Raw genomic sequence first — 56,735 nt, forward strand, 5'->3', positions numbered from 1 at the left:
TTGAACGCCTCGTCGTACTTCGTCATGAAAAACACCCCAAAGATTGGATCAACGTCCAACTTTTGGGGTGCAGTTCAAGGCGGGCCATTTTCAGCTACGGCAGGATCAGATCAGGACTTGCGCGGCACGCCGCCCAGCAGGGCAGCCACCGGCCGCTTGGGCGCCTGGCGGCCGCGGCTCAGCGCGGCAGCCACTTCATCGGCCGCCTTGGCCTGGGCGACGCTGGCGGCGCTGGGCTCGTACGGGCGCGAGAAGAACGGATCATCCGAGGCACGGAACACCTGGCGGTTGGCGCTGTGCTCGTGGCGGCGCGGACGCTCTTCGCCCTCGCCGTTGCCGCGCGCGCGACGCACGTCGCTACGCTCGCGGCGGCGCTCGGTATCGCCCTGGCGGGCGCGCTCGCCGGTCGGGTCGAAGCCTTCCAGCTTGCCGCGCGGGATGCTGCGCTTGATCAGCTTCTCGATATCGGACAGCAGGCGCTCGTCATTGCCCGGCACGTAGATCGACAGCGCATCGCCACTGGCGCCGGCCCGGCCGGTACGGCCGATGCGGTGCACATAGTCTTCGGCGCTGTACGGCACGTCGAAGTTGACCACGCACGGCATGTCGGGAATATCCAGCCCGCGCGCGGCCACGTCGGTGGCGACCAGCGCGTCGATGGTGCCGCTCTTGAACCCTTCCAGCGTCTGCATGCGCTCGGTCTGGGTCTTGTCGCCGTGGATGGCGGCGGCGTTGATGCCCTCGCGCTCCAAATGGCGCGCCAGGCGCGAGCAGCCGATCTTGCTGTTGACGAAGACGATGCACTGGCGCGACAGCCCCTGCTCGGCGCGCTGCTTGAGCAGGTGCACAACCGCCGCCTGCTTGTGGCCGTCTTCGACCAGGTACACCATCTGGCGCACGTTCTCGTTGGTCGAGTTGCTGCGTGCCACTTCGATCGTGACCGGGTGCTTCAGGTAGCTGGAGGCAAGCCGCTTGATTTCCGGCGAGAACGTAGCCGAGAACAGCAGCGTCTGGCGATGCGCCGGCAGCAGGTTGATGATGCGCTGCAGGTCCGGCAGGAAGCCCATGTCGAGCATGCGGTCGGCTTCGTCCAGCACCAGCATCTGCACCTGCGACAGGTTGACCGACTTCTGCTGCACGTGGTCCAGCAGGCGGCCGGGCGTTGCCACCAGGATCTCCACGCCGCGGCGCAGGGCGTCGGTCTGCGGGTTCATGTCGACGCCGCCGAACACCACGGTGCTGCGCAGGTCGGTGTGCTTGGCGTAGCGCGCGACGTTGTCATAGACCTGGTCGGCCAGTTCGCGCGTGGGGGTCAGCATCAGCGCGCGCACCGGGTGGCGCGCCGGCGAGGCGCTGGCATTGGCCAGCGGCAGCAGGCGCTGGATGATCGGCAGCGCGAAGCCCGCGGTCTTGCCGGTGCCGGTCTGCGCGGCGCCCATCATGTCCTTGCCTATCAGCACGACCGGGATGGCCTGTGCCTGGATCGGGGTGGGCGTGGTGTAGCCCTGCTCGGACAAGGCGCGCAGGATGCGCGCGTCCAGGCCAAAGCTGTCGAATGTCTGCACGGCGGTCTGCCCCGCGGTAGTGGCTTCTGGTGCGTTCGTAGTGGTCATGGGTATCGGTGTCTGGCGGGAGGCGAACCCGGCACAAACGGATACGCGTCTGGAACTCATCTCGCCCTGACTCTCGCCTGGCGCCGGGAGGGTTCCGGCACGGCCATGCTGGCTGCAGCATTTGGCCAAGAGAATCAAAGACTTAGATTTTAGCACCTCTGCCAGCACAGTGGGCATTCTGGCAGCGCCGTGCGACTGGCGCGACAGATGGCGGCACAGGCTGGCGGGATTTCAAGAAACTGTCATATCCACCACGCAAGATGCCGGCGGCGCGGCGGCCACGGCCGGACCGCGCCACCCCAACTCACCGAGACCTACATGGACTTCGAGCTTTTCCGCCAGACCTGCCAGCAGTTCCTGCGCACCTCCAGCCAGTTCCTTGGCCTGGCCGCGGCCGCCTGCCAGCCGGCGCTGCCCTTGCCGGCGCTGCCGGCCAGCCAGGCGCAAGGGCAGCAGCCCGCCTGAGCTTCAGACGGGCCACCTGAGCGGCATCCGAATCACTCAGTCGCCACGGATGCCGTTGTCCTGGATCACCTTGCCCCACTTGCTGTAGTCGGCCTTCATGCGCGCGGCCAGCTGCTCGGGCGGCATATAGGCGGCCACCGTGCCGGCGCCCAGCATCTTCTGCTGCACGCCCGGATCGGCCAGCGCCTTCTTCAGCTCGGCCGACAGCGTGGCCACCACCTCCGTGGGTGTGCCGGCCGGCGCCAGCAGGCCGCCCCAGGCAGTGGCGTCGAAGCCCGGGAAGCCCTGCTCGGCCACCGTCTTGACGTCGGGCGTGAAACTCACGCGCTTGGCCGAGCCCACCGCGATCGGGCGCAGCTTGCCGGCCTTGATGTGCGGCAGCGCGGCGATCATGTCCGAGAACATCATCGGCACCTGGCCGGCCAGCAGGTCGGAGATGGCGGGCGCGCTGCCCTTGTACGGCACGTGCTGCACGTCGAAGTGGCCCAGGTTCTTCAGCAGCTCGGTCGACAGGTGGCCGAAGCTGCCATTGCCGGCGCTGGTGTAGTTCAGCGCGCCGGGCTTGGCCTTGGCCTTGGCGATGTACTGCTGCAGGCTGGTCACGTCCGGCATCGCCTGCGGGTTGACCACCATCACGATGGGCAGGTCATAGGCCGCGCCGATTGGCGTGAAGTCCTTGAAGATGTCGTGGGATGAAGCGACAGCGGTTCAGTAATGTCATGACAGATCGTGGCGAGCCTCCTCGCGAACCGGTCATGGCCGGCCCGTCTGACTGATGCATATGGCGGCGGTGCTTGCCCGGCCGGCCGCGAATGACAGGATTACAGGTGCAGGGGCCCGGCCTGGAACAGCCGCGCATCCATTTCGCGCAGGTCCTGCGCAACGGCGATGGGCGTCGAGCACTGGTCGAGCACGTCGCGCTGCAGGTCCACGCCGGGGGCGATCTCGACCAGCGTGAGGCGGGCTTCGCCGTCTGCGCCAGCGCGCATCTCGAACACCGCGCGCTCGGTGATGTACAGCACCGGGATGCCGAGCGACGCCACATAGGGCCCGTTGAAGCTCAGGTGCGACACCTCAGGCACGATCTTCTTCACGCGGCCTTCGCGCACGATCTGCAGGCCGCCGTCGCCGGCGCGGACTTCCAGCCCGCCCGCCGTCAGCGTGCCCATGAACACCACCGCGCGCGCGCTCTGCGTGATGTTGATAAAGCCGCCGACGCCGGCAATCGATGCGCCCTCGCCTTCGCCGAACTTGCTGACATTGACGTTGCCGTGGCCATCCAGCTCGGCCAGGCCGAGGATGGCCAGGTCGATGCCGCCGCCCTCGTAGAAATCGAACTGCGCGGGCTGATCCACCACCGCCTCCGGGTAGGCCGAGGCACCGAAGCTGAGGCCATCCGCGGGCGTGCCGCCGATGGGGCCGGCCTCGACGGTCAGCGTGAAGCCGTCCAGCCCGGCCTGGTGCGCCAGCATGCCGACCGCTGCCGGCATGCCCACGCCCAGGTTGACCACGCGCGGCGCACGGCGCGCCAGTTCCATCACCGCACGGCGCTGCACGATGGTGCGCGCGTCGAGCGGGCCGGCAGCCACCGGCGCCGCTTCCGCTTCGGCCACTGCTGCCTCGCCCTGCCATGGCGTCACGTAGGCCGGGTTGTAGGATTCGGCAAACGTCATCTGGTGGTTGGCGGGGTTGTCGCAGACCACCACGTAGTCGACCAGGATGCCGGGCACGTGGATGGCCTGCAGGATCTCGTGGTGGTCGACCAGGCTTTCCACCTGCGCGATCACGATGCCGCCCGAGTTGTGGGCCGCCTGCGCCATCGCCAGCAGCTCATGGTGGAAGGCTTCGCGATGGGTGCTGAGGTTGCCGCGGGCGTCGGCCGCGGTGCAGCGGATCAGCGCGCAGTGGATCGGGAAGCTCGGGTAGAACAGGTATTCGTCGCCGCGGAAGTCGACCGCATCGACCCAGCATGCCTTGCCCTCGGCAATGGCCTGGCGCGCGCGCTCGTTGACGGCGCCGCCGTGGTAGCGCGCATCCTGCGCGGTGCGCGGGTCGACGAAGGTGTGCAGGCCGATCTTGGTCATCACGCCGGGCTTGCCGCCGGCGATGGCGCGGTATAGGTGCGTCAGCACGCCCTGCGGCAGGTTGTAGCCCTCGCACTGCTCGGCCATGGCCAGCGTGGCCAGCCGCGTGGCCGAGCGCCAGTGGCCGCCGACGATGCTGGCGGTCATGCCGGCATTGCCGAAGTGGTTCACGCCGCGCGCGCCGCGGTCGCCCTGCCCGGCCGAGTACACCAGCGTCAGGTCGCGCGGCAGCCCGCTCTGCAGGAAGCGCTGCTCCAGCGCCTCGGTCACGGCCTCGGCATGGCCGGCGCCGACAAAGCCCGCGCTGGCCACGGTCCAGCCGTCCTGCACCAGTGCCGCCGCTTCGCGTGCGGTGATCACCTTCATTGCTGTCTCCGGTTTCGTTGTGCCGTCCCGCATCGGTGGCGGCACGTTTTTCCGTGAATTTTGTTTTGCGAACATTTGTTCGGAAAACGCTATCATACGGACATGCCGGCCGCTGGCGCAAGTCCGGCGCGGCATGGAGAACCATATGATCTCCCCTCCATTTCCCCGTATTAAGCCGAAATGCCGCAAGCCGAAGCCGCCAAGAAAGACGAACTGCTGGAATCGCTGAGCAAGGGCCTGGCGCTGCTGCGCCTGTTCGCCGGCGGCGCGGAACGCCTGACCATGCAGGACGTCGCCGAGCAGCTCGACGTGACCCGCGCCGCCGCGCGCCGGCTGCTGCTGACCCTGGAGCACAACGGCTACGTGGCGCAGGACGGCCGCCACTTTGCGCTGACGCCGCGGGTGATGGAGCTCGGCTATGCCTACTTTGCCTCGATGAGCCTGCCGCAGGTGGCGCGGCCCTACCTGCAGGGGCTGTGCGAGTCCCTGGGCGAAAGCTGCTCGGTGGGCGTGCTCGATGCGGAATCCGTGGTGCTGGTGGCGCGCGAGGAGCCGCGCCAGCTGCTGCGCGTGGACATGGCGCTGGGACGGCGCATGCCGGCCTATGCGCATTCGCTTGGCCGCGTGCTGCTGGCCGGCCTCGACGATGACGCGCTCGAGGCCTACCTGGCAGGCGCCACGCTGCGCAAGCTGACGCCGTTCACGGTCAGCTCGCGCACGGCGCTGGCGCGCACGCTGCGGCAGGTGCGCACCGACGGCTACTGTGTGCTGGTGAGCGAGCTGGTGGACGGCTACGCCGGGATCTCGGTGCCGTTGCGCGACCAGGCCGGCAAGGCGGTGGCCGGGCTGGGCTTCAGCATGGTGCTGGGCAGCCGCGACCAGGCCCAGCTGGAGACGCGCTTCCTGGGGCCGCTGCGCGAGGCCGCCGCCCGCATCGAAACCATCCTGCAGGCGCGCTGAGGCGCCCGCGGCCCATGTAGAAAAGCCCCGCATGCCAGGGAGGCAGCGGGGCTCAAATGGTAGCGGGGCAATCTGCTCGACCACCCACGCCTTGATCCTGGCGCATCGCGCCACGGCGGACATCCCCCAAATGTGGGCCATTGCCATGCCGCGTTGCCGGCAGGCCGCAAACGCGCCCTGCGAAGCCTGTCAATCATGGCCCTGTCACATTCCTGAAGGAATCCGGGTTTTCGCCGAGCGGGTTTTCGCCAGCTTCCGGCCAACGTCCGGATGCGGTCTACTGGACTCACATCGACGGCCTGGCACCGCAAACGCCGGATCGCCGCAGCCGATGGTGCCTCAGAACAAGTCCAATGACCGGGAGACAGACCATGGTGACGAAGAAAGAAGACGCTTTCGTACTGAAGAACCTTCTCGCCCTCGCAGCAGTGGAAACCCTGGGTGGCGCGATTGCCCTGGGCATGGTCTTCCACCTGATCTGAACTCGCTTGCTGCGCGCCGGCGCTGCCACGCCGGCGCCCGGCGCGCTTACTCGTCGACAATCACCTCGAAGCCGCCAAAGATCATCCGCTGGCCGTCGAACGGCATCGGATCCATGCCTTCCTTCAGGCGCGGGTCGGCCATCGCCGCCTTCATGCCAGTGTCGCGCTTCTCGCGTGACGGCCACAGGATCCACGAGAACACCACCGCCTCATCCTCCTTGCGCTGCACCGCCATCGTAAAGGACGTGACCTTGCCTTCCGGCACATCGTCACCCCAGCATTCCACCACCTTCAGCGCGCCGTGCTCCTTGAACACCGCGGCTGCCTTCTGCGCCACCTGGCGATAGGTCTCGCGAGTGGCCTGGGGAACGGCCAGTACAAATCCGTCGATATAGGACATGGGCTTCACTCCTGGTCAGATTGAATCGTGCGAATCGGATCAAACGCGCGATGACTACCATAGTCCATCGCCGCGCCCTCAGCGGGTGGTCCGCTGCCCGCGCCGGTCGACCTCGAACACCATGTTTTCCCGGAAGCGCTGCCGTAGCCACTGCTCGGCCCGGCCCTGCGGCCGGCCCGACTTCGCCCAGATCAGGTCGACGCTGACCAGCCAGTCCGTGTACGGATAGGCCGCCAGGTCCAGTTCCACCAGTTCGCCGCGCTCCAGCGCCGCGCGCACCAGTTGCCGCGGCAGTGTGGCCCAGCCCAGCCCGCTTTTCACCATTTCGACCAGCGCCAGGTAGCTTTCGGCGCGCCACACCCGCGCCGCGCGCAGGTATTCGCTGGTGGGCAGCTTGTCGGCATGCGCGCTGAAGGCCAGGCGCCGATAGGCGTGCAGGTCGGCAAACGAGACCTGTTCGCGCCCGGCCAGCGGGTGTCCCGGGTGCACCACATGCACCATTATCAGCTTGCCCAACTGCACGAAGGCCAGTTCCGGCGCGTAGTGCGGCTGCGCGAAGGCGATGCCGAGCTCGGCCTCGCCCTGCAGCACCAGTTCGCTGACATCGCCGTAGACCGGATTGCGAATGGTCAGGTCGACATACGGAAACTCCCGCTCGAATTCGGCCAGCACCGGCATCACCGCGTGGTACGGGATTTCGATCGCCAGCGTCAGCCCGGGCGGGTTGGCATCGGCCAGGCTGGCGGCATGGGCCTGCAGCGACAGGCAACGCTCCAGCACGGCTTCGGCCTCGGTCAGCAGCTTGCGGCCGGCCCCGGTCAGCGCCGGATTGCGGCTGCTGCGGTCGAACAGCGGCACGCCGAGGTCGATCTCCAGGTTGGCCACCGCCGCACTGACCGTGGACTGGGTCTTGCCCAGGCGCCGCGCGGCAGCGGAAAAGGAGCCTGTCTCAACCACCAGTGCGAATACCTGCAACTGGTCCAGCGAAAAACGCATGGCCACCCTCCCGCGACCCATCGACTGGATCGATAGGTATTGATTTGTTGTACCGATGAAGTTGCGGAGATGATGCCGCAACGGCCGAGGGATCACAAATCCCGGCAATCCCGGCCGGCGCTGCCCAATCCGCCCTGCCAGAGGCGGAAGCGGCTTCCATCGAAAAAGGAGACAAGCCCATGAAGACCCCGACACCGGTACACCCGGTCGATGAAATCCTGCCGCTGCGCCAGCTGGCGAGCTTCGGCCTGCAGCACGCCCTGATCCCTTTCCCCAACCGGAGACCCCAAGCATGACCCGAATCACAGACCCGTACGGCGCTGAACTGTCGCCGCTCGACCTGGAACTGCTGCGCCAGTCGATCGCGCTGTCCGATGCATCCAGGGCTCGCGGCCGCCATCCGTTCGCCGCGCTGGTGGCCGACCAGGCCGGCAACATCATCGCCAGCGCCGGCAACAACTCGATGCCGCCGGAGGGCGACCCGACCCAGCACGCCGAACTGGTCGCCGCCGCGCAGGCCGCGCGTGCGCTGCCGCCGGAGCAACTGGCCGACTGCACCCTCTACACCAGCGCGGAGCCATGCTGCATGTGCGCCGGCGCGATCTACTGGACCGGCATCGGGCGCGTGGTCTATGCGCTGTCAGAACACAAGCTGCTGGGCCTGACCGGCGACCACCCGGAGAACCCCACCCTCTCGCTGCCTTGCCGCGAAGTGTTCGCGCGCGGGCAGCGCCAGGTGGATGTGGTCGGGCCGGTGCTCGAGGACGAAGCCGCGGCACCGCACGCGGGCTTCTGGAAGTAGCCATCCTGCCTGCCGTCCGCCCGACGGTCGGCACCGATAGGCGTTGGACATTCTGTCATCGACACGTCACCCCGCCTTCCTACACTCGCCTGGCTCCGGCTCCCAGCAGCCGCCACACCCACCCAGCCAGGCGAACCCGATGCTCCCCTGCAAACTTCCAAGAACCCTGGCCACGACCCTGATCGCGGCGGCATTGCTCACCGCATGCGGTGGCGATGACGGCGGCGGCAACCTGTCGCCGAGTGCGACTGTCACGCCGAACGCACAACCGGAACAGCCCGGCAAGAAGCCGGACCAGCGGCCCGACCCCGTGATTCGCTGCGCCCCCTGACAACGCAAGTCCCGACGCCATCCGACAAGACCATGGTCTCTCGCCGCAACTTCCTGCAAGCCGCAGCCGGCACCGGCTTCGCCGCCGCCGCACTGGCCGCGTTCCCGCCCAGCATCCGCAAGGCCCTGGCCATCCCGGCCAACAATGCCACCGGCACCATCAAGGATGTCGAGCATGTGGTGATCCTGATGCAGGAGAACCGTTCCTTCGACCACTACTTCGGCACGCTCAAGGGTGTGCGCGGGTTCGGCGACCGCTTCACCATCCCGCTGCCCAATGCGCGCAAGGTATGGCAGCAACAGCGCTCCAACGGCGCCGTGCTGACCCCGTATCACCTGGATGGCACCAACAACAACGCGCAGCGCGCGGCCGGCACGCCGCATGCGTGGGTGGACAGCCAGCAGGCCTGGGACCACGGCCGCATGGCCAGTTGGCCGACGTACAAGACCAATACCTCGATGGGCTACTTCAAGGAGAAGGAGATCCCGTTCCAGTTCGCACTGGCCAATGCGTTTACGCTGTGCGACGCGTACCACTGCTCGATGCATACGGGCACTGACGCGAACCGTTCATTCCACCTGACCGGCACCAACGGCCCGACCGCAGCCAACGTCGCCTTCGTCAACAATGAGTGGGACGCGATCGACGGCCTGCCCGCCTCGGCCAACACCGGCTACACCTGGAAGACCTATGCCGAGCGGCTGGAAGCAGCCGGCATCAGCTGGATCTGCTACCAGAACATGCCGGACGAATGGGGCGACAACATGCTGGGCGCGTTCCAGCAGTTCCGCAAGGCCAACCTGGCCTCGGGCTTTCCGGTATCCAGCGGCGGCGCGCCGGGCGCGCCCTATGCCAACACCGGCCAGCCACTGCCGTACCACGCCTACGATGCGGCCACCGACAATGCCGCCAATCCGCTGTACAAGGGCGTGGCCAACACCCTGCCCGGCACCAGACCCGAGGAATACCTCGACGCCTTCCGCCGCGACATCAAGGAAGGCAGGCTGCCGCAGGTATCGTGGATCAATGCGCCGTCGATCTACTGCGAGCATCCCGGCCCGTCCAGCCCGGTTCAGGGCGCGTGGTTCCTGCAGGAAGTGCTGGACGCGCTGACCGCCGTGCCCGAGGTCTGGAGCAAGACCGTGCTGCTGGTCAACTTCGACGAGAACGACGGCTACTTCGACCACGTCCCCTCCCCCTCGGCGCCGTCGGTGAACCCCGACAAGACGCTGGCCGGCAAGGCGACGCTGAGCGATGCCGAGATGCAGGCCGAATACTTCAACCATCCGCCGCCACCGGGCAGCCGGACCCAGCCCGCTGCTGACGGCCGCGTCTACGGTCCCGGGCCGCGCGTGCCGCTTTACGCGATCTCGCCGTGGAGCCGCGGCGGCTGGATCAATTCCCAGGTGTTCGACCATACCTCCGTGCTGCGCTTCCTGGAAGCGCGGTTCGGCGTGGCCGAACCCAACATCAGCCCGTTCCGCCGTGCCGTCTGCGGCGACCTGACCAGCGCGTTCAACTTCAAGACGCCCAACTCGGAAGCCCTGCCCACGCTGAGTGGCCGCACCACGCGCAGCGGCGCCGACCAGCTGCGCCAGGCCCAGCAGGCACTGCCCGCGGTGCCGCTGCCGGTCGACATGCAATTGCCGCTGCAAGCCACCGGCACCCGCCCGTCACGCGCGCTGCCGTACGAGCTGCACACCAGCGCGCGCTGCAGCGCCGTGGGGCAGGTCGAACTGGTATTCGCCAACACCGGCACGCAAGCCGCGGTGTTCCACGTCTACGACCGCTACCAGCTGGGCCGCATTCCGCGCCGCTATGTCGTGGAAGCCCGCAAGTCCCTGAGCGACACCTGGAACGTGTTCCAGGACAACGCCGGGCAATACGACCTGTGGGTACTGGGCCCCAACGGCTTCCACCGCCATTTCCGCGGCGATACCAACCGCATCGGCGACACCGGCATCGCACCGGAGATCCGCGTCTGCTACGACATTGCCAATGGCGACGTCTATGTCGACCTGATCAACGCCGGCCGCAAGGCCTGCCACTTCAGCATCCAGGCGCTCGCGTACCGAACCGATGGCCCGTGGCCGGTCACTGTCGGCGCCAATGACAGCAAGTCCGTGCATTGGTCGCTGGAGGAAAGCGGGCAGTGGTATGACTTCGCGGTGACGTGCGACAGCGACCCGGCGTTCTATCGCCGCTTTGCGGGGCGGGTGGAGAACGGCAGGCATACGGTTAGCGATCCGGCGATGGGGATGGTGACGGCGCAGGATTGAGCGGTAGTTCGAGGCAAAAAAAAGGACTGCAGGTATCAACCTGCAGTCCTTTTTCACATTGGTGGGCCTCCCGTGAGTCGAACACGGCACCAACGGATTATGAGTCCGCTGCTCTAACCAGGCATGAGCTAGAGGCCCTTGGAAGCGTTTAGTTGCCTTCCAGGAAGCTCTTCAGCTTGTCCGAGCGGCTCGGGTGGCGCAGCTTGCGCAGTGCCTTGGCCTCGATCTGGCGGATCCGTTCACGCGTGACGTCGAACTGCTTGCCGACCTCTTCCAGCGTGTGGTCGGTGCTCATTTCGATGCCGAAGCGCATGCGCAGCACCTTGGCTTCGCGCGGCGTGAGCGAGTCCAGCACGTCCTTGACGACGTCGCGCATGGAGCCGTGCAGCGCGGCTTCGGCCGGGGCCAGCGTGTTGGTGTCCTCGATGAAGTCGCCCAGATGGGAGTCGTCGTCGTCACCGATCGGCGTTTCCATGGAGATCGGCTCTTTGGCGATCTTCATGATCTTGCGGATCTTGTCTTCCGGCATCTCCATCTTCTCGGCCAGCGTTGCCGGATCCGGCTCGTTGCCGGTTTCCTGCAGGATCTGGCGCGAGATGCGGTTCATCTTGTTGATGGTCTCGATCATGTGCACCGGGATACGGATGGTGCGCGCCTGGTCGGCGATCGAGCGCGTGATGGCCTGGCGGATCCACCACGTGGCGTAGGTCGAGAACTTGTAGCCGCGGCGGTATTCGAACTTGTCCACCGCCTTCATCAGGCCGATGTTGCCTTCCTGGATCAGGTCGAGGAACTGCAGGCCGCGATTCGTGTACTTCTTGGCGATCGAAATCACCAGACGCAGGTTGGCCTCGGTCATCTCGCGCTTGGCTTCGCGGGCACGACGCTCGCCCTCGGCCATCTTGCGGTTGACGCCCTTCAGTTCCTTCAGCGGCAGCACCACGCGCGACTGCAGGTCGATCAGCTTCTGCTGCAGCTCATGCACGGCCGGCACGTTGCGCTCGACGATGGTGCTGTAGCCCTTGCCGTCGGCGACGATGGTGTGGACCCACTCGAGGTTGGTCTCGTTGCCCGGGAAGCGGGCGACGAATTCCGAGCGCGGCATGCCGCACTTGTCGACCACGATGTTCAGGATCGAGCGTTCGAGCTTGCGCACTTCGTCGACCTGGCCGCGCAGCGTGTCGCACAGGCGCTCGACATTGCGGGCGGTGAAGCGGATGCCCATCAGCTCGGCCTGGATGGCTTCCTGCGCCTTGACGTAGGGCTTGGAGTTGTAGCCTTCCTTTTCGAACGCGCGGCGCATCTTGTCGAACTGCTCGGCGATCACGCGGAATTTCTCCAGCGCGTTCTGCTTCAGTTCTTCCAGCTGGCGCGCGGAGGCACCGGCGCCGGCGCCGCCTTCGTCGTCATCGTCCTCGTCGCCTTCCTCTTCGTCGTCGGACTCGATATCCTCGTCGTCGGCCGCTGCAGCCGGGGCTGCGGGCGCTTCCGGGGCTTCGTCGGCGTTCGGGTCGATCAGGCCGTCGACGAATTCGTCGATCTTGATCTCGTCGTTGGCCACGCGCTCGGCATGGGCCAGGATCTCGGAGATGGTGACCGGGCAAGCCGAAATCGCCATCACCATGTCCTTCAGGCCGGCCTCGATGCGCTTGGCGATCTCGATTTCGCCTTCGCGCGTGAGCAGCTCGACCGTGCCCATTTCGCGCATGTACATGCGCACCGGGTCGGTGGTGCGGCCGAACTCGGAGTCCACCGTGGACAGGGCCGCTTCGGCCTCTTCCTCGGCTTCTTCCTCGCTGGTGGCGGACGGGGCGTTGTCGTTGAGCAGCAGCGTCTCGGCATCCGGCGCCTGTTCGTAGACAGCGATGCCGATGTCGTTCAGCGTGGCGACCAGCGTGTCGATCGTTTCCGAATCGACCATGTCGTCCGGCAGGTGATCGTTGATTTCCGCGTAGGTCAGGTAGCCGCGCGACTTGCCCAGCTTGATCAGCGCCTTGAGTTTCTGGCGACGCAGCTCAAGCTCTTCCTCGGTACCCTGCTGGGTCGAGGCGAACTCCTTGAGCAGGGCCTTTTCCTTGGCCTTGCGGTCCTTGGCTTTCTGCTTTTCGGTCTTCGGCGCCGCGGCCGGGGTTGCCGCCGGGCGCGCATCGTTCTCGTAAAACTCTTCAGTCACGTCGTCTGTTGTGCTGTCGTCGTGCTGCATCTCGGCCTTGGGCTTGCGGCCACGCTTTTTCGGCTCCGGCTTGATTGCCGGCGCAGCGGGACGCTCGGATGCAACGGATGCAGGTGTCGCGGCACGCGCCTTGGTTGCCGTAGTGGTGGTGCCAGCCTTGGCTTCCCCACTCTTGGCGCCGGCGGCTGCCGCTCGCTTGCTCTCGACTTCGGTATTCTGCTGTTTCGCCACGGTGATACTCTTGCCTTTCACTGGTGCAGATGCGGCGACCTTGCCGCTCGTACTGGCGCTCTTGCCGCTCTCGCGTGCCGAAGTCGAGGCCTTTGTCTTTTCGGATGTGCGAGTCCTGGCGGGAGTCGTCACGGCGGGCGCTTGCGCGCTACGCACGGACTTTGATGGCGCAGACCGGGCTGGTGTCTTGACTGACGCGGTCGATGTCTTCGCCGCCGTTGTTTTCACAGACGCCTTGCCGCTCCCTGATTGGGGAGCTTTAGAGGTAACCCTTTCGGTTGCTTTGGCCTTTGCCATTGGCACGCTCACTTTCACCAGAACTGGAGAGAAAGATTTCGCAATCCAAACCGGCTATTGTAGCACGCCACGCATAGCCGGCTCCCTATCAGGTGAGGTTTTCACCTGAAAAATCAAGGCTTAAGCTCGGCGGGGCCGGGCCCAGTCCCTTATCCAACGCTTACTGCCACCTCCTGGTTGATGACCAGGGCGCACACAGGCACCTCAGCCAAGTTGGCGCCGCCGGTGGATTTCGCCCACCAGCCAGCGCATGCGCTGCTTGGCCGCTTCATCGGCCGTGCCGGCCACTACCTCCGCCTGCAGGCCGTCGAGCTCGCGCCGCAGCGGCTCGGCCAGCAGCTTGGTAATGGCCGCATCGAAATCCTGTATTGCGGGTGCCTCTTCGATCTCTTCTCGCAGCACCGCGGCACGCGCCACGGCATACACCTCGGCATAGGGCGACTGGGCCAGGTGTTCGCTGAAGGCCGCAAAATTGACCTCGCCCTGCACGCTGTCGCACGCCTCCACCAGGTGCGCCAGCACTTCACTGTCGCTGCTCTCGCCGCCCAGCAGCAGCGCGCGCGCATCCTCGTCCAGCCTCGCCGACAGTGCCGGATAGCACATCAGCAGCTGGATCACCCGCTGCTCCAGCCCGGTCGGGGCCTGGCGGCGCGTGCGCGGGCGCGGCTGGGCGAAGCGGCCGACGCGGGCCGGGTCGCTGCGCAGGCCGCAGATGGCTTCGATCTCCGCGGGTGTCGTTCCCGTGGCATCGGCAAGTTCGCGCACAATCTGTAGCCTCAGGCCGCCGGCGGGCATGGCCTGCAGCAGCGGCTTGGCCTCGTACTGGGCCCGGGCGCGGCCCTCGGGCTGGCGCAGGTCCAGGTCTTCGGTGACCGACTGCAGCAGGAAGCGCGACAGCGGCATGGCGTTGCGCACCTGGGTGGCAAAGGCCTCGGTGCCCTCTTCGCGCACATAGCTGTCCGGATCATGCTCGGCCGGCAGGAACAGGAAGCGGATGGTCTTGTTGTCCGCCACATGCGGCAGGCAGGCTTCCAGCGCGCGCCGGGCCGCGCGGCGCCCGGCAGAGTCGCCGTCGAACGAGAACACCACGGCGTCGGTCTGGCGCAGCAGCTTCTGCACGTGCACAGGGGTGCACGCCGTGCCCAGGGTGGCAACGGCATTGGCAAAACCGAGCTGGGCCAGCGCCACGACGTCCATATACCCTTCGACCACCAGCACGTAGCCGGTTTCCCGGATTGCGTGACGGGCCTCGAACAGCCCGTACAGCTCCGTGCCCTTGCTGAACAGCGGAGTCTCGGGCGAGTTCAGGTACTTGGGCTCGCCCTGCCCCATCACGCGCCCGCCGAAGCCGATCACGGCCCCCTTGGTGTTGCGGATAGGGAACATGATGCGGTCGCGGAAGCGGTCGTAGCGGCGCGGCTTGCCGTCCGCATCGCGCTTGTCGCTTTCGATCAGCAGGCCGCACTCGACCAGCGGCGCCGACACGTTGTCATCACGATAGCTGCCGAATACGGCCTCCAGGCCCTGCCAGTCATCCGGCGCGTAGCCCAGGCCAAAGTTCGCGGCGATCTCGCCGGTCAGGCCACGGCCCTTCAGGTACTGGATCGCCTGCGGCGCGCTTCGCAGCTGGCGGCGGTAGAAATCGGTGGCGCGGGTCATGGCGTCGGACAGCGCCACCGAACGGGCCTGCTGCTCCGCGCGCTGCCCGGGCGGCAGACGGTCGCGCTCTTCCGGCACGCTCATGCCGACCGACTGGGCCAGCTCGCGCACCGCTTCCGGGTAGGACTGGCCGGAAAACTCCATCAGGAAGCCGATGGCCGAGCCGTGGGCGCCACATCCGAAGCAGTGGTAGAACTGCTTGGTCGGCGACACCGTGAATGACGGCGATTTCTCGTTATGGAAGGGGCACAGCCCCATGAAATTGGCGCCGCCCTTCTTCAGCTGCACATACTTGCCCACCACATCGACAATGTCGACACGGTTGAGCAGGTCCTGAATAAAGGATTGCGGAATCACCCGACTGACCGTCCTGAGGCATGGCCGTCCCGCGGCGGGCGGCTTCTTTTAGGAATGCGTGACCGGTGCGGCGCCCGGCTGCTATCGGAATATTGTAGTGCAGCGTGATAGGGCCGCCCGGACTACGTGACATCTCCGTGCAACTGCACCGAACCACGCGGATCCGGTGCTTATCTTGCCAGCAACCGATTAAATCAGTATTTACTTTGCTGCAAGTGCCGCCTTGACCAGGGCCGATACGGCGGTCATGTCGGCACGGCCGGCCAGCTTGCCCTTGAGCACGCCCATGACCTTGCCCATGTCCTGCGGACCGGCGGCACCAGTGGCGGCAACGGCCTGCTGGACCTCGGCGGCGACTTCCTCGTCCGACAGTGCTGCGGGCATGTAGGCCTGCAGCACTTCGACTTCCGCCGACTCCTTGTCTGCCAGGTCATTGCGGCCCGCCTGCCGGAACTGCGAGATCGAATCCTTGCGCTGCTTGATCAGCTTCTCGACCACGGCCAGCACGGCGGTATCGTCCAGTTCCACGCGCTCATCGACCTCGCGCTGCTTGATGGCGGCCAGCAGCAGGCGGATGGTGCCGAGGCGCTCCGTTTCGCGCGCGCGCATGGCGGTCTTCATGTCTTCGCTGATACGGGCTTTGAGGGACATCGTGATCTTCCAGAAAGTGGGTGGACACTCACAGGTGGCGGCGATGACCGCCCGCTGCAAGGCCCAGAATGCAAAAACCCGCCGAAGCGTAGGCCACAGCGGGTCGGATACAAGCGGGAGCGCCGGGGTCAGTACAGTTTCTTCGGCAGCATCTGGCTGCGGATGCGCTTGTAATGGCGCTTTTCGGCGGCTGCCTTCCTGCGCTTGCGCGCGGCGGTGGGCTTTTCGTAAAACTCGCGTGCCCGCAATTCCGGGAGCAGCCCGTTCTTCTCGATGGTGCGCTTGAAACGGCGCATGGCAACTTCAAAAGGCTCGTTTTCCTTGAGACGGATCGTGGTCATTTGGCCAGAAAATGAGAATTTTCGGGATAAGCGGCTCTACGAAGTTCTGGATTGTAGCACCAACAATCGAGCGCGGAAGTGGCGTGCAACGGACACTTGCCGAGTGCCGCCCACCGCCCTTCCAGCTCTCGCCAGTCTACCCTTGGGCTACCGATTGCCCTGCCGAAGCGGTGCGCGATGCCTCAGCCGCGGCCTGCCCCGCCGCCACCGCGGACGCCCACGCCCACTGGAAGTTGTAGCCGCCCAGCCAGCCGGTCACGTCCACCACCTCGCCGATGAAATACAGGCCCGGCACCTCGCGCGCCATCATGGTGGTTGACGACAGCGCCCGCGTGTCGACCCCGCCAAGCGTGACCTCGGCCTTGCGGTAGCCCTCGGTGCCCGACGGCACGATGCGCCAGCCGTTGAGCGTGGCGCCAAGCTTGCGCAGGGCCTTGTCGGTCACATCATGCAGCGGCATGGCGGCATCCACGCCCGAGGCCGCGCACCAGGCATCGGCCAGCCGCGCCGGCAACCGTTGCGCCAGCAGGTTGCCCAGGTGCTTGCGGCTGCCGGCCTTCTGCTCGAGCAGCCAGGCGGCGGCATCCTCGCCATCAAACAGGTCGATGGCGATCGGCGTGCCGGGACGCCAGTAGCTGGAAATCTGCAGCACGGCGGGTCCGGACAGGCCGCGATGGGTCCACAGCAGGTCTTCGCGGAAGGCTCCGGCCGCCTTGCCGTTGCCGGTGGCGATATCCACCTCCAGCGACACGCCGGCCAGCGGCGCGAACGGCACCCAGTCCTTGCCATCGAAGGTCAGCGGCACCAGCGCCGGCCGGGTTTCGACGATGCCCAGCCCGAACTGCCGGGCGATGCGATAGCCAAAGTCGGTGGCACCGATCTTGGGGATCGACAGGCCGCCGGTGGCCACCACCAGCGCCCCGGCCCGCACCGTGCCGGTAGCGGTGAGCAGCAGGAAGTCGTCGCCCTCGCGCCGGACCTCGGCCACGCTGCAGCCGGTGTGCCAGCGCACATGGCCGGTGTCGCATTCGGCGCGCAGCATGGCGATCACGTCTTCGGCGCTGTCGTTGCAGAACAGCTGGCCACGATGTTTCTCGTGCCAGTCGATGCCGTAGCGGCGCATCAGGCCAAGGAAATCCTGCGGCGTGTAGCGCGCCAGCGCCGAGCGGCAGAAGTGCGGATTGGACGACAGGTAGTTGGCGGGCCCGGCCTGCAGGTTGGTGAAATTGCAGCGCCCGCCGCCCGAGATGCGGATCTTCTCGGCAAGCTTGGTGGCATGGTCGATCAGCACCACGCGCGCGCCGTTCTGGCCGGCCACGGCGGCACACATCATGCCGGCCGCGCCCGCACCCAGCACGGCCACGTCATACCGGCCCGTCCGGGCCGATGTTGCCCCGCTCATTGCACGCCTCGCGCATCCATGTGTATTGCCACCGCCAGAGAAAGGGCAGATTGTAGCGAAAAGCACGCCGCGCGCTGCTGTGCTACCCTGCGCGCTTCCTGCAACCTGTTGTTTCGACAGCCGTTTCCCTGACCGGAGGCGGCCCTATGCGCTTCCCATGCTTGTCCTCGGCATCGAATCCTCCTGCGACGAAACCGGCCTCGCCCTCTATGACACCGGCGCCGGCCTGCTCGCGCACGCGCTGCACTCGCAGATCGCCATGCACCGCGACTACGGCGGCGTGGTGCCGGAACTGGCGTCGCGCGACCATATCCGCCGCGTGCTGCCGCTGCTGGAGCAGGTGCTGGCCGATGCCGGCCGTACCCGCCAGGACATCGACGCCATCGCCTTCACCCAGGGCCCCGGGCTGGCCGGCGCACTGCTGGTGGGCGCCTCGGTGGCCAATGCACTGGGCTTTGCGCTGAACGTGCCGATGGTGGGCGTGCACCACCTGGAAGGCCACCTGCTGTCGCCGCTGCTCACGCGCGAGCCGCCGCCCTTCCCGTTCGTGGCGCTGCTGGTGTCGGGCGGGCATACGCAGTTGATGGAAGTGCGCGGCATCGGCGACTACACGCTGCTGGGCGAAACCCTGGACGACGCCGCCGGCGAAGCCTTCGACAAGACCGCCAAGCTGCTGGGCCTGGGCTATCCGGGCGGCCCCGAAGTGTCGCGGCTGGCCGAATTCGGTATCCCCGGCGCCTTTGCGCTGCCGCGGCCGATGCTGCATTCGGGCAACCTGGATTTCTCCTTCGCCGGACTGAAGACCGCGGTACTGACGCAAACACGCAAGCTCGCCAACACCTGCGAGCAGGATCGCGCCAACCTGGCGCGCGCCTTTGTCGATGCCATTGTCGACGTGCTGGCCGCCAAGTCGATGGCAGCGCTCAAGCAGACCGGCCACAAGCGGCTGGTGGTGGCGGGAGGCGTGGGTGCCAACCGCCAGTTGCGCGAGCGGCTGGACCAGATGGGCAAGCAGCGCAAGATCGACGTGTATTACCCGGATTTGGCGTTCTGCACCGACAACGGCGCGATGATCGCGTTTGCCGGCGCCATGCGGCTGCAGGCAGCGCCCGAACTGGCGCGGCACGAGTATGGCTACGGCGTGACGCCGCGCTGGGACCTGGCGGATATCCGCCTGCCTTCGGCGGCCTGAACCGGACCAAAAAAATAGCCACCGCATGCGGTGGCTATTTCTATTGCAGCGACAACGCGGTCAGTCGACCCGCTTGTCCCGCTCGATCACCGCATACGCGCTGTGGTTGTGGATCGACTCAAAGTTCTCCGCCTCCAGCACATAGGCCACGATGCGATCATCCGCATTCAGGCGCATGGCGATATCGCGCACCAGGTCCTCGACGAACTTGGGGTTCTCATAGGCGCGCTCGGTGACGAACTTCTCGTCGGGGCGCTTGAGCAGGCCCCACAGCTCGCACGAGGCCTCTTCCTCGGCCATGCGCACCAGCGCTTCCACCGGCAGCTCGCCGGCCAGTTCCACGTTCATGGTGATATGCGAACGCTGGTTGTGCGCGCCGTACTGCGAGATCTTCTTCGAGCACGGGCACAGGCTGGTCACCGGCACCAGCGCCTTCAGGAACACGCGCGCGGCGCCGTCGCGCACTTCGCCGGTCAGCGTGACCTCGTAGTCCAGCAGCGACTCCACGCCCGACACAGGCGCGGTCTTGCTGATGAAGTACGGGAAGGTGACCTCGATGCGGCCGGCCTCGGCTTCCAGCTTTTCCAGCATCTTGTCCAGCATCAGCCGGAAGCTGGACAGCTCCAGCGGTGCGCGCTCTTCTTCCAGCAGCGCGACGAAGCGCGACATATGCGTGCCCTTCTGGTCCGCCGGCAGGTGCACGTCGAGATTGAAGGTGCCCACGCTCGGCATGATGCCGGCCGGGGTCTTCAGGGTCACGGGGTAACGCACGCCTTTGACACCGACACGCTGGATGGGGATCTGGCGGGTGTCGGGGCTCGACTGGACGTCGGGCATGACGAAGGCGGGATTGATGTCATTCATCTACGGTTTCCTCCAGGGTCGCGCCCAAGGGGGACGGCACGAGCCCTTACGGTCGCGGCAATTTCGCAGTCCATCCATGCCGCGCAACGAGTGTGAAACCACGGGATCCGGCAAGTGGCACGCCGGCCCGCAGCTGCGAACACAAAAAAGGGGAGTTTAAGGGAATTCGGACGCACTCGTGGTGCGAGGGCCGAATCCCCTTCGGGACAGCAGGTGATCAGGCCACGCGCGAGGCGACCGTGACCTTGGGCTGGTCCAGCCCGAAGCGCTCGCGCACCGAGCGCTCGATGCCGGCCGCATCCAGGCCGCATTGCTGCAGCAGATAGGCCGGGTCGCCGTGGTCGACGAAGCGGTCGGGCAGGCCCAGCGTCAGCACCGGCTTGTCGATGCCGGCCTCGGCCAGTGCCTCCAGCACGGCGCTGCCGGCGCCGCCCATCACGCTGCCCTCTTCCACGGTCACCAGGTAGTCGTTCTCCGCGGCCAGGCGCTTGACCAGCTCCACGTCGAGCGGCTTGACGAAACGCATGTCGGCGACCGCGGCATCCAGCGCCTCGGCGGCACCCAGGGCCGGGTGCACCATCGAGCCGAACGCCAGGAAGCCCACGCGATGCCCCGCGCGCGCACCTCCCTCGCGGCGCATCACGCCCTTGCCGACCGGCACAGTGGTGAGCTCGGCGGCAATGGCCGCGCCCGGGCCGGAGCCGCGCGGATAGCGCACGGCGCTCGGGCACGCCTGGTGGAACGCCGTGGTCAGCAGCTGACGGCACTCGTTCTCGTCGGACGGCGTCATCACCATCATGTTTGGGATGCAGCGCAGGTAGGCGATATCGTAGGCACCCGCGTGCGTGGCGCCGTCGGCGCCGACCAGGCCGGCACGGTCCAGCGCGAACACCACCGGCAGGTTCTGCAGCGCCACGTCGTGGATCAGCTGGTCGTAGCCGCGCTGCAGGAAGGTCGAGTAGATCGCCACCACCGGCTTGAGACCCTCGCAGGCCAGGCCGCCGGCAAAGGTCACGGCGTGCTGCTCGGCGATGCCCACGTCGTAGTAGCGGTCCGGGAAGCGCCGCTCGAACTCGACCATGCCCGAGCCCTCGCGCATCGCCGGGGTAATGCCGACCAGGCGCTTGTCGGCCGCGGCCATGTCGCACAGCCAGTCGCCGAACACCTGCGTGTAGGTCTTGCGCGCCGGCTTGGCCGCCGGGCGGATGCCCTCGGCCGGGTTGAACTTGCCCGGGCCGTGGTAGAGGATCGGGTCGGCCTCGGCCAGCTTGTAGCCCTGGCCCTTCTTGGTCACCACGTGCAGGAACTGCGGGCCGGCGCCCTCGAGCGCGCGCTCGCGGATATTCTGCAGCGTCGGCACCAGCGAGTTCAGGTCGTGGCCGTCGATCGGGCCGATGTAGTTGAAGCCGAATTCCTCGAACAGCGTGGCCGGCACCATCATGCCCTTGGCATGTTCCTCGAAGCGCTTGGCGAACTCCAGCACCGGCGGCGCCACCGACAGGACCTTCTCGATGCCCTTCTTGGTGGCCGCGTAGAACTGGCCGCTCAAGAGCCGCGCCAGGTGGCGGTTGAGCGCGCCCACCGGCGGCGAGATCGACATGTCGTTGTCGTTGAGCACCACCACCAGCGGCAGGTCCTTGTAGACGCCGGCGTTGTTCAGGGCCTCGAAGGCCATGCCCGCAGTCATGGCGCCGTCGCCGATCACCGCCACCGAGACGCGCTTCTCGCCCAGCGTGCGCGCACCGAGCGCCATGCCCAGCGCGGCCGAGATCGAGGTCGACGAATGCGCCGTGCCGAAGGTGTCGTATTCGCTCTCGCTGCGGCGCGGGAAGCCAGAGATGCCGCCCCACTGGCGCAGCGTGCCCATGCGCTCGCGGCGTCCGGTCAGGATCTTGTGCGGGTAGCTCTGGTGGCCCACGTCCCACACCAGCCGGTCGTCCGGGGTGTTGAAGACATAGTGCAGCGCGATGGTCAGCTCGACCGTGCCCAGGTTGGACGACAGGTGGCCGCCGGTCTGCGAGACCGACTCCAGCACATAGGCGCGCAGTTCGTCCGCCAGGGTCCGGAGCTCACGCCGGTCGAGCTTGCGCAGGTCTGCGGGGGCGTCAATCTTGTTGAGGAGTGCGTAGGTCATGATGTCCGTTCGGCCGGCTCTCTGTTTAGTGTGTGCGCAGCACGATCAGGTCCGCCAGGTCCCGCAGGCGGTCCGCGCGCTCGCCAAAGCCGGCCAGCGCCTCGTGTGCGTCGGCGCGCAGCGTCCCGGCCAGTGCGCGTGCCGGGTCAAGCCCCATCAGCGACACATAGGTCGGCTTGTCATGGGCGGCGTCCTTGCCGGCGGTCTTGCCCAGCGTGGCGGTATCGGCAGTGACGTCCAGAATATCGTCAACCACCTGGAACGCCAATCCCACTGCCGCCGCATAGCGATCCAGCGCGGCCAGGCCCTCGGCGTCGATTTCACCACATAGCGCACCCATGCGCACACTGGCGCGCAACAGCGCGCCGGTCTTCATGCGATGCATGGCCTCGAGCGCCTCGCGCGTCATGGCGCGGCCCACGTTCTGCAGGTCGATCGCCTGGCCGCCGGCCATTCCGGTCGAGCCCGACGCCAGCGCCAGCTCGGCCACCAGCTGCAGCCGCGCCGCGGGCGCGATCGCCCCGGCGCCGGCCAGCACGATAAAGGCCTGGGTCTGCAGCGCGTCGCCAACCAGCAATGCGGTGGCCTCGTCATAGGCCTTGTGCACGGTGGGCCGGCCGCGGCGCAGGTCGTCGTCGTCCATGCAGGGCATGTCGTCGTGCACCAGCGAATAGGCGTGGATCATCTCCACCGCACAGGCCGCCGCGTCGCAGGCGGCCGGAGCCGCCCCGCTGACCTCGCCGGCGGCATGCACCAGCAGCGGCCGCACGCGCTTGCCGCCGCTCAGTGCAGCATAGCGCATGGCTTCGTGCAGCGTATGCGGCACGGTCTCGGCAGCGGGCAGCGCCGCCTGTAGGGCGGCCTCGGTGCGGGCGCCCTGGGCCTGCATCCATTGGGCAAAGTCACTCATGCCTCGTCCGCCCCCAGCGCACCGTTGGCGCCATTGCCCTCGCCGGCCAGCGGCTTGAGCACGTCACCTTCCAGCACGCGGACCTGCTGCTCGACCCGCTCCAGCTTCTGCTGGCAGTAGCGCACCAGCTCGGCGCCGCGGCGGTAGGCCGCCAGCGATGCCTCCAGCGGCAGTTCGCCGCTTTCCATGCTGGCCACCAGCGTTTCCAGCTCGGCCATCGCCGCTTCGTAGGAAGCGGGCGGCGCCGATGCGCTGGTGTCGGCGGTGTTGTCGGTCTGGACCGGAGCGGTCGTCGTTTTTGGCATATCAGGACCTGGAATCAAGGACCCCGGGGGAAACCCGGATGGGGAAGCCCGGATTTTACGCCAAAGCGGGAGCTTGCCCCATCCTTGCGCACGGTCGGCGTGGACCTATCGGGGTGCACAAACCACAGAAGTGACTTGTGCGCTCGGGTCGTCTTTCCGAATGCGCCCGGTACGGCACCCCGATGACGACCCGGGTCGACTTTTTCGCTAAAAAGGCAAAAAAATCAGTCCCTTAACTTTTTGGGTCGGGTACAATCTCCCCCTCGCCGCCAGGGGGCTACCGGACCTTGCCGACCTGGCGGAAGTCTTTCCCAAATCGATTCAATTTTCGATGGTTGGGTTGTTCACTGCTTTCACCTGTTCATCTGGGAGTGGGGATAATGTCCAATCTCAGCACCGCGCTCAACCTGGCGCCGGCTGATTCGCAACTGCCCGTCGGCGTCTATTTCGACGAAGCGCTGCATCAACAAGAACTCGAACTGCTGTTCAGGAATGGCCCGGGCTATATCGGCCACGAGCTGATGGTTCCGGAAGTCGGCGACTACCACACGCTCAGGGCAGAGGACGAAGGCCGCATGCTGGTACGCAACGCCGCCGGCATCGAACTGATGTCCAACGTCTGCCGCCACCGCCAGGCCATCATGCTCAACGGCCGCGGCAATGCGCAGAACATCGTCTGCCCCCTGCACCGCTGGACCTACGACCTGAAGGGCGAGCTGCTCGGCGCGCCGCATTTCGACAAGCAACCCTGCCTGCACCTGAAGCGCTCGCCGCTGCAGAACTGGAACGGGCTGCTGTTCGACGGCAAGCGCGACGTGCGCGCCGACCTGGCCAGGCTGGGCGTGGCCCAGGACCTGAACTTCGACGGCTACATGCTGGACCACGTCGAGGTGCACGAGTGCGACTACAACTGGAAGACCTTTATCGAGGTCTACCTGGAGGACTACCACGTCGTGCCGTTCCACCCGGGGCTGGGCAGCTTCGTCTCGTGCGACGACCTCAAGTGGGAGTTCGGCGAGTGGCACAGCGTGCAGACCGTGGGCCTGCATGCCGGCCTGAAGCGCCCCGGCAGCCCGACCTACCAGAAATGGCACGACGCGGTGCTGCGCTTCAACGACGGCGTGCTGCCCAAGCACGGCGCGATCTGGCTGACCTACTACCCCAACATCATGGTGGAGTGGTACCCCAACGTGCTGGTGATCTCGACGCTGCACCCGGTCGGCCCGCGCAAGACGCGCAATGTGGTGGAGTTCTACTACCCCGAGGAAATCGCGCTGTTCGAGCGCGAGTTCGTCGAGGCCGAGCGCGCCGCCTACATGGAAACCTGCATCGAGGACGACGAGATCGCCGAACGCATGGATGCCGGCCGGCTGGCGCTGCTCAAGCGCGGCACCAGCGAAGTCGGGCCGTACCAGTCGCCGATGGAAGACGGCATGCAGCATTTCCATGAGTGGTATCGCCGCGCCATGGCTTACGCCGGCTAGTCCGGCGGACTAGTGCGATAACCGCACAACGCACGCAAGAACGGACCGCCCCTGGCGGTCCGTTTCCCTTTGGGACGCGAAGTGCGCTGCTAGAATCATTGTCCGGTGCCGGCAGCCACACCGCTTGCGCGACGCGAGGCCAGACACGAAGCCCGCCCGCGCGCCGGACGCCTCTCCTTCCCGCTTCGTTTCGCTTCACCGCGCCCCTCGCCATGCAATCGCTCTGGATGCTGTTCGCCGCCTTCGCCTTCTCGTTGATGGGGGTTGGCGTCAAGCTGGCATCCGATCTCTACACCACCGGCGAGATCGTCTTCTACCGCGGCCTGATCAGCGTGGTCATCATGTGGGTGCTGCTGTCCTCGCGCGGGATCCCGGTGCGCACGCCCTACATGCTGTCGCACATCAAGCGCAGCGTGTTCGGCGTGACCGCGCTGATGCTGTGGTTCACCTCGATCTCGCTGCTGCCGCTGGCCACCGCGATGACGCTGAACTACATGTCGCCGGTGTGGATCGCGCTGATCCTGGGCGCCGGCGCGGCGCTGGCCGGCACCGGCGGCAATGCCGACCGGCGCCTGGTGCTGGCGATCCTGCTGTCCTTTGCCGGCGTGATCTGCCTGCTGCAGCCTTCGGTCGGCAAGGACCAGCTGACCGGCGGCCTGGTCGGACTGATCTCGGGCATGTTCACGGCGCTGGCCTATGTCGAGGTGCGCCAGCTCGGCCAGCTGGGCGAGCCCGAGGGCCGCATCGTGTTCTATTTCTCGCTGGTCGGCATGATCGCCGGGCTGGTGTGGATGCTGCTGGGCGGCGTCAGCGCGCATACCTGGTACGGCGCCGGCCTGCTGCTGGCCATCGGCATCCTGGCCACGCTGGGCCAGACCGCGATGACGCGCGCCTACAAGCGCGGCAACACGCTGCTGACCGCCAACCTGCAATACGCCGGCATCGTCTTTTCCAGCGTGTGGGGCATGCTGATCTGGTCCGACCGGCTGAACTGGCTGTCGTGGCTGGGCATGGGGCTGATCATCGCCAGCGGCATCGCCACCACGCTGATGCGCGCGCGCCAGGGCACCGATGCCAAGCCCACGCCGGCCACGCCGGTCAAGTCGCCGGAGGCGGAAGTCCATCCCGAGGTGTAGCATCCCCTGGTGAACTAGACCCCTTTCCATCGATCGCAACAGGATTCCCATGCAGAAACCGCTGATTTCCGTCACCGCGCTGCAATCGCTGCTGGCCACCCCCGGCGGCTGCGTCGTGATCGACTGCAGCTTCGACCTGGCCGACCCGGCCGCCGGCCGCGAGGCCTACCGCGCCGGCCACCTGCCCGGCGCCTTCTACCTGCACCTGGACAACGAGCTGTCCGGCCCCAAGACCGGCAGCAACGGCCGCCACCCCCTGCCCGACGCCGACGACCTGGTGGCGCGCCTGCAGGCGCTGGGCGTGGACGACGACACCCCGGTAGTGGCCTACGATGCGCAGGGCGGCATGTTCGCCGCGCGGCTGTGGTGGCTGTTGCGCTGGCTCGGCCACGATGCCGTGGCCGTGCTCGACGGCGGCAAGGACGCCTGGGTCAAGGCCGGCCTGCCGCTCGAACACGATGCCACGGAAGAGCCGGAATTCCCCGGCAAGTTCCAACGCCGCAGGTCGCTGGCGCCGACCGTCGACGCCGCCGCGCTGGTGGACAACCTCGAGCGCGCCTCGCTGCTGGTGGTGGATGCGCGCGCGCCCGACCGCTTCCGCGGCGAGAACGAGACGCTGGACCCGGTTGGCGGCCATATCCCCGGCGCGGTCAGCCGCTTCTTCAAGGACAACCTGGGCGCGGACGGCCGCTTCAAGCCGGCCGAGACCCTGCGCGCGGAATTCGGCGCAGTGCTGGGTGCGCGCGCCCCGGCGCAGGCAGTGATGCAGTGCGGCTCCGGTGTCACGGCCTGCCACAACCTGCTGGCGCTGGAAGCGGCCGGCCTGGGCGGCGCGGCGCTGTACCCGGGATCATGGAGCGAATGGTGCGCCGATCCGGCGCGCCCGGTCGCTACCGGGGCCGCCTGAAGTCAGCGTGACGAGGCAATGGGCGCGGCGGGCGCAATATGGCCGTGCCCGCCGTGGCTGTGGCTCTCGTGCACGCCGTTGGTGATGAAGACGATCGCCGAGATGCCCGCGGCCACCAGCACCACCTGGATCGCCGACTCGCGCCAGCGCGGCTTGCGCTGCATCTGGGGCATCAGGTCGCTGACCGCGATATAGAGGAAGCTGCTGGCGGCAATCACCAGCACGTACGGAATCCAGCCGCTCAGCTGGTCGAGCAGGAAATACCCGACCACGCCGCCGGCGATGGCCGCCAGGCTCGACAGCAGGTTGAAGGCAAAGGCACGGGCCTTGGAGAAGCCGGCATTGAGCAGCACGATGAAGTCGCCGACTTCCTGCGGGATCTCGTGCGCCGCGATCGCCAGCGCGGTGACCACGCCGATATGCGGATCGGCCAGGAAGGCCGCCGCGATCACGATGCCGTCGGCAAAATTGTGGAAGGTGTCGCCGACCAGGATGGTCAGGCCGCTGCGCCCCGCTTCCTCGCGGTCATGGCCGTGGTGGTGGTGGTGCCCGTCGCCCTCGTGGTGGTGCGAGTGACGCAGCAGCGAGATCTTTTCCAGCAGGAAGAAGCCGAGCAGCCCCGCCAGCAGCGTGCCGAACAGCGCGCGCGGGTCGGCGCCGGACTCGAACGCCTCGGGCAGCGAATGCAGCAGCGCGGTGGCCAGCAGCACACCCACTGAAAAGCTCACCATGCGCTCGACCACGCGGGACGCCACCGTCAGCGACAGCAGCGCCGCCCCGAAGATGCTGCCCACCCCCGAGATCGTGGCGGCGAGCAGGATATACAAAAGCGTCGAATGGATGATGGGCTCCCGGGGTGGCGGTACCGGGCGGCCCCGCCGTTCCGCCCGCATCGCGCCGGGCGGCTAACGCAACAATGTTGCAATAACTCAAAGGCCGCATTGTACGTATCCGCCGGGACTTTGCAATCCTGCTGTCGGGCGAGAGGCGCCTCGCGGCGCCGGGACGGCCGGATCAGGCCACGCCGTGCTGCCTGAACCAGTCCAGGCACTTCTGCCAGCCATCCCTGGCATCGGCTTCACGGTAGCTGGGCCGGTAATCGGCATGGAAGGCATGGCCGGACTCGGGGTAGACGATAAAGCGCGAGGCCTTGGCGTCCGGGTCGGACGACGCCGCCAGCGCGGACTTCATCCTCTCCACCTGCTCCTGCGGGATGCCGGTGTCCTTGCCGCCATACAGGCCGAGTACCGGGGCATGGAGCTGGCCGACCAGGTCGATGGGATTCTTCGGCTTGAGCGGGGTCGGCTCGGGCGCCAGCTGGCCATACCAGGCCACGCCGGCCTTCAGGCGCTTGCTGTGCGCTGCATAGAGCCAGGTCATGCGCCCGCCCCAGCAGAAGCCGGTGATGGCCAGGCGCGACACGTCGCCGCCGTTGGCACCGGCCCAGGCCACCGCGGCGTCCAGGTCGCCCATCACCTGCGCGTCAGGCACCTTGGCAATCACCTCGCGCTGCAGCTCCTGGATGGTGCCGAAGCTCTGCGGATCGCCCTGGCGCGCGAACAGTTCCGGCCCGATCGCCAGGTAGCCCAGCTTGGCAAAGCGCCGGCACACGTCGGCGATATGCTCGTGCACGCCGAAGATCTCGCTGACCACCAGCACCACCGGCAGGTTCTTCTTGCCTTCGGGCTGGGCGCGGTAGGCCGGCATGCTGAAGCCGCCCGAGGGGATGGTGACCTCGCCGGCGCTCAGGCCGGCAAAGTCGGTCTTGATGGCCTGCTGGGCCATCACCGGCAGCGCGGCCGCCGCAAAGGCGGAACCCAGCGCCGTCTTGACAAAGCCGCGGCGGTCGAACGTCTGGCCGGGGACGAGGCTATCCACTTCCGGTTTGAGCATGCGTGTCTCCAGGATCGTTGGTGGCTGGGCCGGGATGCGGCGCCAGCGGCAGATTTTAAGCAGACATGGAGAAAACATGGGGCGGCCTTGCAGCCACCCCCGCACGCCACCAGCCCGCGCGGCATGGTGCAGCGCGGGAAGCCCCGGCCCGGCGCGCGTCAGTGCAGCTTGACGCGCGGGCTGGTCTTGCGGCGCAGCCAGTGCGAAACCGTGTCCAGCGCCATGCCCACGGCGCCGTGCAACGCCATCACATGCATCCGGTACAGCGACGTGTACATGACGCGCGCCATCAGCCCTTCGATGAACATCGAGCCGCCGATCAGCCCGCCCATCAGGCTGCCCACTGCGCTGAAATGCCCCAGCGACACCAGCGAGCCGAGATCCTTGAAGGCGAACGACGGCAGCGGGCGCCCGTCCAGCCGCGCGCGCAGCGCGCTGTAGAGGAAGGTGGCCTGCTGGTGCGCGGCCTGTGCGCGCGGCGGCACCGTGGTCTGCTTCTCGGCCCACGGGCAGCTGGCGCAGTCGCCGAAGGCGAAGATGTCCGGGTCGCCCTCGCTCTGCAGCGTCGGGCCGACCACGATCTGGCCCTGGCGGCTGACCGGCAGCCCCAGTGTGGCCAGCACCGGCGGCGCGGTGATGCCCGCCGCCCATACCGTCAGGTCGGCATCGATATGCTTGCCGCTGGCGGTCAGCACCGCCTGCGGCGTGACCTCGGTCACGCGCTCGCTGGTCAGGACATCGACGTCGAGCTTCTTCAGCAGCTTGGCGGTCTCGACCGAGACCCGCTCGGACAGCGCCGGCAGGATGCGCGGGCCGGCCTCGATCACGTGGATATGCACATCGCGGCGCGGATCAAGCTGGTGCAGGCCGTAGGCGCTGAGCACGTGCGCGGTGTTGCGCAGTTCGGCCGACAGCTCCACGCCGGTGGCGCCCGCGCCAATGATGGCCACGTCAACGCGCGGCCGGCCGTCCGCGCCCACGCGCCCGCGCCCGTTCTGGGCCCGCACGCAGGCCGCGATCAGGCGCTTGCGGAAGCGCTCGGCCTGCGCCACGACGTCCAGTGCGATGGCATTCTCGGCCGCGCCGGGCACGCCGAAGAAATGCGTGACGCAGCCGATCGCCAGCACCAGCGTGTCATAGGGCAGCTCGCGCGCCGGCAGCAGTTCGGCGCCGTCCTCGTCGAAGCTGGCCGAGACCGAGATGGTCTTGCGGATGCGGTCGATGCCGGTCAGCTCGCCCAGCTGGAACTCGAAGTGATGCCAGCGCGCCTGCGCCGCGTATTCCAGCTGGTGCGTGTTGGGGTCCATGCTGCCGGCTGCCACTTCATGCAGCAGCGGCTTCCAGATGTGGGTGGGCAGGCGGTCCACCAGCACCACCTGCGCCTGCCCCTTGCGGCCGAGCTTGTCGCCCAGCTTCGTTACCAGTTCCAGCCCCCCTGCTCCCCCACCGACGACAACGATGCGAGGCGTCCTTGTTTCTGTCATGGTCTACCTGATGCGTTTTTGTAAATTCTTGCCTGAGGCGTTTGCCACAGTCTGCTGCATTGCAGCATAACTGGCAAGCCGGTAAGCCTGACTCGGCAGTCGCTTCATTCGATACCACAACGCATGGGCGGCGCAGGCTGGCTGACAGGCGGCCTCGTCAGTGCGCTTCTTCCCAGTTGGCGCCACTGCCCACTTCGGCCACCAGCGGCACGCGCAGCTGCGCCACCGAGCACATCAGCTCCGGCAGCCGCACCTTGACCAGCTCCAGCTCATGCTCCGGCACCTCCAGCACCAGTTCATCGTGCACCTGCATGATCTGGCGCGTCTGCAGCCCGTCGCGCTCCAGCCAGCCCTGCACCGCGATCATCGACAGCTTGATCAGGTCGGCGGCGGTGCCCTGCATCGGCGCGTTGATGGCGGCGCGCTCGGCGGCCTGCCGGCGCGGGCCGCTGCCGCCGTTGATGTCGGGCAGCCACAGCCGGCGGCCGAACACGGTCTCGACATAGCCTTGCTCGCGCGCGGTCTGCCGGGTCTCTTCCATGTAGTGGGCCACGCCCGGGTAGCGCATGAAATAACGGTCGATGTAGTGCTTTGCGGCCTCGCGCTCGATACCCAGGTTGCCGGCCAGGCCGAACGCGCTCATGCCGTAGATCAGGCCGAAGTTGATCACCTTGGCGTAGCGGCGCTGCTCGCTGCTGACGGCCTCGCGCTCCACGCCGAAGATCTCGCCGGCCGTGGCGCGGTGGATGTCCTCGCCGTTGGCAAAGGCGCGCAGCAGGTTCTCGTCGCCCGAGATATGGGCCATGATGCGCAGCTCGATCTGCGAGTAGTCGGCCGACACGATCACGCTGCCGGGCTCGGCGATAAAGGCTTCGCGGATGCGGCGGCCCTCCTCGGTGCGCACCGGGATGTTCTGCAGGTTGGGCTCGGTCGACGCCAGCCGGCCGGTCACCGCGGTGGCCTGGCCGTAGCTGGTGTGCACGCGGCCGGTTTGCGGGTTGACCATCTTGGGCAGCTTGTCGGTATAGGTGGACTTGAGCTTGGCCAGGCCGCGGTAGTCCAGCAGCAGCTTGGGCAGCGGGTAGTCCTCGGCCAGCTTCTGCAGCACCTCTTCGTCGGTCGAGGGCGCGCCGCTGGCGGTCTTCTTCACCACCGGCAGCTTCATCTGGCTGAACAGGATCTCGCCGATCTGCTTGGGCGAGCCCAGGTTGAAGGGCTGGCCGGCGGCCTCGTAGGCGGCCTGCTCCAGCGCCAGCATGCGCTGGCCCAGCTCGGCGCTCTGCGCGGCCAGGCGTTCGGCATCGATCAGCACGCCGTTGCGCTCGACCTTCTGCAGCACCACCGAGACCGGCATCTCGATCTCTTCATACACGCGGCGCAGGCCCGCCGCGGCTTCCACCTGCGGGAACATCTTGCGGTGCAGGCGCAGAGTCACGTCGGCGTCTTCGGCAGCGTATTCGGTGGCGCGCGCCAGGTCGATCTGGTCGAAGCCGATCTGGCTGGCGCCCTTGCCGCACACCTCTTCATAGGTGATGGTCTTCAGGCTCAGCAGGCGCTCGGCCAGGCTGTCCATGCCATGGTTGCGGTGCGAGGCCAGCACGTAGCTCTGCAGCATGGTGTCGTGCGCCACGCCGCGCAGCTTCACGCCATGGTTGGCAAAGACATGGACGTCGTACTTGAGGTTCTGGCCCAGCTTCGGGCGGCCAGCATCCTCCAGCCACGCACGCATGCGCCCCAGCACGAACTCGCGCGACAGCTGGCCGTGGTCGGGCAGCCCGGCCACGTCCGGGCCACGGTGCGCCACCGGGATATAGCAGGCCACGCCCGGCTCGACCGACAGCGAGATGCCGACCAGCTGCGCCTGCATCGGGTCCAGCGAGGTGGTCTCGGTGTCGATCGCCACCAGCGGCGCGGCCTCGATGCGCCGCATCCAGTCATCCAGCTGGGCTTCGGTGCTGACCGTGTCGTAGCGGATCTCGGTCGGCGCGGCCTGGTCCGCTGCCGGTGCCTCGGCTGCGCCGGCCGTGGCCGACACATCGAACAGGCCGCCTTGCGCCGGCGCGGCGGCCGCGCGGGCGCGGGCATCGGGCAGGCTTTCGCCGGTCGCTTCGCGCAGCCAGGTCTTGAAGCCGTAGCGCGAGAAAAACGCCACCAGCTTGTCCTTGTCCTCGCCCGTTTCACGCAGCGCGTGGAAGTCCGCCACCGCGGCGGAGAGGTCGCAGTCGGTCTTGACCGTGACCAGCTGGCGCGCCATCGGCAGCCAGTCCAGCGTATTGCGCAGGTTCTCGCCGACCACGCCCTTGATGCCGGGGGCGGCGGCGATCACGCCGTCGAGCGAGCCATGCTCGGCCAGCCATTTGACCGCGGTCTTGGGGCCCACCTTGGGCACGCCCGGCACGTTGTCGACCGCATCACCGATCAGCGACAGGTAGTCGATGATGCGCTCGGGCGGCACGCCGAACTTGGCAACCACGCCAGGGGGATCGAGCACCTCGCCGCTCATGGTATTGACCAGCGTGACCTGGTTGTTGACCAGCTGCGCCAGGTCCTTGTCGCCGGTGGACACCACCGTGCGCACGCCCTGCTCCGTGGCCTGGCGCGACAGCGTGCCGATCACGTCGTCGGCCTCCACGCCATCAACCACCACGATCGGCCAGCCCATGGCGCGCACGGCCTCATGGATCGGCTCGATCTGGCGCGCCAGGTCTTCCGGCATCGACGGGCGATGTTCCTTGTAGGCCGGATACATGTCGTCGCGGAAGGTCTTGCCCTTGGCGTCGAACACGCAGGCGCTATACTCTGCCGGGTAGTCGTTGCGCAACTTGCGCAGCATGTTGATCATGCCGTAGATTGCCCCTGTGGGCAGACCCTCCCCATTCCTCAGGTCCGGCAGAGCGTGATAAGCGCGATACAGATAGCTCGATCCATCGACGAGCAAGAGTGTTTTTGGACTATCCGACATTCCCATGGACTCAAAATTGACTGGTGCCGCTGCAGGCGGTGCCTCGACCGCCCCCCTTGCTGACCCGGATGTTTCCGACATTTCCGGCGATACCGTACAACCCCCGCCGGAGGCTGCTTCCGAGCACGCCGCGGCCATCGCCGCGGCGGCCGATGCTGCTGCCGCGGGCAATCCGCCCGAAGTTGCTGCTGAAAAGGCCGCTGCTGCGGCCGCGCGCGCCAATCCGCGCAAGATGATCCCCAGCCTGCGTGCGCTGGCCGACGAAGACCGCGCTACCGCAAAGAAGGCGCGCGCCTCGTGGCAAATGTTCACGATTATGGCAGAGTTCATCGAGGCCACCGAGTACCTCTCCGAGATCCGCCCGGCCGTGTCGATCTACGGCAGCGCGCGCCTGCGCGAGGATTCGCCGTACTACCAGCGCACCATCGAGATCGCCCGGCTGTTTTCGGACGCCGGCTTTGCCGTGATCTCCGGCGGCGGCCCCGGCATCATGGAAGCGGCCAACAAGGGCGCGCATGCCGGCAAGTCCGCCAGCGTCGGCCTGAACATCGAACTGCCGCACGAGCAGCAGGGCAATCCGTACCAGGACATTGCCATGCGCTTTCGCCACTTCTTCACGCGCAAGGTCACCTTCGTCAAGAATTCGGACGCCTTTATCGTGATGCCGGGCGGCTTCGGCACGCTCGACGAGCTGGCCGAGGTGCTGACGCTGGTGCAGACCGGCAAGTCGCGCTCGGTGCCGGTGATCATGTTCGGCAGCCGCTTCTGGAAGGGCCTGCTGGACTGGTTCCGCTTCACGCTGCTGCCGATGGGCCTGATCGCCGAGCACGACCTGGACCTGATGAAGATCGTCGACGAACCGCACGAAGTGCTGGAAGCGGTCTACGACTACTACGAGCAGCGCGGCGGCGACAAGCCGATTCCGCCCAAGGAAGAGATGTTTTACCTGTAAGGCATGGACGCCGGGGCGCGCGGCGCCAAGCCACGTACCCGGCACCCGGCGCCCGTTGCGCAGGTGCCCCCCGGGGCACGGCAGCGGCCTGCGCACGGCAGGAATTGCTAGAATGGAACCTGTCCGTCTGCCAAGCCCGGCGCCGCCGGGTTGCAGTCCAACCGCTGCATGCCGCGGGGTTGCGCGCAAGCTGCGCCGCAGCCCCGCACAGGAGCACCTGATGACCTCCCCCTCCACCGCCCGCTCGGTCCGGCCCACGCGGTCTTCCGCCGTGGCCGGCGAGCCTGAATCGCCTGCCAGGCGGTCCGTGTCCAGCCTCGCCGCCGTGGCCGCCGCCGCGCTGGCGCTGGCTTCCGGCTGGGCCGTCGCGCAGGAAAGCAATGCGCTGACGCAGCAGGAGCTGAACCAGATCAACAACCAGCCGATCGCCCCGACGGCCAAGTCGCAACTGAACCAGCCGCGCCAGCCGAGCTTCCAGCTCAATGAACGCGATGGCACCCAGGTGCGCGAGTACCGCGACAAGGGACGGGCCACCGATATCCAGGTCAGGTCGGGTTTCGGCACTAAATACGAGATGAGCAAGCCGGAAGACAGCTCGCCCAAGATCCGCGAGCACGATGTCAACCGCGTGCCTTCGGTCAACCTGAAGTTCTGAGTTCGCTTGCCCACGGCCTGGCGTAAGCCCCAGGCCGCGCCGGCCCTCCGGCAGTGTCATGCCGCGGCGGCGGCCCGGACTTTGTCCGGAACCGGTGCCCGCCGCTTTCCGATTCGCTTCACACAACGAGTATGGCCGTATTCACCACGGTCTCGCAGGACGAGATCGCCCGCTGGCTGCTGGATTTCAACCTTGGCGAAGTGCGCGAGCTGCGCGGCATCGCCTCGGGCATCGAGAACAGCAATTTCTTCCTCACCACGGAGCACGATGGCCAGACGCGCCAGTATGTGCTGACCATTTTCGAGCGGCTCACGTTCGCGCAGCTGCCGTACTACCTGCACCTGATGGCGCACCTGGCCGAGCGCGGCATCCGCGTGCCCGCGCCGATCCCGGCACGCGACGGCGAGATCCTGCGCCCGCTCAAGGGCAAGCCCGCCACCATCGTCACGCGCCTGCCGGGCGCATCGCAACTGGCGCCCGACGCGCAGCACTGCGCTGAAGTGGGCGACATGCTGGCACGCATGCACCTGGCCGGCCAGGACTATCCGCGCCAGCAGCCCAACCTGCGCAGCCTGCCCTGGTGGCGGCAGACCGAGCCTGAGATCCTGCCCTTCCTGGATGCCGGCCAGCGCGCGCTGCTGCAGCAGGAGATCGCCCACCAGGCCGCCTTCTTCGCCAGCACGGACTACGCCGGCCTGGGCTCGGGCCCGTGCCACTGCGACCTGTTCCGCGACAACGCGCTGTTCGAGGAAGACGGCAGCGGACGCCACCGCCTGGGCGGCTTTTTCGACTTCTACTTCGCCGGCAACGACAAGTGGCTGTTCGATGTGGCAGTCACCGTCAACGACTGGTGCATCGACCTGGCCAGCGGCGAACTCGACCCCGCGCGCACGCAGGCCCTGCTGCGGGCTTATCATGCCGTGAGGCCGCTGACCGCCACCGAGGCCGCGCGCTGGCAGGACATGCTGCGCGCGGGTGCGCTGCGCTTCTGGGTATCGCGACTGTGGGACTTCTACCTGCCGCGCGAGGCCGACATGCTGCAACCGCACGACCCGACCCATTTCGAACGCATCCTGCGCCGGCGCATCGGCGCGGACCCTGCAAGCGCCCCGCTCCCCTGGATCTGATCCGTATGCAACTACTGGAAGTCCCTGCCAAGGAAGGCTACACCTGGTTCCGCCAGGGCATCTGGCTGTTCCGCAAGAACCCGCTGACCTTCCTGATGCTGCTGTTCGTCTACCTGATCGCCGCGCAGCTGGCCATCGTGGTGCCGCTGATCGGCATCATCGCGCTGCTGGTGGTCACCCCCGGCCTGTCGGTCGGCGTGATGACCGCATGCCGCGACGTGATCCAGAACAAGCGGGTGATGCCCACCGTGCTGCTGGCGGGTTTCCGCGCCAACGGCAAGGAAGCCACGCGCAACCTGCTGGTGCTGGGCGGCATCTACGCCGGGCTGGTGTTCATGCTGGGGCTGATCGCCGGCTCGGTGGTCGACATGAGCGCGCTGGTGCCGATCGTGCTGAAGGAAGAAGCGCCGACCGCCGAAGCGGTGCGCCAGCTGTACTACGCCATGCTGATCGGCGCGCTGCTGTACACGCCGATCGCGATGATGTTCTGGTTCGCGCCGCTGCTGGCAGCCTGGCACGGCGTGCCGCCGGTCAAGGCACTGTTCTTCAGCTGGACCGCGTGCTGGCGCAACCGCGGCGCCTTCCTCACCTACGCGGTGCTGTTCGCGATGCTGCTGGTGGCGATCCCGTTCTTCCTGGAGGCGGTGTTCAGCGCCTTCGGCGCGGAGACGGTGCTGTCGTTCCTGGTCACGCCATATTCGCTGCTGATGCTGGCGATCCTGTACTGCTCGTTCTATGCGACGTACCGGGGCTGCTTCAACGTGACGCCGCCGGGGGTAGATCCGACCGCGCCGGCAACTCCCGGGGCCTGAACAACGGGCGCTCGCTGCGCGATCGTGTGCTCCCTCTCCCGCTTGCGGGAGAGGGACCACACCGCCCTCACGGCCTATTCGCAGAACGTCTTCACCATCTCGTCCGCTGCCAGGCGCAGGTCCGGCACGAATCCCATCAGCTGGTCCATCGTCATGCGCGCCATCGGCACCTGCACGGCAATCGCCGCGCAGGCGCGGCTCCGGTTGCGCATCACCGGCACCGCGACCGCGATCATGCCTTCCAGGTTTTCCTGATTGTTGACCCCCAGGCGCCGCTGCCGTGTCTCGGCCAGTTCCGCGTGCAAGGCCTCGGCATTGGTAATGGTGTGCGCCGAATGCGCGCGCAGCGGCAGGCTGGCGACCAGGCGCTGGCGCTGCGCGCTCGGCAGGAACGCCAGCAGCAGCTTGCCGCTGGCGGTGCAGTGCAGCGGCACCCGCGAGCCCGGCTGCAGGTGCATGCGCAGCGGCCATTGCGTTTCCACGCGGTCCAGGTAGACCACGTCGTCGCCGGACAGCATGGTCAGGTTGCAGGTCTCACCGATCTTGTCGACCAGCTGCTGCAGGATCGCATGGCGCGCCGCCGCCGGACCTGCCTGCATCAGCACATTGACGGCCAGCTGCCGCACGCGCGACGAGCACTCGTAGTGGCGGTTGCCGGCAGTGCGCGACACCAGCCAAGTGCTTTCAAGCTGCTTGAGGATGCGGTGGACGGTCTGCTTCGGCAGCTCGATCGCCTGCACGATGGCCGCCAGCGACAGCGGTCCGTCGGCCGCGGACAGGATCTCGAGAATGCGGAAGGCGCGCACGGCGGCGGCATTCGAATGATTGCTCATGGATCAAATTTAAAGGATTCCGGGACGCATGGCCGTCCCGAAAACTGAATTCTCGATCGCACCCCGGCTGCGCGCTCGCGAAAGCGCACAAATTGGGACGGCCTGTCTGCCCCGCTTCACTAGATTCGATCCAGGGCCGCCGACGGTGCCGCGAAGTGCACGACAAAGCGCGGCGGCCCTAACCGTCCAAACCGCGGAGTCGAATCCATGAGTGTGCAAATACTGCATCGCCGGCAGTCCAACAATTCCGATTTGCCCCTACCGACGGCATCCCTGCCCGTGCAGCCAGCGCAAGCCGCGGCTGAAGCCGTCACTGCGGTCGTGGCCCGGGCCAGGCAGGCGCAGCGCGAGTTCGCGCGTGCCGACCAGGCCACCGTCGACACGGCAGTCGCCGCTGCCGCGTGGGCCATCATGGAGCCCGCGCGCAACCGCCAGTTGGCCGAGCGTGCCGTCGCCGACACCGGGCTGGGCAATGTCGACGACAAGATCCGCAAGAACCACCGCAAGACGCTGGGCCTGCTGCGCGACCTGCATGGCCGCAGGACGGTGGGCGTGATCGCGCAGGATGCGGCAGCCGGCATCACCGAGATCGCGCGGCCCGTGGGCGTGGTGGCGGCCATTACGCCTTCGACCAATCCTGCGGCCACGCCGGCCAACAAGATCATCAACGCGCTCAAGTGCGGCAACAGCGTGATCTTGGCGCCGTCGCCGAAGGGGCAGGACACCTGCGCGCTGCTGCTGTCGTTCATCCACGCCGAGTTTGCGCGCGCCGGCCTGCCCGCCGACCTGGTCCAGATGCTGCCCGCGCCGGTCTCGAAGACCGCGACGGCGGAGCTCATGCGGCAGGCCGACCTGGTGGTCGCGACCGGCTCGCAGGCCAACGTGCGCATGGCCTACACCTGCGGCACGCCGGCCTTCGGCGTGGGCGCCGGCAATGTGGCATCGATCATCGACGCCAGCGCCACGCTGGATGACGCGGCAGCCAAGGTGGCGCGCTCCAAGACCTTCGACAATGCCACCAGTTGCTCTTCGGAGAACAGCCTGGTCGTAGTCGACGCGGTCTACACGCCCATGCTCGACGCCTTGGCGGCGGTCGGCGGCGTGCTGCTCACGGCTTCGGAGAAAGCGCGGCTGCAGGCGCTGATGTGGCGCGACGCCAAGCTCGCCGGCAGCTTCACGGGACAGAGCGCGACCCGCATTGCCGAGCTCGCCGGGCTGGAACGCGTGCGCGCGCTGCAGCCCGCGATGCTGCTGGTGGAGGAAACCGGTGTCGGCAGCGACTACCCCTTCTCCGGCGAGAAGCTCTCGCCCGTGCTGACGCTCTACCGCGCGACCGACTTCGCGGCGGCGGTCGAGCGCGTGGCGAGCCTGTACGCCTATATGGGCGCCGGGCATTCGGTCAGCCTGCATTCGTCCAACCCGCGCCATGCGCTGCAGCTTGGACAAGAGCTGCCGGTGGCGCGCGTGATCGTGAACCAGGCGCACTGCTTCGCCACCGGCGGGAATTTCGACAACGGCCTGCCGTTCTCGTTGTCGATGGGCTGCGGCACCTGGGGCGGCAACAACTTCTCGGACAACCTCGGCTGGCGCCAATACCTGAATATCACCCGCATCGCCGTGCCCATCGCCGAGCACGTGCCCGATGAAGCGGACCTGCTGGGCGACTACTTCGCGAGGGTCGGCAAATGAACGCGCGCACGGAACCCGAAGTGTTCGACACGCTTGCCGCGCTGATTGCCGTGCGCGCCGCGCAGTGGCCCGACAAGCCCTACCTGTTGTCCCCGGACAGCGGCCATGCGCTCACTTTCGGCGCGCTGGCGACGGACGCCGGCACGCTCGGCCGCAGCTATGCGGCAGCCGGCCTGGGCAGCGGCCAGACGGTGTCGGTGTACCTGCCCAACGGCGAGCAGACCGCGCGGCTCCTGCTCGGCACCATGGCCTGCGGGCTGGTGGTCAATCCGATCAACCTGCTGTGCCAGCCGGCGCAGCTGCGCTACATCCTGGCGCACTCGGATACGAGGCTGGTCTTCACCTGGCCCGACGGAGAAGCCGCCATCCGCGAGGCCCTGCGCGAGGCCGGACTGGACGTGCCGGTGCTCGTCACCGCGCCCGATGCCAACAGCCTGCCGGCACTGCCTGCCACGCATGATGCTGCGTCGCCACTGCCCGCACCGCAGCCTGACGCGCCCGCGCTGCTCATGTACACGTCTGGCACCACCGGCACGCCCAAAGGCGTGCTGCTGACGCAGCGCAACCTGGTGGCCAACGGCACCAACGTCAGCCGCGAGCACTGCCTCGGGCCGGCCGACCGGGTGCTGGCGACGCTGCCGCTGTATCACATCAACGGCCTGGTCGTGACCGCGATCGCGCCGCTGGTGCACGGCGGCTCGGTGGTGATGCCGATGCGCTTTTCCGCCAGCGCGTTCTGGCAGGACAGCGCGCGCCACGGATGCACCTGGCTGAACGTGGTGCCGACCATCATCGCCTACCTGCTGAACGATCCGCACGGCCAGGCCCCGGCCGGCGTGCGCTTCTGCCGCTCGGCCTCGGCCGCGCTGCCGCCCGAGCATCACCGCGCCTTCGAGGCGCGCTTCGGCATCGGCGTGATCGAGACCATGGGCATGACCGAGACTGCCGCACCGGCGTTCAGCAATCCGCTCGACCCGGGCCAGCGGCGCATCGGCAGCATCGGCAGGCCATCTGGCACGCGCGCACGCGTGCTCGGGCGCGACGGCAAGCCGGCTCCTGACGGACAGGTCGGCGAGATCGTGCTGCAGGGCGAGAGCGTGATGGCGGGCTACTACAAGGCGCCGGACATCACGCGCGAGGCCTTTACGCACGATGGCTGGCTGCGCACGGGCGATCTCGGCTACCGCGACGCCGATGGCTATTTCTACATCAGCGGGCGCGCCAAGGAACTGATCATCAAGGGCGGCGAGAACATCGCCCCGCGCGAGATCGACGAGGCGCTGCTGCGCCATCCGGGCGTGCTCGAAGCCGCGGCGGTAGGCGTGCCGGACCCGGCCTACGGGCAGGAGATCGTTGCCTACGTGGTCATGCGCGAGGCCGCGCGCTGCGATGACGCGGCGCTGCGCGCGCATTGCCTGCGCGAGCTGGGCCGTTACAAGACGCCGAAGGAGTTCCGCTTTATCGCCGAGCTGCCGCGCGGCCCGTCCGGCAAGGTGCAGCGGCTGAAGCTGCTCGACCACGCCTGAACCTTCCCCCTTCCACAACCCTCGCCAAGGAGCCTGCCCGACCGGAATCCACCAGACCAGGAGACACGACTCAAGACTGCAGACAGATTGCTCAAGGACGGGGCAGCGCGGCCGGCGCCGCGCCCCCGGCGCGCCGCAAGCGCATGGCTACGGACCGTGTGCCGGCCGCCGCCCCGTCAACACCACGCGCGCGCCGCGCATAGGAGGTGGTTATGAAGCAACGTATCAAGACCCGGCACATGATCCTGGGCGTCATGTGCCTGATGTATTTCATCGCCTATATCGACCGCGTCAACATTTCGGTCGCCGCCCCCCTGATCCGCGAGGAAATGGGACTGACCACATCGCAGCTGGGGCTGGTGTTCTCGGCCTTTGCCTACCCCTATGCCGCCATGCAGATTCTCGGCGGCTGGATGGCTGACAAGTTCGGGCCCAAGAAGGTGCTGATTGTCCTCTCGCTGATCTGGGGCGTGGCCACCGTGCTGACCGGCTTCGCGGGCAGCGTGCTGATGCTGGTGGTGCTGCGCTTCGTGCTGGGCATCGGCGAAGGCGGTGCGTTCCCGACCGCGACGCGCGCCTTCACCTACTGGATGCCGGTGGCGGAGCGCGGCTTCGCGCAGGGCATCACCCACAGCTTCGCGCGGCTGGGCGGTGCGATCACGCCGCCGGTCGTGCTGGTCATCGTGGCCGCCGCCGGCTGGCGCGAAGCCTTTATCGTGCTGGGCGCGGTCAGCCTCGGCTGGACCTTGCTGTACGCCTTCTTTTTCAAGGATTCGCCCGACAAGCACAGCCGCGTGACCGCGCAGGAGCTGCAGGAGATCGGCTACCGGCACGGCGACAGCCGGCAGGCCGCCAAGGCGGCCACGCCGTGGCGGCGCCTGTTCCGGCGCATGTGGCTGGTGACCTTCGTCGACTTCTGCTACGGCTGGTCGCTGTGGGTCTACCTGACGTGGCTGCCCTCGTACCTGAAGGAGGCGCGCGGCTTCGACCTGAAGCAGCTGGCGCTGTTCACCGCGCTGCCGCTGATGGCCGGCGTGGTCGGCGATACGCTCGGCGGCGTGCTGTCGGACCGCATCTACAAGCGCACCGGCAACCTGCGCCTGGCGCGCGGCGCGGTCCTGTTCGTGGGGCTGGCCGGCTCGCTGATGTTCATCGCGCCGATGACCTTCACGGCCGATGCCGTCAACGCGGTGATCCTGCTGTCGCTGTCGTTCTTCTTCCTGGAGCTGACCAACGCGGTGCTGTGGAGCCTGCCGCTGGACATCGCCGGCAAGTACGCCGGCACCGCGGGCGGCATGATGAACACCGGCTTCGGCGTGGCCGGCATGGTGTCGCCGGTGGTGTTCGGCTACCTGATCGAGCGCACCGGCAGCTATGACCTGCCGTTCATGATCTCGGGGGCGCTGCTCGGGGTTGGCGCGCTGGCCTCGCTGTTCATCAATCCGCTGCTGACAGTGGACAGCCCCGACGAAAAGGCTGGCGAGGTCCGCCACGCCCTGCCCTGAGCCGCCCGGGTCGCGGCATGGCGCGCGCAGCGAAGCCGGACTCGTTCAGTCGATCGCGTCCAGCTTCGCCACCGACAGCGCCAGCCACTTGGCGCCGTTGCGCTTGAAGTTGATATTGGCGCGTGCGTCGGTGCCCTCGCCTTCCAGCGCGGTGATCACACCTTCGCCAAACTTGTTGTGGAACACCGACTGCCCCACCCGGAAGCCGGTGCCGGCCTCGCGCTTGGCATCGGCATAGCCGTTGCCGTTGTCCATGCCGCCGGTGGGGCGCGTGCCGGTATAGGGCACGTCCTCGGGCTTGCGGAACCAGTCGCGGCCCCAGGCGCTGTCGCGCTCCTGGCGGCGCACGCCGCCGTAGCCCTGCGCCGGCGGCGTCAGCCACTTGAGCGAGGCCTCGGGCAGTTCCTCGAAGAAGCGCGAGCGCACGTGGTAGCGGGTCTGGCCGTGCAGCATGCGGCTTTGCGCGAACGACATGTAGAGCCGCTTGCGCGCACGCGTGATCGCCACGTACATCAGGCGGCGCTCTTCCTCCACGCCGTCCGGGTCCATCATGCTGTTCTCGTGCGGGAACAGGCCCTCTTCCATCCCGGTGATGAAGACCACGTCGAATTCCAGCCCCTTGGCCGCATGCACGGTCATCATCTGCACCGCGTCCTGGCCGGCCTGGGCCTGGTTGTCGCCGGCTTCCAGCGAGGCATGGGTCAGGAACGCGACCAGCGGCGTCATCACCACCGGCAGCGCTTCCGGATCCAGCACCTGCTGGGCCTGGTCGCCGTCGGCCAGTGCCGGGGCGGCGGGGCTGCGGTCAACCGGGATCACCGCGGCCAGCGCTTCCAGGCCGTAGCCTTCCTCGACCACGAAGGCCTGCGCGGCGGTCACCAGTTCCTGCAAGTTCTCGATGCGGTCCTGGCCTTCCTTCTCGCCCTGGTAGTGGGTGATCAGGCCGCTGTGGTTGATCACGTACTCGACGGTCTCGGCCAGCGTCATGCGGCGCGTGTCCTCGCGCATCTTCTCGATCAGGCGTGTAAACGCCGCCAGCTTGCTGCCGGCCGCGCCGGGCACGTAGGCCACCGCCTCGGCCAGCGCGCAGTCATACTGGCGCGCCATGTCCTGCAGCACTTCCAGCGAGCGCGCGCCGATGCCGCGCGCCGGGAAGTTGACCACGCGGCCAAAGGCTGCATCGTTGCGCGGGTTCTCCAGCAGCTGCATATAGGCCAGCGCGTGCTTGATTTCGGCGCGCTCGAAGAAGCGCAGGCCGCCATAGACGCGGTACGCGATGCCGGCCGAGAACAGCGCATGCTCGATCACGCGCGACTGCGCGTTGCTGCGGTACAGGATGGCAATCTCGGCGCGGCTGGCGCCCTGCGCGATCTGGTCGCGGATCTCCTCGATGATCCAGGCGGCTTCCTGGCCGTCGGAGCCGCCCTGGAACACTCGCACCGGCTCGCCGTGGCCGGCGTCGGTGCGCAGGTTCTTGCCCAGGCGGCGCGCGTTGTGCGAGATCAGGTGGTTGGCCGAATCCAGGATATGCCCGTGCGAGCGGTAGTTCTGCTCCAGCTTGATCAGCCGGCGCACGCGGAACTCGTGCTCGAAGTCGCGCATATTGCCGACGTTGGCGCCGCGGAACGCATAGATGCTCTGGTCGTCGTCGCCCACGGCAAAGACCGCGGCCGGGTTCTGCGTGCCGTAGCCGGCCAGCAGCTTGAGCCACTGGTACTGCAGCACGTTGGTGTCCTGGAACTCGTCGACCAGCACGTGGCGGAAGCGGTGCTGGTAGTGCTGGCGGATGGCGTCGTTGTAGCGCAGCAGCTCGTAGCAGCGCAGCAGCAGCTCGGCGAAGTCGACCACGCCTTCGCGCTGGCACTGCAGGTCGTAGGCGGCGTAGAGGTCGACAAAGCGCTTGTTGAAGTCGTCGTTGGCCTCGACGTCGGCCGGGCGCAGGCCCTGCTCCTTGGCGTTGTTGATGAAGTACTGCAGGTTCTTGGCCGGGTACTTCTCATCGTCGACGTTGAGCGACTTGAGCAGCCGCTTGAGCGCCGAGAGCTGGTCCTGGCTGTCCAGGATGGCAAAGGTCTGGGGCAGCCCGGCGTCGCGGAAATGCGCGCGCAGCATGCGGTTGCACAGGCCGTGGAAGGTGCCGATCCACATGCCGCGGGTGTTGATCGGCAGCATCGACGACAGCCGCGTCTGCATTTCCTTGGCGGCCTTGTTGGTAAAGGTCACCGCTAGGATGCCCGCCGGCGAGACCCGGCCGTTCTGGATCAGCCAGGCGATGCGCGTGGTCAGCACGCGGGTCTTGCCGCTGCCCGCGCCCGCCAGGATCAGCGCCGGTTCGTCAGGCAGGGTGACGGCGGCTAGTTGTTCGGCGTTCAGGTTGGCAAGCAGGTCGGACATCGGATCAGCCTTGTGGATTGACGGCAATTATACCGGCGGGCCCTGTCCTGCAAGTCACATCCGGCGGGGCCGGATGGCCGGGAAATAGGCACCAGCCTGCCACCCCCGTATAATTTAACGTTTTACTGGCGCAATGCCGGCCGCCGACGGCCGCCGCCTCGCCAGGCGCAGGCCGAAGCACCCTGCGACGACCCCCGACGCCAATATCGACATCCCAGCATGACCGCCCAAGACCAGTCCCTCGCCAAAAGCTTCGAACCCACCGCCATCGAGGCGAAATGGGGCCCCGAGTGGGAGAAGCGCGGCATTGCCAAGCCGACCTTCGACCCTGCCCGCCCGGACTTTGCGATCCAGCTGCCGCCGCCCAATGTGACCGGCACGCTGCATATGGGCCACGCTTTCAACCAGACCATCATGGACGGCCTGGCGCGCCATGCGCGCATGAGCGGCGCCAATACGCTGTGGGTGCCGGGCACCGACCACGCCGGCATCGCCACCCAGATCGTGGTGGAGCGCCAGCTCGAGTCGCAGGGCGTGTCGCGCCATGACCTGGGCCGCGAGAAGTTCACCGAGAAGGTGTGGGCCTGGAAGGAAGAGTCGGGCTCGACCATCACCCGCCAGGTGCGGCGCATGGGCGCTTCGATCGACTGGAGCCGCGAGTACTTCACGATGTCGCCCGAGATGTCGAAGGCGGTCACCGAAGCTTTCGTGCGCCTGCACGAACAGGGCCTGATCTACCGCGGCAAGCGCCTGGTCAACTGGGACCCGGTGCTGGGCACCGCCGTGTCGGACCTGGAAGTCGACAGCATCGAGGAAGAAGGCTCGCTGTGGCATATCCACTATCCGCTGGTCGAGGCTGATGCCAAGGGCGGCCTGACCCACCTGACCGTGGCCACCACCCGCCCCGAAACCATGCTGGGCGACGTGGCCGTGATGGTCCACCCGGAAGACGAGCGCTATGCGCACCTGATCGGCAAGTTCGTGCAGCTGCCGCTGACCGAGCGCCAGATCCCGGTGATTGCCGACGAGTACGTCGACCGCGAGTTCGGCACCGGCGTGGTCAAGGTGACCCCCGGCCATGACTTCAACGACTATGCCGTGGGCCAGCGCCACAACCTGCCGCAGTTGTCGATCCTGACGCTGGACGCGAAGATCGTTGCCGACGCCCCCGCCGCCTACGCCGGCCTGGACCGCTTCGACGCGCGCCGCGCCATCGTCGAGGACCTGGACAAGCGCGGCCTGCTGGCCGAGGTCAAGAAGCACAAGCTGATGACCCCGCGCAGCGAGCGCACCGGCAGCGCGATCGAGCCGATGCTGACCGACCAGTGGTTCGTCGCCATGAGCAAGCCGGCGCCGGAAGGCACCTTCTACCCGGGCCGCTCGATCGCCGAGGTGGCGCTGGAAGCCGTGCAGAGCGGCGAGATCAAGCTGGTGCCGGAAAACTGGATCAGCACCTACAACCAGTGGCTGGGCAATATCCAGGACTGGTGCATCTCGCGCCAGCTGTGGTGGGGCCACCAGATCCCGGCGTGGTATGACGATGCCGGCAACTGCTTTGTCGGCCGCACCGAAGAAGAAGCGCTGGCAAAGGCAAAGGCCGCCGGCAGCACCGGCAGCCTGCGCCGCGAGGAAGACGTGCTCGACACCTGGTTCTCGTCGGCGCTGGTGCCCTTCTCCTCGCTGGGCTGGCCGGGAGAAACGCCCGAGATGCATCACTTCCTGCCGTCGTCGGTGCTGGTGACCGGCTACGACATCATCTTCTTCTGGGTGGCGCGCATGGTCATGATGACCAAGCACTTCATCGGCAAGGTGCCCTTCCATACCGTCTACGTGCACGGCCTGGTGCGCGATTCGGAAGGCAAGAAGATGAGCAAGTCCGAGGGCAACACGCTGGACCCGGTGGACCTGATCGACGGCATCGACCTCGACACGCTGCTGCAGAAGCGCACCACCGGCCTGCGCCGCCCCAAGGACGCGCCCAAGATCGAGAAGAAGACGAAAAAGGAATTCCCCGAGGGCATTCCCGCATTCGGCGCCGACGCGCTGCGCTTCACCTTCGCGTCGCTGGCCACGCTGGGCCGCAACGTCAACTTCGATACCGGCCGCTGCGAGGGCTACCGCAACTTCTGCAACAAGCTGTGGAACGCGACCCGCTTCGTGCTGATGAACACCGAAGGCCATGACTGCGGCATGGGCCCGTGCAACAACGACTGCGGCCCAGACGGCTACCTGGATTTCTCGCAGGCCGACCGCTGGATCGTGTCGCTGCTGCAGCGCGTGGAAGCCGAGGTCGAGAAGGGCTTTGCCGAATACCGCTTCGACAATATCGCCAACGCCATCTACAAGTTCGTCTGGGACGAATACTGCGACTGGTACCTGGAACTGGCCAAGGTGCAGATCCAGAACGGCACCGAGGCCCAGCAGCGCGCCACGCGGCGCACGCTGCTGCGCGTGCTCGAGACCGTGCTGCGCCTGGCGCATCCGATCATCCCCTTCATCACCGAAGAGCTGTGGCAGAAGGTGGCCCCGCTGGCCGGCCGCGCCAAGGGTGACGGCTCCGAGACCATCGCGCTGCAGCCCTACCCGCTGCCTGCGGTCGCCAAGATCGACGAGCAAGCCGAGCAATGGGTTGCGCGCCTGAAGGAAGTGATCGATGCCTGCCGCAACCTGCGCGGCGAGATGAACATCTCGCCGGCCCAGCGCATCCCGCTCTATGCTGAGGGTGACAGCACCTTCCTGAAGGCGGCGAGCGCACATATCCAGGCACTGGCGAAACTTTCCGAGGTACGCGTCTTCGAAGATGAAGCTGCCCTGCAGGCTGAAGGCGCCGGCGCGCCGGTCGCCATTGCCGGGGGCAACCACCTGCTGCTGAAGATCGAGATCGATGTCGGCGCCGAGCGCGCGCGCCTGTCGAAGGAAGTCGAGCGCATCGGTGGCGAAATCGGCAAGTGCCGCGCCAAGCTCTCCAACGAGAGCTTTGTCGCCAAGGCACCGCCTGCCGTGGTGGCGCAAGAGACGCAGCGCCTGGCCGATTTCGAGCAGACGCTGGCCAAGCTGCAGGGCCAGCTGCAGCGGCTGCCGGCCTGACGGCACGGCGGCCGCATTCACGCCCCTGCCTGCCGGGGGTTCTGTCCGGCTTCGTCGGACAGAACCGGACAGACGACGCCCGCAATGGCTGGCAGGGTTATGGACTGGAATCTGAGAGGTACACCTGATATGGAAAATCGCGTCACCAAGGCTGTGTTCCCGGTTGCGGGCCTGGGCACTCGCTTCCTGCCGGCCACCAAGGCCAGCCCCAAGGAAATGCTTCCGGTGGTGGACAAGCCGCTGATCCAGTACGCCGTGGAAGAAGCCATGGCCGCCGGCATTACCGAGATGATCTTTGTCACCGGCCGCTCCAAGCGCGCCATCGAGGACCATTTCGACAAGGCCTTCGAGCTGGAAGTGGAGCTTGAGGCCAAGAACAAGCAGGCGCTGCTGGACGTGGTGCGCTCGATCAAGCCCGCCAACGTGGAATGCTTCTACGTGCGCCAGCCCGAAGCGCTGGGCCTGGGGCATGCGGTGCTGTGCGCGGCCAAGCTGGTCGGCGACACGCCGTTCGCAGTGATGCTGGCCGATGACCTGATCGACGGCAACCCGCCGGTGATGAAGCAGATGGTGGATACCTTCAACCACTACAACTGCTCGGTGCTGGGGGTCGAGGAGATCACGCCGGAGCAAAGCCGCTCCTACGGCGTGATCGACGGCCGCGAATGGGATGCGGACGTGATCAAGGTCTCCGGCATCATCGAGAAGCCGGCGCCGGAAGACGCGCCGTCCAACCTGGGCGTGGTCGGCCGCTACATCCTGACCCCGCGCATCTTCGAACACCTGCGTGACCTGAAGCCGGGCGCCGGCGGCGAGCTGCAGCTGACCGACGCGATCCAGTCGCTGCTGGGCCAGGAGCAGGTGCTGGCCTACCGCTACCAGGGCCGCCGCTATGACTGCGGCAGCAAGCTGGGCTACCTGAAGGCAACCGTTGAATTTGCCTTGAAGCACCCGGAAGTCGGGACTGAATTCAGCGCCTACCTGGAATCGCGCGAGCACCTGACCGGCATCGGCAGCTGATCGCGCCCTGCCCTGCGGACAGGAAAGGAAGTTCCTGGACGTCTGCAGCCGTGAGAGGCCGCAACCATTCCGGCAAATGCCGGGAGGGTTGCGGCCTCTCCTTATTTGCGCTCAGGCGATGTAGGACACCGTCGGCAGCGCGAACGTTTCGCGCACCAGCCCGGCCCGCTGCGTGACCTTCGCGCACGACAGCTCCAGGTGTTCCCGCAACAGCTCAGCGGCCTTGCGCGGCGCGCCTGCGGCGGCGGCCTGCAGCACGGCCATGTGCTCGGAGAGGAAGGGATCTTCCTGCGGCATCGGCGCCGACGCTCCCAGTACATGCTTGCTCAGGGTCAGGATGCAGCGCGTGCGCTGCAGGCTGCCCAGCAGCTCCTTGTTCGGGCACAGCGACAGCAGGCGCACGTGCAGGTCATGCTCCAGCTTGTCCATGGCGGTGCGCGACACCTTCGGGTAGACACGCTGCACCTTGTGCAGGTCTTCCATCATGGCAGCCAGCTCGGCCGCGTCCGCATGGACGATGGCGCCGCGCAGCGCGGCTGGCTCCACCAGTGAGCGCAGCTCGTAGAGATCGTGGATGCGCTGCGCATCCAGCGGGATGATGACCCAGCGCTGGCGCTCGTCCTTCTCCAGGATGCCCAGGCTTTCCAGGCGCAGCAGCACATCGCGCACCACGGTGCGCCCCACGTTGAAATAGCGCGCCAGCTCGACTTCGTTGACACGGTAGCGCCCGAACACCGACAGGTGGACCAGGTTGCGCTCCACCTCGTCGTAGATGACCTCCCAGCCCAGCGTCTTGCGTGCCACGTCCGGCGCGCTGTCCACGCCCAGCATGGCCGCGTCCAGCGGCACGCGCCTGGGCTCGGTGCCGGCCGGGCCGGCGACATAGCCGCGCCCGTCGAAGCGGCTGACCAGGCCTTCGGCCTCCAGCTCGCGCAAGGCCTGCCGCACCGGCGACCGGGTGGCGCGCAGAATCTCCGCGACCGGCCCTTCCAGCAGCACGGTGCCCTGCTCCAGCGTCCCGTCCAGCATCGCCTTGCGCAGCACCTGGTGGATCAACGCGTAGATCGGCGCATGGCGGCTGGCTTCCTCCGCTTCCAGGCTGGCAGCAAGGGGGGCGACGCGATTTCGGTCTCGTGTCGTCATCGATGGGCTCGGCACTTTGTCTCCAGAACGTGGCGGTCGGTCAGTGTAGCCATGGCGGCACGCCAGGGCATCTCATCGCATTCCATCATACACGGGTATCCACGGATATTGACCATTGCCGGCAATGGTCATATATTTCGTCCCACCACGGCGCGTGTCGCACGCCGCAAGCACGACAACGAAGCCACAACAAGAGACAGGGCGCGCGCCGGCCGCGGCGACGCCACGAGAAGGAGGAACCCGCGCCGATGGACTACCAGTTTGATTTCAGTTTCCTGTCCACGGGCTGGCGGGACTTGCTCGACGGCGTGTGGCTGACCTTGCGCATGTCGGTCGCCACCATCGTGTTCGGCTTCGTGCTGGGCACGGCGCTGGCCGTGGTGCGCACGCAAGGCCCCGCGTGGGCGCGCCGCTGCGTCACGGTGTATGTGGACGTGATTCGCAATACGCCGCTGGTGATCCAGGCCTTCTGGCTCTTCTTCGGGCTGGCGGCGGTGCAGGTGCGGGTGCCGGCCATGGCGGCGGCAGTGGTGGCGCTGGTCGTGAACGTGTCGGCCTATACCACCGAAATCGTGCGCGCCGGCATCGAGTCGGTGCCGCGCGGCCAGCTCGAGGCCGCTTCCTGCCTGGGGCTGTCGCGCTGGCAGATGCTGCGCCTGGTGGTGTTGCCGCAAGCGGTGGAGCGCATGTATCCGGCGCTGATCAGCCAGTTCGTGCTGATGATGCTGGCCACTTCGATCATGTCGCAGATCTCGGCCGAGGAACTCACAGCGGTGGGCTACCGCATCCAGTCGGAGACCTTCCGCGGCTTCGAGATCTACCTGGTGATCGCGCTCGTCTACCTGCTGCTGTCCTGGCTGCTGCGCCTGTCGATGGCAGGCATCGGCGCCCTGGCCTTTACGCGCCGCCGGCGCCTGCAAACCCCTCTCTGAACCGGAGCGCGCCTCATGCACGGAATTTCTTTCGATCAAGTGTTGTTCATCCTGCGCGGCGCAGGCTGGACCTTGCTGCTGGCAGGCATGGGCTTTGCCGGCGGCGCGCTGGTGGGCGTACCGCTGGCGCTGGCGCGCAGCCGCGGCGGGCGCGTGCTGCGCACGCTCACGGGCGCCTACGTGCAGCTGGTACAGGGCGTGCCGCTGCCGGTGATCATGTTCGTGGTGTATTTCGGCATCAGCGTGGGCGGCTTCGAGCTGCCGGCGCTGGTCGCCGCGGGGATCGCGATGACGGCGTATTCCAGCGCCTACCTCGGCGAGATCTGGAAGGGCTGCATCCAGGCCGTGCCGCGCACGCAGTGGGAGGCCGCCGAATGCCTGGCGCTCACGCCGCTGCAGCGGGCGGTGTACGTGATCCTGCCGCAGGCCGCCCGCATTGCCATTGCGCCCACGGTGAGCTTCCTGGTGCAGATCGTGAAGAACTCGTCGTACGCGGTGGTGATCGGCTTCTTCGACCTGACCTATTCGGCGCGGGTGGTCAACAACTCCACCTTCAAGCCCTTTCTGGTGTTCACCATCGCCGCGGCGCTGTATTTCGCCATCTGCTATCCGCTCTCATCGCTCTCGTACCGCCTGGAGCGCCGCTTCAACAAGGCACGCGCCTGAGCCTGACAGCGCCAAAACCCGACAACAAAGGAACGTCATGGAGACAAGCGTGGACGAAGTGGTCCGCTTCGACAAGGTAAGCAAGTCCTTCGGACAAGTGGAAATCCTCAAGGGCGTGAGCTTCTCGGTGCGCCGCGGCGAGGTGGTGGCCCTGATCGGCCGCAGCGGCTCGGGCAAGAGCACGGCCCTGCGCTGCATCAACGGACTGGAGCGCGTGAGCGGCGGGGCCCTGCATGTGTGCGGCCATGCCATGCACGAAGACGCCGTTGACCTGGGCGCGCTGCGCAAGGAAGTCGGCATCGTGTTCCAGAGCTACAACCTGTTCCCGCACCTGACCGTGGCCGAGAACGTCATGCTGGCACCGCGCAAGGTCAAGGGCATGGGGCGCAAGGAAGCGGGCGAACTGGCCCGCCACGTGCTGCGGCAAGTCGGCATGGAAGAGCGCGCCGACTACTACCCGGAACAGCTCTCCGGCGGCCAGCAGCAGCGCGTCGCCATCGCGCGCTCGCTGGCCATGCAGCCGCGCCTGATGCTGTTCGACGAAGTCACTTCCGCGCTCGATCCCGAGCTTACCGGCGAGGTGCTGCGGGTCATTGAAAAACTGGCCGAAGACGGCATGACCATGGTGCTGGTCACGCACGAGATGTCGTTCGCGCGCTCGGTGGCGGACCAGATCATGTTCATGCACCAGGGCATCGTCTGGGAATGCGGCAGTGGCAGGCTGCTTGACGAACCTGCCACGCCGGAACTGCGCCAGTTCGTCAGCAACGGCCTGTAAGCGCGGCAGCGCCCGCTCAGCAAGAACCCGTTTCGATATCCAACAATACGGAGACAACCTCATGAACTATCGCCGCTATCTCTTTGCCCCACTCGCCGCCCTGCTGCTGGCCGGCACCTCCGCCGCCTCGGCCGACACGCTCGACACCATCAAGCAGCGCAAGAAGATCCTGGTGGCGGTCGATATCAGCGCGCCTCCCTACGGCATGCTGGATACACAAGCCAGGCAGAGCGGCTCCGACATCGAGACCGCGCGCCTGCTCGCCAAGGACCTGGGCGTCGAACTTGAGATCGTTCCGGTCACGGGCCCCAACCGCGTGCCCTTCCTCCTCACCCGCAAGGCGGACGTGGTGCTGGCCTCCTTTTCCGTGACGGACGCGCGCAAGAAGGTCATCGATTTCTCCGAGCCGTATGGCGTGATCCCCGTGGTGGTGGGCGGCCCGACCAAGGCCCAGGTCAAGTCCTTCGCCGACCTGTCGGGCAAGACCGTCGCGGTCACGCGCGGCACCACCAGCGACCAGGAACTGAGCCGGGGCGCCAAGGCCGTGGCAGCGGTGAATATCGTGCGCTACGAGGATGACGCGACCACCAATACCGCGGTCTCCACCGGCCAGCAGGACTACCTGGCCGCGGCCATCAGCGTGATTCCGGAGGTCAGGCGCAGCAATCCGTCGCGCGACCTGGAAATCAAGTTCGTGATGCAGACCTTTCCCTATGCGATCGGCCTGCGCAAGGGCGATACCGCCCTCAAGGACTGGCTCGACGGCTGGGTCAGGACCAACCTGAAGAACGGCAGGATCAACGACATCTACAAGCGCTATTTCGGCCTGTCGCTGCCGGCCGAGATGCTGAAATAAGGAACGAGGGAGCTCATCGCATGAACGCACCTGCCAACCCCGGCAAGGCAGCACAGCTGCACGCCGCCTTGCGCGTGATCCGGCTGCACCCGGAAGACGACGTCGTCATTGCCCGCGACCAGCTCGTGGCAGGCACCACGCTCGACGAAGAAGACGTGACTGTGCTCGGCCTGGTCCCGCCCGGCCACAAGGTGGCAACGCGCGCCATCGGCGCCGGCGAGGCGGTGCGCCGCTACGGGCAGATCATCGGCTTCGCCAGCCAGGACATCCGCCCCGGCCAGCACGTGCACACCCACAACCTGGCCATGGGCGACTTCACGCGCGACTATGCCTATGGCGCCGATGCGCGCGCGCCGGAGCCGGTGCCGGCGCCGGCCACCTTCGCGGGCATCGTGCGGGCCGATGGCCGCGTGGCCACGCGCAACTACATCGGCATCCTGACCTCGGTGAACTGCTCGGCCACGGTGGCGCGCGCCATTGCCGACCACTTCCGCCGCGACATCCATCCCGAGGCGCTGGCCGCCTATCCCAACGTCGACGGCGTGGTGGCGCTCACGCACGGCGTCGGTTGCGCGGTGGACCCGCAGGGGGAAGGGCTGGCGCTGCTGCAGCGCACGCTGGGCGGCTATGCCTGCCATCCCAACTTCGCCAGCGTGCTGGTGATCGGGCTGGGCTGCGAGACCAACCAGATTTCGGCGCTGCTTGCCACCCAGGGGCTGGCCCACGACGACCGCCTGCAGACCTTCACCATCCAGGACAGCGGCGGCACCACCAGGACCATCGCACGCGGCATTGCCATGATCCAGGAGATGCTGCCCGCCGCGAATGCCGTGCAGCGCCAGCCGGTGCCTGCCAGCCACCTGGTGGTGGGCCTGCAGTGCGGCGGCTCCGACGGCTACTCGGGCATCTCGGCGAACCCGGTGCTGGGCGCGGCGGTAGACCTGCTGGTGCGCCACGGCGGCACTGCCATCCTCTCCGAGACGCCCGAGATCTACGGCGCCGAGCACCTGCTCACGCGCCGCGCACAGACACCGGAAATCGGCCGCAAGCTGGTGGCGCGCATCCGCTGGTGGGAGGACTATTGCGCGCGCCACGGTGCCAGCATGGACAACAACCCGTCGGCAGGCAACAAGGCGGGCGGGCTGACCACCGTGCTGGAAAAATCCCTGGGCGGCATCGCCAAGGGCGGCTCGGCCAACCTGGCCGAGGTCTATGAGTACGCGCAGCCGGTGCGCGCGCGCGGCCTGGTGTTCATGGACACGCCGGGCTACGACCCCATCTCCGCGACCGGCCAGGTCGCGGGGGGTGCCAACCTGATCTGCTTCACCACGGGGCGCGGCTCGGCCTACGGCTGTGCGCCCTCGCCCTCGGTCAAGCTGGCGACCAATACCGCGCTGTGGCAACGCCAGTCCGATGACATGGACCTGAACTGCGGCGCCGTGCTGGACGGCTGCGCCACCATTGGCGGGCTCGGTGAGGAACTGTTCCGGCTGATGCTGGACACCGCCTCCGGCAAACGTTCACGCAGCGAGCTGCACGGCTACGGGCAGAACGAGTTCGTACCCTGGCAGCTGAGCGCGATCACCTGAAGCCCGCCGGCGCGCAGCCGGCGACGCGGCGGCCCATCGGGCCGCTGCGCTGCGTCTTGCCCCGCCTCAGTCCAGGCGGCGGCACATGCAGTGCGTCCAGGCGCCGAAGCGGCGTTGAAATTCCCTGGACAATTCCAGTTCGGTCGGCAACTCGTCCACGGATGTCAGCGAGAAGCCATAGCGCGCAAAAAAGGCCGGATGCTCCGTCGTCAGCAGGACGGCCTTGGTGCAACCGTTAGCGCGGGCGCGCATCAACAGGGCCGCAACCAGATGGGTCGCAATTCTTCGCTCCCGAAAATCGGGAAGCACGCCAACGGTCCTGACGACAAAGGTCTGGTCGAATATCTCCCCGCAGGCACAACCAGCTACGATTTCCCCGAATTCAGCGACATGGCACAGACATGCGGCCGGCCTCACATTTTCAACTGACAACCCACATTGCTGCAGCACTTCCGAAATAGCTTGAATATCGGCAATTCCAGCGGCTCGGATACGGACGTCCCTTGGCATCGCCTCTCCTGAATCACTTGATCAACTTCCGCCCTCCCCACAGTGACCATCACGGCACCAGGCAAGGGCGCAGTAGTAATTTAGCGCATACATAAAAACCAGCCCAATCCGGGTAAACACATGTGCCGCGGCGCCGCCATTATGGGGAGAATAATGCAGCCCAAAACCGGCGGAAACGCAATGGGATTAATCCTTGCGAGATGTCCCGCCAGGAATAATGCAGGACTTGCAATTCACGCCAATCTCCCATTGCCGCGCGCCTGGAAAATTGTGCCGATATTCATCGACGCAGAATCCCAAAGAAAAAAGCCACGTAATTCTGATTACGCGGCTTTTTTCTTTGGGAGCGGGAGCGCTTCAGCGGCGGCGCATGTAGAACACAAACACCTTGTCCACTTCCGAGTGCGACAGCAGCTCATTGCCGGTCTGCTTGGCAAAGGCCTGGAAATCGCGCGTGGCGCCGGGATCGGTGGCCAGCACCTTGAGCACATCGCCGCTGGCCATGTCGGCCAGGGCCTTCTTGGTGCGCAGGATCGGCAGCGGGCAGTTCAGGCCGCGCGCATCCACTTCTTTCTGGAACTCCATTCGTCTCTTCCTTCGATTCTGGGGGCTGGGCGGCTGGCCGGAGGCCAGCCTCACCAACGGTATTGTAGCGAACCCCCGACCAGGCTGAAGTCGTGCGGGCGGCGCGGGTCCGGAATGTCGGCGCCGGTCTGGCGGTCGAAGAAGCGCACCGGATAGCCGCGCGCGGCCAGCCAGTCGGCAACCGCGAAGCCGGTGCCAGCCGACCAGACGCGCACGTCCTCCGGCGCCACCAGCTTGTAGTCGGCCAGTTCCTCGGACAGCGCCACGGTGCCGGTCGCCTTGACGTGGTAGGCAATGATCAGCTCGTTCTTGCGCATGAACTCGTAGACGCCGATCAGCGACACCGACTCGGTATCGAGGTTGGTCTCTTCCTTCAGCTCGCGCGCCACGCCCAGCTCGGGCGGCTCGTCGCGCTCCAGGAAGCCCGTCACCAGCGCGAACATGGTCTCCGGCCAGGCGGCATTGCGCGCCAGCAGCAGCTTGTCCTGGTACTCCACCACCGCCGCCAGCACCGGCAGCGGGTTGTTCCAGTGCACGAAGCCGCATTCCTGCTGCACGCAGGCGTGGCGTTCGCGCCCGGACAGCGGCAGCACCTCAAGCGGCGCGCCGCACTGCGGGCAGAATCGGTATTGCATTTGGGGGCTCCTGAAGGGTCTCGTCGTTATAGGTATGGGTGCCGGTCAGGCGCCGCAAGCCGCCCGCATGTCGGCGGCCAGCGCCTCGACCGTCTGCGGCTGCAGGTCCCATGAACACATGAAACGGCAGCCGCCGGCGCCGATAAAGGTATAGAAGCGCCAGCCCCTGGCGCGCAGCGCCTCGATCGCGGGCAGCGGCAGCTCGGCGAACACGGCGTTGGACTGCGTCGGGAACATGATGCGAACGCCCGGAATATCGCTGATGCGCTGCTGCAGCAGCT

47 protein-coding genes, 1 tRNA gene and 1 pseudogene (1 of these 49 running past the window's edge) are annotated in these 56,735 nt (G+C 67.0%); 23 read left to right on the forward strand and 26 right to left on the reverse strand.

Annotation, left to right across the window (positions count from 1 at the left end):
• Positions 1-110: 110 nt before the first annotated feature.
• Complete coding sequence (locus AC3WRI_RS10615; protein WP_176844223.1) at positions 111-1,613, reverse strand: DEAD/DEAH box helicase; 1,503 nt, start codon at positions 1,611-1,613, stop codon at positions 111-113.
• A 318-nt stretch (positions 1,614-1,931) separates the two neighbouring features.
• Between AC3WRI_RS10615 and AC3WRI_RS10620 the strand changes: the two genes are divergently transcribed.
• On the forward strand, positions 1,932-2,078 hold the full coding sequence (locus AC3WRI_RS10620) for a hypothetical protein (RefSeq protein WP_010813624.1): 147 nt from the start codon (positions 1,932-1,934) through the stop codon (positions 2,076-2,078).
• Between the two features lie 36 nt (positions 2,079-2,114).
• Here the strand turns inward: AC3WRI_RS10620 and AC3WRI_RS10625 are convergent.
• Positions 2,115-2,768, reverse strand: a pseudogene (locus AC3WRI_RS10625) (tripartite tricarboxylate transporter substrate-binding protein); the annotation flags it as partial.
• A 131-nt stretch (positions 2,769-2,899) separates the two neighbouring features.
• Complete coding sequence (locus AC3WRI_RS10630) at positions 2,900-4,528, reverse strand: acyl CoA:acetate/3-ketoacid CoA transferase (protein ID WP_010813625.1); 1,629 nt, start codon at positions 4,526-4,528, stop codon at positions 2,900-2,902.
• 180 nt (positions 4,529-4,708) lie between these two features.
• On the opposite strand from AC3WRI_RS10630, the gene AC3WRI_RS10635 reads away from it, so the two are divergent.
• Positions 4,709-5,488: an IclR family transcriptional regulator domain-containing protein gene (locus AC3WRI_RS10635; protein WP_454751402.1), complete on the forward strand. Its 780-nt coding sequence runs from the start codon at positions 4,709-4,711 to the stop codon at positions 5,486-5,488.
• 528 nt (positions 5,489-6,016) lie between these two features.
• Here the strand turns inward: AC3WRI_RS10635 and AC3WRI_RS10640 are convergent.
• On the reverse strand, positions 6,017-6,370 hold the full coding sequence (locus AC3WRI_RS10640) for a DUF1428 domain-containing protein (protein WP_010813628.1): 354 nt from the start codon (positions 6,368-6,370) through the stop codon (positions 6,017-6,019).
• Between the two features lie 78 nt (positions 6,371-6,448).
• Complete coding sequence (locus AC3WRI_RS10645) at positions 6,449-7,366, reverse strand: LysR family transcriptional regulator (RefSeq protein WP_439670825.1); 918 nt, start codon at positions 7,364-7,366, stop codon at positions 6,449-6,451.
• Between the two features lie 292 nt (positions 7,367-7,658).
• On the opposite strand from AC3WRI_RS10645, the gene AC3WRI_RS10650 reads away from it, so the two are divergent.
• Entirely contained in the window at positions 7,659-8,168 is a 510-nt protein-coding gene (locus AC3WRI_RS10650; protein ID WP_492293300.1) for a nucleoside deaminase, read from the forward strand.
• Positions 8,169-8,531: 363 nt separating this feature from the next.
• Positions 8,532-10,778: a phosphocholine-specific phospholipase C gene (locus AC3WRI_RS10655; protein WP_011615799.1), complete on the forward strand. Its 2,247-nt coding sequence runs from the start codon at positions 8,532-8,534 to the stop codon at positions 10,776-10,778.
• Between the two features lie 59 nt (positions 10,779-10,837).
• Here AC3WRI_RS10655 and AC3WRI_RS10660 read toward each other — a convergent pair.
• Positions 10,838-10,916: transfer RNA gene (locus AC3WRI_RS10660), tRNA-Ile, on the reverse strand.
• A 10-nt stretch (positions 10,917-10,926) separates the two neighbouring features.
• On the reverse strand, positions 10,927-13,203 hold the full coding sequence (gene rpoD, locus AC3WRI_RS10665; RefSeq protein WP_037023603.1) for an RNA polymerase sigma factor RpoD: 2,277 nt from the start codon (positions 13,201-13,203) through the stop codon (positions 10,927-10,929).
• On the opposite strand from rpoD, the gene AC3WRI_RS10670 reads away from it, so the two are divergent.
• Positions 13,193-13,588 carry a hypothetical protein gene (locus tag AC3WRI_RS10670; RefSeq protein WP_231881360.1) on the forward strand — a complete coding sequence of 132 codons (396 nt, stop codon included), beginning with the start codon at positions 13,193-13,195 and terminating at the stop codon, positions 13,586-13,588. The genes rpoD and AC3WRI_RS10670 overlap by 11 nt on opposite strands.
• Positions 13,589-13,683: 95 nt before the next feature.
• On the opposite strand, the gene dnaG is transcribed toward AC3WRI_RS10670, so the two are convergent.
• The 4 genes from dnaG to AC3WRI_RS10690 form a co-directional block, all read right to left on the reverse strand.
• Positions 13,684-15,495: a DNA primase gene (gene dnaG / locus AC3WRI_RS10675; protein ID WP_011615801.1), complete on the reverse strand. Its 1,812-nt coding sequence runs from the start codon at positions 15,493-15,495 to the stop codon at positions 13,684-13,686.
• Positions 15,496-15,696: 201 nt separating this feature from the next.
• The gene (locus AC3WRI_RS10680) at positions 15,697-16,146 is read right to left on the reverse strand and encodes a GatB/YqeY domain-containing protein (protein ID WP_010813636.1); all 450 of its coding nucleotides are present in this window, start codon (positions 16,144-16,146) and stop codon (positions 15,697-15,699) included.
• A 128-nt stretch (positions 16,147-16,274) separates the two neighbouring features.
• A complete protein-coding gene (rpsU, locus tag AC3WRI_RS10685) occupies positions 16,275-16,487 on the reverse strand; it encodes a 30S ribosomal protein S21 (RefSeq protein WP_010813637.1) in 213 nt (70 codons plus the stop codon).
• A 136-nt stretch (positions 16,488-16,623) separates the two neighbouring features.
• Complete coding sequence (locus tag AC3WRI_RS10690; protein ID WP_010813638.1) at positions 16,624-17,889, reverse strand: BaiN/RdsA family NAD(P)/FAD-dependent oxidoreductase; 1,266 nt, start codon at positions 17,887-17,889, stop codon at positions 16,624-16,626.
• Between the two features lie 157 nt (positions 17,890-18,046).
• Here AC3WRI_RS10690 and tsaD point away from each other — a divergent pair, with 157 nt between their 5' ends.
• Positions 18,047-19,081 (forward strand): tRNA (adenosine(37)-N6)-threonylcarbamoyltransferase complex transferase subunit TsaD, encoded by a 1,035-nt coding sequence (tsaD, locus tag AC3WRI_RS10695; RefSeq protein ID WP_010813639.1) that lies wholly within the window; start codon positions 18,047-18,049, stop codon positions 19,079-19,081.
• Between the two features lie 60 nt (positions 19,082-19,141).
• Here tsaD and folE2 read toward each other — a convergent pair whose 3' ends face one another.
• The 4 genes from folE2 to AC3WRI_RS10715 all read right to left on the reverse strand — a co-directional run bounded on the left by folE2 (position 19,142) and on the right by AC3WRI_RS10715 (position 23,294).
• Complete coding sequence (gene folE2, locus AC3WRI_RS10700; protein ID WP_010813640.1) at positions 19,142-19,945, reverse strand: GTP cyclohydrolase FolE2; 804 nt, start codon at positions 19,943-19,945, stop codon at positions 19,142-19,144.
• A gap of 217 nt (positions 19,946-20,162) precedes the next feature.
• Complete coding sequence (gene dxs / locus AC3WRI_RS10705) at positions 20,163-22,079, reverse strand: 1-deoxy-D-xylulose-5-phosphate synthase (RefSeq protein WP_010813641.1); 1,917 nt, start codon at positions 22,077-22,079, stop codon at positions 20,163-20,165.
• 25 nt (positions 22,080-22,104) lie between these two features.
• Complete coding sequence (locus tag AC3WRI_RS10710; RefSeq protein ID WP_010813642.1) at positions 22,105-22,989, reverse strand: polyprenyl synthetase family protein; 885 nt, start codon at positions 22,987-22,989, stop codon at positions 22,105-22,107.
• Positions 22,986-23,294: an exodeoxyribonuclease VII small subunit gene (locus AC3WRI_RS10715; RefSeq protein ID WP_010813643.1), complete on the reverse strand. Its 309-nt coding sequence runs from the start codon at positions 23,292-23,294 to the stop codon at positions 22,986-22,988. Before AC3WRI_RS10715 ends, AC3WRI_RS10710 begins: the two co-directional genes overlap by 4 nt.
• A gap of 380 nt (positions 23,295-23,674) precedes the next feature.
• Between AC3WRI_RS10715 and AC3WRI_RS10720 the strand changes: the two genes are divergently transcribed.
• From AC3WRI_RS10720 to AC3WRI_RS10730, 3 genes are all read left to right on the forward strand, one after another.
• A complete protein-coding gene (locus AC3WRI_RS10720; protein WP_035815796.1) occupies positions 23,675-24,778 on the forward strand; it encodes an aromatic ring-hydroxylating oxygenase subunit alpha in 1,104 nt (367 codons plus the stop codon).
• 212 nt (positions 24,779-24,990) lie between these two features.
• Complete coding sequence (locus AC3WRI_RS10725; RefSeq protein ID WP_010813645.1) at positions 24,991-25,914, forward strand: DMT family transporter; 924 nt, start codon at positions 24,991-24,993, stop codon at positions 25,912-25,914.
• Positions 25,915-25,963: 49 nt separating this feature from the next.
• Entirely contained in the window at positions 25,964-26,821 is an 858-nt protein-coding gene (locus AC3WRI_RS10730; protein WP_492293302.1) for a sulfurtransferase, read from the forward strand.
• Between the two features lie 2 nt (positions 26,822-26,823).
• Here the strand turns inward: AC3WRI_RS10730 and AC3WRI_RS10735 are convergent, their stop codons facing one another.
• The 4 genes from AC3WRI_RS10735 to polA all read right to left on the reverse strand — a co-directional run bounded on the left by AC3WRI_RS10735 (position 26,824) and on the right by polA (position 33,160).
• The gene (locus AC3WRI_RS10735; RefSeq protein WP_011615804.1) at positions 26,824-27,714 is read right to left on the reverse strand and encodes a ZIP family metal transporter; all 891 of its coding nucleotides are present in this window, start codon (positions 27,712-27,714) and stop codon (positions 26,824-26,826) included.
• Between the two features lie 121 nt (positions 27,715-27,835).
• Positions 27,836-28,714 (reverse strand): dienelactone hydrolase family protein, encoded by an 879-nt coding sequence (locus tag AC3WRI_RS10740; protein WP_010813648.1) that lies wholly within the window; start codon positions 28,712-28,714, stop codon positions 27,836-27,838.
• 158 nt (positions 28,715-28,872) lie between these two features.
• Positions 28,873-30,198 (reverse strand): NAD(P)/FAD-dependent oxidoreductase, encoded by a 1,326-nt coding sequence (locus AC3WRI_RS10745; RefSeq protein WP_058696656.1) that lies wholly within the window; start codon positions 30,196-30,198, stop codon positions 28,873-28,875.
• A 157-nt stretch (positions 30,199-30,355) separates the two neighbouring features.
• Positions 30,356-33,160: a DNA polymerase I gene (gene polA / locus AC3WRI_RS10750; RefSeq protein ID WP_492293303.1), complete on the reverse strand. Its 2,805-nt coding sequence runs from the start codon at positions 33,158-33,160 to the stop codon at positions 30,356-30,358.
• A gap of 4 nt (positions 33,161-33,164) precedes the next feature.
• Between polA and AC3WRI_RS10755 the strand changes: the two genes are divergently transcribed.
• The 4 genes from AC3WRI_RS10755 to AC3WRI_RS10770 all read left to right on the forward strand — a co-directional run bounded on the left by AC3WRI_RS10755 (position 33,165) and on the right by AC3WRI_RS10770 (position 36,706).
• Complete coding sequence (locus tag AC3WRI_RS10755) at positions 33,165-34,112, forward strand: LOG family protein (RefSeq protein ID WP_011615808.1); 948 nt, start codon at positions 33,165-33,167, stop codon at positions 34,110-34,112.
• Between the two features lie 220 nt (positions 34,113-34,332).
• Complete coding sequence (locus AC3WRI_RS10760; protein WP_010813652.1) at positions 34,333-34,767, forward strand: membrane protein; 435 nt, start codon at positions 34,333-34,335, stop codon at positions 34,765-34,767.
• Positions 34,768-34,898: 131 nt separating this feature from the next.
• Positions 34,899-35,894, forward strand: a complete 996-nt coding sequence (locus AC3WRI_RS10765; RefSeq protein WP_058696658.1) for a homoserine kinase — start codon at positions 34,899-34,901, stop codon at positions 35,892-35,894.
• Positions 35,895-35,899: 5 nt separating this feature from the next.
• Positions 35,900-36,706 (forward strand): BPSS1780 family membrane protein, encoded by an 807-nt coding sequence (locus AC3WRI_RS10770; RefSeq protein ID WP_010813654.1) that lies wholly within the window; start codon positions 35,900-35,902, stop codon positions 36,704-36,706.
• Positions 36,707-36,780: 74 nt separating this feature from the next.
• On the opposite strand, the gene AC3WRI_RS10775 is transcribed toward AC3WRI_RS10770, so the two are convergent.
• Entirely contained in the window at positions 36,781-37,539 is a 759-nt protein-coding gene (locus AC3WRI_RS10775) for an IclR family transcriptional regulator (protein WP_010813655.1), read from the reverse strand.
• A 207-nt stretch (positions 37,540-37,746) separates the two neighbouring features.
• On the opposite strand from AC3WRI_RS10775, the gene sauS reads away from it, so the two are divergent.
• The 3 genes from sauS (at position 37,747) to AC3WRI_RS10790 (ending at position 42,259) form a co-directional block, all read left to right on the forward strand.
• Entirely contained in the window at positions 37,747-39,228 is a 1,482-nt protein-coding gene (sauS, locus tag AC3WRI_RS10780) for an acylating sulfoacetaldehyde dehydrogenase (protein WP_058696659.1), read from the forward strand.
• Positions 39,225-40,754 carry an acyl--CoA ligase gene (locus AC3WRI_RS10785; RefSeq protein WP_439670831.1) on the forward strand — a complete coding sequence of 510 codons (1,530 nt, stop codon included), beginning with the start codon at positions 39,225-39,227 and terminating at the stop codon, positions 40,752-40,754. The genes sauS and AC3WRI_RS10785 overlap by 4 nt, the downstream gene beginning before the upstream one ends.
• A 212-nt stretch (positions 40,755-40,966) precedes the next feature.
• Positions 40,967-42,259: an MFS transporter gene (locus AC3WRI_RS10790; RefSeq protein WP_010813658.1), complete on the forward strand. Its 1,293-nt coding sequence runs from the start codon at positions 40,967-40,969 to the stop codon at positions 42,257-42,259.
• A gap of 45 nt (positions 42,260-42,304) precedes the next feature.
• On the opposite strand, the gene AC3WRI_RS10795 is transcribed toward AC3WRI_RS10790, so the two are convergent.
• Positions 42,305-44,653 carry a UvrD-helicase domain-containing protein gene (locus AC3WRI_RS10795; protein ID WP_010813659.1) on the reverse strand — a complete coding sequence of 783 codons (2,349 nt, stop codon included), beginning with the start codon at positions 44,651-44,653 and terminating at the stop codon, positions 42,305-42,307.
• Between the two features lie 219 nt (positions 44,654-44,872).
• Here AC3WRI_RS10795 and AC3WRI_RS10800 point away from each other — a divergent pair, with 219 nt between their 5' ends.
• Both AC3WRI_RS10800 and galU read left to right on the forward strand, forming a co-directional pair.
• Complete coding sequence (locus AC3WRI_RS10800) at positions 44,873-47,740, forward strand: valine--tRNA ligase (protein WP_011615813.1); 2,868 nt, start codon at positions 44,873-44,875, stop codon at positions 47,738-47,740.
• Positions 47,741-47,869: 129 nt separating this feature from the next.
• On the forward strand, positions 47,870-48,760 hold the full coding sequence (gene galU / locus AC3WRI_RS10805) for a UTP--glucose-1-phosphate uridylyltransferase GalU (RefSeq protein ID WP_011615814.1): 891 nt from the start codon (positions 47,870-47,872) through the stop codon (positions 48,758-48,760).
• A gap of 111 nt (positions 48,761-48,871) precedes the next feature.
• On the opposite strand, the gene AC3WRI_RS10810 is transcribed toward galU, so the two are convergent.
• Positions 48,872-49,903: a GntR family transcriptional regulator gene (locus AC3WRI_RS10810; RefSeq protein ID WP_010813662.1), complete on the reverse strand. Its 1,032-nt coding sequence runs from the start codon at positions 49,901-49,903 to the stop codon at positions 48,872-48,874.
• 248 nt (positions 49,904-50,151) lie between these two features.
• Here AC3WRI_RS10810 and AC3WRI_RS10815 point away from each other — a divergent pair, with 248 nt between their 5' ends.
• The 5 genes from AC3WRI_RS10815 (at position 50,152) to AC3WRI_RS10835 (ending at position 54,724) form a co-directional block, all read left to right on the forward strand.
• Entirely contained in the window at positions 50,152-50,835 is a 684-nt protein-coding gene (locus AC3WRI_RS10815) for an amino acid ABC transporter permease (protein ID WP_010813663.1), read from the forward strand.
• A gap of 15 nt (positions 50,836-50,850) precedes the next feature.
• A complete protein-coding gene (locus AC3WRI_RS10820; protein WP_010813664.1) occupies positions 50,851-51,501 on the forward strand; it encodes an amino acid ABC transporter permease in 651 nt (216 codons plus the stop codon).
• Positions 51,502-51,550: 49 nt separating this feature from the next.
• Positions 51,551-52,279, forward strand: coding sequence for an amino acid ABC transporter ATP-binding protein (locus AC3WRI_RS10825; protein ID WP_269446640.1), 729 nt, complete (start codon positions 51,551-51,553; stop codon positions 52,277-52,279).
• A 61-nt stretch (positions 52,280-52,340) separates the two neighbouring features.
• On the forward strand, positions 52,341-53,135 hold the full coding sequence (locus AC3WRI_RS10830) for a transporter substrate-binding domain-containing protein (RefSeq protein ID WP_058696662.1): 795 nt from the start codon (positions 52,341-52,343) through the stop codon (positions 53,133-53,135).
• A gap of 20 nt (positions 53,136-53,155) precedes the next feature.
• Positions 53,156-54,724, forward strand: coding sequence for a UxaA family hydrolase (locus AC3WRI_RS10835; RefSeq protein WP_492293304.1), 1,569 nt, complete (start codon positions 53,156-53,158; stop codon positions 54,722-54,724).
• A 66-nt stretch (positions 54,725-54,790) separates the two neighbouring features.
• Here the strand turns inward: AC3WRI_RS10835 and AC3WRI_RS10840 are convergent, their stop codons facing one another.
• The 4 genes from AC3WRI_RS10840 to AC3WRI_RS10855 all read right to left on the reverse strand — a co-directional run.
• A complete protein-coding gene (locus AC3WRI_RS10840) occupies positions 54,791-55,234 on the reverse strand; it encodes a GNAT family N-acetyltransferase (protein ID WP_010813668.1) in 444 nt (147 codons plus the stop codon).
• Between the two features lie 357 nt (positions 55,235-55,591).
• Entirely contained in the window at positions 55,592-55,819 is a 228-nt protein-coding gene (locus tag AC3WRI_RS10845; RefSeq protein ID WP_010813669.1) for a sulfurtransferase TusA family protein, read from the reverse strand.
• Between the two features lie 50 nt (positions 55,820-55,869).
• Positions 55,870-56,454, reverse strand: coding sequence for an NUDIX domain-containing protein (locus AC3WRI_RS10850; protein ID WP_010813670.1), 585 nt, complete (start codon positions 56,452-56,454; stop codon positions 55,870-55,872).
• Positions 56,455-56,499: 45 nt separating this feature from the next.
• Positions 56,500-56,735: the end of a threonine aldolase family protein gene (locus AC3WRI_RS10855; protein ID WP_492293305.1), read on the reverse strand. The gene runs 796 nt beyond the window's last position; the window shows 236 of its 1,032 coding nt (coding positions 797-1,032); the start codon falls outside the window, past its right edge; the stop codon is at positions 56,500-56,502.

This window comes from Cupriavidus sp. FW305-27 (assembly GCF_058787995.1).

Coding starts and splice junctions, on each gene's coding strand:
- AC3WRI_RS10795 (WP_010813659.1), bottom strand. CDS start 44,653: ATGTCCGACCTGCTTGCCAACCTGAACGCCGAACAACTAGCCGCCGTC.
- rpsU (WP_010813637.1), bottom strand. CDS start 16,487: ATGACCACGATCCGTCTCAAGGAAAACGAGCCTTTTGAAGTTGCCATG.
- AC3WRI_RS10755 (WP_011615808.1), top strand. CDS start 33,165: ATGGACTCAAAATTGACTGGTGCCGCTGCAGGCGGTGCCTCGACCGCC.
- AC3WRI_RS10835 (WP_492293304.1), top strand. CDS start 53,156: ATGAACGCACCTGCCAACCCCGGCAAGGCAGCACAGCTGCACGCCGCC.
- AC3WRI_RS10715 (WP_010813643.1), bottom strand. CDS start 23,294: ATGCCAAAAACGACGACCGCTCCGGTCCAGACCGACAACACCGCCGAC.
- AC3WRI_RS10820 (WP_010813664.1), top strand. CDS start 50,851: ATGCACGGAATTTCTTTCGATCAAGTGTTGTTCATCCTGCGCGGCGCA.
- AC3WRI_RS10840 (WP_010813668.1), bottom strand. CDS start 55,234: ATGCCAAGGGACGTCCGTATCCGAGCCGCTGGAATTGCCGATATTCAA.
- tsaD (WP_010813639.1), top strand. CDS start 18,047: ATGCTTGTCCTCGGCATCGAATCCTCCTGCGACGAAACCGGCCTCGCC.
- folE2 (WP_010813640.1), bottom strand. CDS start 19,945: ATGAATGACATCAATCCCGCCTTCGTCATGCCCGACGTCCAGTCGAGC.
- AC3WRI_RS10740 (WP_010813648.1), bottom strand. CDS start 28,714: ATGCTCAAACCGGAAGTGGATAGCCTCGTCCCCGGCCAGACGTTCGAC.
- AC3WRI_RS10720 (WP_035815796.1), top strand. CDS start 23,675: ATGTCCAATCTCAGCACCGCGCTCAACCTGGCGCCGGCTGATTCGCAA.
- AC3WRI_RS10845 (WP_010813669.1), bottom strand. CDS start 55,819: ATGGAGTTCCAGAAAGAAGTGGATGCGCGCGGCCTGAACTGCCCGCTG.
- AC3WRI_RS10800 (WP_011615813.1), top strand. CDS start 44,873: ATGACCGCCCAAGACCAGTCCCTCGCCAAAAGCTTCGAACCCACCGCC.
- AC3WRI_RS10655 (WP_011615799.1), top strand. CDS start 8,532: ATGGTCTCTCGCCGCAACTTCCTGCAAGCCGCAGCCGGCACCGGCTTC.
- AC3WRI_RS10620 (WP_010813624.1), top strand. CDS start 1,932: ATGGACTTCGAGCTTTTCCGCCAGACCTGCCAGCAGTTCCTGCGCACC.
- AC3WRI_RS10765 (WP_058696658.1), top strand. CDS start 34,899: ATGGCCGTATTCACCACGGTCTCGCAGGACGAGATCGCCCGCTGGCTG.
- AC3WRI_RS10635 (WP_454751402.1), top strand. CDS start 4,709: ATGCCGCAAGCCGAAGCCGCCAAGAAAGACGAACTGCTGGAATCGCTG.
- AC3WRI_RS10810 (WP_010813662.1), bottom strand. CDS start 49,903: ATGACGACACGAGACCGAAATCGCGTCGCCCCCCTTGCTGCCAGCCTG.
- AC3WRI_RS10650 (WP_492293300.1), top strand. CDS start 7,659: ATGACCCGAATCACAGACCCGTACGGCGCTGAACTGTCGCCGCTCGAC.
- AC3WRI_RS10730 (WP_492293302.1), top strand. CDS start 25,964: ATGCAGAAACCGCTGATTTCCGTCACCGCGCTGCAATCGCTGCTGGCC.
- AC3WRI_RS10770 (WP_010813654.1), top strand. CDS start 35,900: ATGCAACTACTGGAAGTCCCTGCCAAGGAAGGCTACACCTGGTTCCGC.
- AC3WRI_RS10690 (WP_010813638.1), bottom strand. CDS start 17,889: ATGAGCGGGGCAACATCGGCCCGGACGGGCCGGTATGACGTGGCCGTG.
- AC3WRI_RS10645 (WP_439670825.1), bottom strand. CDS start 7,366: ATGCGTTTTTCGCTGGACCAGTTGCAGGTATTCGCACTGGTGGTTGAG.
- AC3WRI_RS10815 (WP_010813663.1), top strand. CDS start 50,152: ATGGACTACCAGTTTGATTTCAGTTTCCTGTCCACGGGCTGGCGGGAC.
- polA (WP_492293303.1), bottom strand. CDS start 33,160: ATGTCGGATAGTCCAAAAACACTCTTGCTCGTCGATGGATCGAGCTAT.
- AC3WRI_RS10615 (WP_176844223.1), bottom strand. CDS start 1,613: ATGACCACTACGAACGCACCAGAAGCCACTACCGCGGGGCAGACCGCC.
- AC3WRI_RS10680 (WP_010813636.1), bottom strand. CDS start 16,146: ATGTCCCTCAAAGCCCGTATCAGCGAAGACATGAAGACCGCCATGCGC.
- AC3WRI_RS10745 (WP_058696656.1), bottom strand. CDS start 30,198: ATGACAGAAACAAGGACGCCTCGCATCGTTGTCGTCGGTGGGGGAGCA.
- AC3WRI_RS10775 (WP_010813655.1), bottom strand. CDS start 37,539: ATGAGCAATCATTCGAATGCCGCCGCCGTGCGCGCCTTCCGCATTCTC.
- AC3WRI_RS10725 (WP_010813645.1), top strand. CDS start 24,991: ATGCAATCGCTCTGGATGCTGTTCGCCGCCTTCGCCTTCTCGTTGATG.
- AC3WRI_RS10830 (WP_058696662.1), top strand. CDS start 52,341: ATGAACTATCGCCGCTATCTCTTTGCCCCACTCGCCGCCCTGCTGCTG.
- sauS (WP_058696659.1), top strand. CDS start 37,747: ATGAGTGTGCAAATACTGCATCGCCGGCAGTCCAACAATTCCGATTTG.
- AC3WRI_RS10790 (WP_010813658.1), top strand. CDS start 40,967: ATGAAGCAACGTATCAAGACCCGGCACATGATCCTGGGCGTCATGTGC.
- galU (WP_011615814.1), top strand. CDS start 47,870: ATGGAAAATCGCGTCACCAAGGCTGTGTTCCCGGTTGCGGGCCTGGGC.
- AC3WRI_RS10640 (WP_010813628.1), bottom strand. CDS start 6,370: ATGTCCTATATCGACGGATTTGTACTGGCCGTTCCCCAGGCCACTCGC.
- AC3WRI_RS10850 (WP_010813670.1), bottom strand. CDS start 56,454: ATGCAATACCGATTCTGCCCGCAGTGCGGCGCGCCGCTTGAGGTGCTG.
- AC3WRI_RS10630 (WP_010813625.1), bottom strand. CDS start 4,528: ATGAAGGTGATCACCGCACGCGAAGCGGCGGCACTGGTGCAGGACGGC.
- dxs (WP_010813641.1), bottom strand. CDS start 22,079: ATGACCTACGCACTCCTCAACAAGATTGACGCCCCCGCAGACCTGCGC.
- AC3WRI_RS10735 (WP_011615804.1), bottom strand. CDS start 27,714: ATGCGGGCGGAACGGCGGGGCCGCCCGGTACCGCCACCCCGGGAGCCC.
- AC3WRI_RS10760 (WP_010813652.1), top strand. CDS start 34,333: ATGACCTCCCCCTCCACCGCCCGCTCGGTCCGGCCCACGCGGTCTTCC.
- AC3WRI_RS10785 (WP_439670831.1), top strand. CDS start 39,225: ATGAACGCGCGCACGGAACCCGAAGTGTTCGACACGCTTGCCGCGCTG.
- AC3WRI_RS10710 (WP_010813642.1), bottom strand. CDS start 22,989: ATGAGTGACTTTGCCCAATGGATGCAGGCCCAGGGCGCCCGCACCGAG.